At 68.8% G+C, this 57671-nt stretch carries 52 protein-coding genes (2 of these 52 only partly in view); 21 read left to right on the top strand and 31 right to left on the bottom strand.

The features are described from left to right. Window positions 1–221: the 3' end of a LacI family DNA-binding transcriptional regulator gene (locus AB0H43_RS04105; protein WP_359996187.1), read on the top strand. 853 nt of this gene lie to the left of the window's left edge; only the last 221 of its 1074 coding nucleotides appear in the window; the start codon falls outside the window, past its left edge; its stop codon occupies window positions 219–221. A gap of 106 nt (window positions 222–327) precedes the next feature. After that, window positions 328–1377, top strand: a complete 1050-nt coding sequence (locus AB0H43_RS04100) for a hypothetical protein (RefSeq protein WP_359996184.1) — start codon at window positions 328–330, stop codon at window positions 1375–1377. 22 nt (window positions 1378–1399) lie between these two features. On the opposite strand, the gene AB0H43_RS04095 is transcribed toward AB0H43_RS04100, so the two are convergent. Both AB0H43_RS04095 and AB0H43_RS04090 read right to left on the bottom strand, forming a co-directional pair. Beyond that, window positions 1400–2395 (bottom strand): hypothetical protein, encoded by a 996-nt coding sequence (locus AB0H43_RS04095; RefSeq protein ID WP_359996181.1) that lies wholly within the window; start codon window positions 2393–2395, stop codon window positions 1400–1402. 61 nt (window positions 2396–2456) lie between these two features. Continuing rightward, on the bottom strand, window positions 2457–2846 hold the full coding sequence (locus tag AB0H43_RS04090; protein WP_359996178.1) for a hypothetical protein: 390 nt from the start codon (window positions 2844–2846) through the stop codon (window positions 2457–2459). 134 nt (window positions 2847–2980) lie between these two features. Between AB0H43_RS04090 and AB0H43_RS04085 the strand changes: the two genes are divergently transcribed. The 5 genes from AB0H43_RS04085 (at window position 2981) to AB0H43_RS04065 (ending at window position 6496) form a co-directional block, all read left to right on the top strand. Next, window positions 2981–3475 carry a DUF2231 domain-containing protein gene (locus AB0H43_RS04085; protein ID WP_359996175.1) on the top strand — a complete coding sequence of 165 codons (495 nt, stop codon included), beginning with the start codon at window positions 2981–2983 and terminating at the stop codon, window positions 3473–3475. A gap of 30 nt (window positions 3476–3505) precedes the next feature. After that, window positions 3506–3841 (top strand): TfoX/Sxy family protein, encoded by a 336-nt coding sequence (locus tag AB0H43_RS04080; RefSeq protein ID WP_359996172.1) that lies wholly within the window; start codon window positions 3506–3508, stop codon window positions 3839–3841. A 282-nt stretch (window positions 3842–4123) separates the two neighbouring features. Next, complete coding sequence (locus AB0H43_RS04075) at window positions 4124–4825, top strand: GNAT family N-acetyltransferase (protein WP_359996170.1); 702 nt, start codon at window positions 4124–4126, stop codon at window positions 4823–4825. A gap of 59 nt (window positions 4826–4884) precedes the next feature. Continuing rightward, window positions 4885–5109 (top strand): translation initiation factor IF-1, encoded by a 225-nt coding sequence (gene infA, locus AB0H43_RS04070; RefSeq protein ID WP_359996168.1) that lies wholly within the window; start codon window positions 4885–4887, stop codon window positions 5107–5109. Between the two features lie 202 nt (window positions 5110–5311). After that, the gene (locus tag AB0H43_RS04065; protein WP_359996165.1) at window positions 5312–6496 is read left to right on the top strand and encodes a zinc-dependent alcohol dehydrogenase; all 1185 of its coding nucleotides are present in this window, start codon (window positions 5312–5314) and stop codon (window positions 6494–6496) included. Window positions 6497–6587: 91 nt separating this feature from the next. Here AB0H43_RS04065 and AB0H43_RS04060 read toward each other — a convergent pair whose 3' ends face one another. Together AB0H43_RS04060 and AB0H43_RS04055 are read right to left on the bottom strand one after the other, a co-directional pair. Beyond that, window positions 6588–6878 (bottom strand): DUF3040 domain-containing protein, encoded by a 291-nt coding sequence (locus AB0H43_RS04060; protein ID WP_359996163.1) that lies wholly within the window; start codon window positions 6876–6878, stop codon window positions 6588–6590. Window positions 6879–6907: 29 nt separating this feature from the next. Then, window positions 6908–7315: a ChaB family protein gene (locus AB0H43_RS04055; protein ID WP_359996160.1), complete on the bottom strand. Its 408-nt coding sequence runs from the start codon at window positions 7313–7315 to the stop codon at window positions 6908–6910. A 251-nt stretch (window positions 7316–7566) separates the two neighbouring features. On the opposite strand from AB0H43_RS04055, the gene AB0H43_RS04050 reads away from it, so the two are divergent. Further along, window positions 7567–8937, top strand: coding sequence for a glycosyltransferase (locus AB0H43_RS04050; RefSeq protein WP_359996157.1), 1371 nt, complete (start codon window positions 7567–7569; stop codon window positions 8935–8937). Between the two features lie 8 nt (window positions 8938–8945). Here AB0H43_RS04050 and AB0H43_RS04045 read toward each other — a convergent pair whose 3' ends face one another. Both AB0H43_RS04045 and AB0H43_RS04040 read right to left on the bottom strand, forming a co-directional pair. Beyond that, complete coding sequence (locus tag AB0H43_RS04045; protein ID WP_359996154.1) at window positions 8946–10010, bottom strand: membrane dipeptidase; 1065 nt, start codon at window positions 10008–10010, stop codon at window positions 8946–8948. Beyond that, the gene (locus AB0H43_RS04040) at window positions 10007–11305 is read right to left on the bottom strand and encodes an amidohydrolase family protein (RefSeq protein WP_359996151.1); all 1299 of its coding nucleotides are present in this window, start codon (window positions 11303–11305) and stop codon (window positions 10007–10009) included. The genes AB0H43_RS04045 and AB0H43_RS04040 overlap by 4 nt, the downstream gene beginning before the upstream one ends. Before the next feature lie 94 nt (window positions 11306–11399). Here AB0H43_RS04040 and AB0H43_RS04035 point away from each other — a divergent pair, with 94 nt between their 5' ends. After that, window positions 11400–12146: an IclR family transcriptional regulator gene (locus AB0H43_RS04035; RefSeq protein ID WP_359996148.1), complete on the top strand. Its 747-nt coding sequence runs from the start codon at window positions 11400–11402 to the stop codon at window positions 12144–12146. Next, window positions 12143–13042: an NAD(P)-binding domain-containing protein gene (locus AB0H43_RS04030; protein WP_359996145.1), complete on the top strand. Its 900-nt coding sequence runs from the start codon at window positions 12143–12145 to the stop codon at window positions 13040–13042. The genes AB0H43_RS04035 and AB0H43_RS04030 overlap by 4 nt, the downstream gene beginning before the upstream one ends. Window positions 13043–13059: 17 nt before the next feature. Here AB0H43_RS04030 and AB0H43_RS04025 read toward each other — a convergent pair whose 3' ends face one another. The 6 genes from AB0H43_RS04025 to AB0H43_RS04000 form a co-directional block, all read right to left on the bottom strand. Continuing rightward, window positions 13060–13515, bottom strand: coding sequence for an ester cyclase (locus tag AB0H43_RS04025; RefSeq protein ID WP_359996142.1), 456 nt, complete (start codon window positions 13513–13515; stop codon window positions 13060–13062). 159 nt (window positions 13516–13674) lie between these two features. Continuing rightward, entirely contained in the window at window positions 13675–14145 is a 471-nt protein-coding gene (locus AB0H43_RS04020) for a hypothetical protein (protein ID WP_359996139.1), read from the bottom strand. Window positions 14146–14201: 56 nt separating this feature from the next. After that, window positions 14202–15491, bottom strand: a complete 1290-nt coding sequence (locus AB0H43_RS04015; protein WP_359996136.1) for a cytochrome P450 — start codon at window positions 15489–15491, stop codon at window positions 14202–14204. Between the two features lie 262 nt (window positions 15492–15753). Next, window positions 15754–16785 (bottom strand): nitronate monooxygenase, encoded by a 1032-nt coding sequence (locus AB0H43_RS04010; protein ID WP_359996133.1) that lies wholly within the window; start codon window positions 16783–16785, stop codon window positions 15754–15756. Window positions 16786–16920: 135 nt separating this feature from the next. Then, window positions 16921–17154, bottom strand: coding sequence for a hypothetical protein (locus AB0H43_RS04005; RefSeq protein ID WP_359996130.1), 234 nt, complete (start codon window positions 17152–17154; stop codon window positions 16921–16923). Between the two features lie 133 nt (window positions 17155–17287). Continuing rightward, window positions 17288–20110: a BTAD domain-containing putative transcriptional regulator gene (locus AB0H43_RS04000; protein ID WP_359996127.1), complete on the bottom strand. Its 2823-nt coding sequence runs from the start codon at window positions 20108–20110 to the stop codon at window positions 17288–17290. Window positions 20111–20303: 193 nt separating this feature from the next. Here AB0H43_RS04000 and AB0H43_RS03995 point away from each other — a divergent pair, with 193 nt between their 5' ends. From AB0H43_RS03995 to AB0H43_RS03985, 3 genes are read left to right on the top strand one after another with little or no spacing between them, the layout of a single operon-like run. Continuing rightward, complete coding sequence (locus AB0H43_RS03995; RefSeq protein ID WP_359996124.1) at window positions 20304–24497, top strand: LamG domain-containing protein; 4194 nt, start codon at window positions 20304–20306, stop codon at window positions 24495–24497. Between the two features lie 34 nt (window positions 24498–24531). After that, a complete protein-coding gene (locus AB0H43_RS03990) occupies window positions 24532–31062 on the top strand; it encodes an RHS repeat-associated core domain-containing protein (protein WP_359996121.1) in 6531 nt (2176 codons plus the stop codon). Then, window positions 31059–31502: a hypothetical protein gene (locus AB0H43_RS03985; RefSeq protein ID WP_359996119.1), complete on the top strand. Its 444-nt coding sequence runs from the start codon at window positions 31059–31061 to the stop codon at window positions 31500–31502. Before AB0H43_RS03990 ends, AB0H43_RS03985 begins: the two co-directional genes overlap by 4 nt. Window positions 31503–31539: 37 nt before the next feature. On the opposite strand, the gene AB0H43_RS03980 is transcribed toward AB0H43_RS03985, so the two are convergent. The 3 genes from AB0H43_RS03980 to AB0H43_RS03970 all read right to left on the bottom strand — a co-directional run bounded on the left by AB0H43_RS03980 (window position 31540) and on the right by AB0H43_RS03970 (window position 33442). Next, complete coding sequence (locus AB0H43_RS03980; protein WP_359996116.1) at window positions 31540–31917, bottom strand: MmcQ/YjbR family DNA-binding protein; 378 nt, start codon at window positions 31915–31917, stop codon at window positions 31540–31542. An 80-nt stretch (window positions 31918–31997) separates the two neighbouring features. Beyond that, window positions 31998–32591, bottom strand: coding sequence for a dihydrofolate reductase family protein (locus AB0H43_RS03975; protein ID WP_359996113.1), 594 nt, complete (start codon window positions 32589–32591; stop codon window positions 31998–32000). 125 nt (window positions 32592–32716) lie between these two features. Further along, on the bottom strand, window positions 32717–33442 hold the full coding sequence (locus tag AB0H43_RS03970) for a glycoside hydrolase family 16 protein (protein WP_359996111.1): 726 nt from the start codon (window positions 33440–33442) through the stop codon (window positions 32717–32719). A gap of 390 nt (window positions 33443–33832) precedes the next feature. Between AB0H43_RS03970 and AB0H43_RS03965 the strand changes: the two genes are divergently transcribed. Genes AB0H43_RS03965 through AB0H43_RS03955 form a run of 3 tightly spaced genes read left to right on the top strand, consistent with a single transcriptional unit; the run spans window position 33833 to window position 38418 of the window. Continuing rightward, window positions 33833–35362: a glycosyltransferase family 39 protein gene (locus AB0H43_RS03965; RefSeq protein WP_359996108.1), complete on the top strand. Its 1530-nt coding sequence runs from the start codon at window positions 33833–33835 to the stop codon at window positions 35360–35362. A gap of 36 nt (window positions 35363–35398) precedes the next feature. Next, entirely contained in the window at window positions 35399–37345 is a 1947-nt protein-coding gene (locus AB0H43_RS03960; RefSeq protein ID WP_359996106.1) for a glycosyltransferase, read from the top strand. After that, the gene (locus tag AB0H43_RS03955; protein ID WP_359996103.1) at window positions 37342–38418 is read left to right on the top strand and encodes a glycosyl hydrolase; all 1077 of its coding nucleotides are present in this window, start codon (window positions 37342–37344) and stop codon (window positions 38416–38418) included. The genes AB0H43_RS03960 and AB0H43_RS03955 overlap by 4 nt, the downstream gene beginning before the upstream one ends. A 9-nt stretch (window positions 38419–38427) precedes the next feature. Here the strand turns inward: AB0H43_RS03955 and AB0H43_RS03950 are convergent, their stop codons facing one another. The 5 genes from AB0H43_RS03950 to AB0H43_RS03930 form a co-directional block, all read right to left on the bottom strand. Further along, the gene (locus AB0H43_RS03950; RefSeq protein ID WP_359996101.1) at window positions 38428–38835 is read right to left on the bottom strand and encodes a four-helix bundle copper-binding protein; all 408 of its coding nucleotides are present in this window, start codon (window positions 38833–38835) and stop codon (window positions 38428–38430) included. Window positions 38836–38910: 75 nt separating this feature from the next. Beyond that, complete coding sequence (locus AB0H43_RS03945) at window positions 38911–39255, bottom strand: DUF3592 domain-containing protein (RefSeq protein WP_359996098.1); 345 nt, start codon at window positions 39253–39255, stop codon at window positions 38911–38913. Between the two features lie 213 nt (window positions 39256–39468). Beyond that, window positions 39469–39993 carry an alpha/beta hydrolase gene (locus tag AB0H43_RS03940; protein ID WP_359996095.1) on the bottom strand — a complete coding sequence of 175 codons (525 nt, stop codon included), beginning with the start codon at window positions 39991–39993 and terminating at the stop codon, window positions 39469–39471. Window positions 39994–40045: 52 nt separating this feature from the next. Next, complete coding sequence (locus AB0H43_RS03935; RefSeq protein WP_359996093.1) at window positions 40046–41047, bottom strand: nitroreductase; 1002 nt, start codon at window positions 41045–41047, stop codon at window positions 40046–40048. Window positions 41048–41180: 133 nt separating this feature from the next. Further along, the gene (locus AB0H43_RS03930) at window positions 41181–43574 is read right to left on the bottom strand and encodes a tetratricopeptide repeat protein (RefSeq protein ID WP_359996090.1); all 2394 of its coding nucleotides are present in this window, start codon (window positions 43572–43574) and stop codon (window positions 41181–41183) included. Window positions 43575–43748: 174 nt separating this feature from the next. On the opposite strand from AB0H43_RS03930, the gene AB0H43_RS03925 reads away from it, so the two are divergent. Continuing rightward, the gene (locus tag AB0H43_RS03925; RefSeq protein ID WP_359996087.1) at window positions 43749–44333 is read left to right on the top strand and encodes a M23 family metallopeptidase; all 585 of its coding nucleotides are present in this window, start codon (window positions 43749–43751) and stop codon (window positions 44331–44333) included. 89 nt (window positions 44334–44422) lie between these two features. Here the strand turns inward: AB0H43_RS03925 and AB0H43_RS03920 are convergent, their stop codons facing one another. The 4 genes from AB0H43_RS03920 to AB0H43_RS03905 form a co-directional block, all read right to left on the bottom strand. Next, the gene (locus AB0H43_RS03920) at window positions 44423–45007 is read right to left on the bottom strand and encodes a TetR/AcrR family transcriptional regulator (RefSeq protein ID WP_359996084.1); all 585 of its coding nucleotides are present in this window, start codon (window positions 45005–45007) and stop codon (window positions 44423–44425) included. A 65-nt stretch (window positions 45008–45072) separates the two neighbouring features. Next, window positions 45073–45804 (bottom strand): ABC transporter ATP-binding protein, encoded by a 732-nt coding sequence (locus AB0H43_RS03915; RefSeq protein ID WP_359996081.1) that lies wholly within the window; start codon window positions 45802–45804, stop codon window positions 45073–45075. Beyond that, complete coding sequence (locus AB0H43_RS03910; RefSeq protein ID WP_359996079.1) at window positions 45801–46931, bottom strand: ABC transporter permease; 1131 nt, start codon at window positions 46929–46931, stop codon at window positions 45801–45803. Before AB0H43_RS03910 ends, AB0H43_RS03915 begins: the two co-directional genes overlap by 4 nt. 145 nt (window positions 46932–47076) lie before the next feature. Continuing rightward, window positions 47077–48069 carry a LysR family transcriptional regulator gene (locus AB0H43_RS03905; RefSeq protein ID WP_359996076.1) on the bottom strand — a complete coding sequence of 331 codons (993 nt, stop codon included), beginning with the start codon at window positions 48067–48069 and terminating at the stop codon, window positions 47077–47079. 120 nt (window positions 48070–48189) lie between these two features. On the opposite strand from AB0H43_RS03905, the gene AB0H43_RS03900 reads away from it, so the two are divergent. Then, window positions 48190–48666: a GyrI-like domain-containing protein gene (locus AB0H43_RS03900; protein WP_359996074.1), complete on the top strand. Its 477-nt coding sequence runs from the start codon at window positions 48190–48192 to the stop codon at window positions 48664–48666. 2 nt (window positions 48667–48668) lie between these two features. On the opposite strand, the gene AB0H43_RS03895 is transcribed toward AB0H43_RS03900, so the two are convergent. The 5 genes from AB0H43_RS03895 to AB0H43_RS03875 form a co-directional block, all read right to left on the bottom strand. After that, on the bottom strand, window positions 48669–49985 hold the full coding sequence (locus AB0H43_RS03895; RefSeq protein WP_359996071.1) for an MFS transporter: 1317 nt from the start codon (window positions 49983–49985) through the stop codon (window positions 48669–48671). A gap of 70 nt (window positions 49986–50055) precedes the next feature. Beyond that, window positions 50056–50931: a sulfite exporter TauE/SafE family protein gene (locus AB0H43_RS03890; RefSeq protein WP_359996068.1), complete on the bottom strand. Its 876-nt coding sequence runs from the start codon at window positions 50929–50931 to the stop codon at window positions 50056–50058. After that, entirely contained in the window at window positions 50928–51473 is a 546-nt protein-coding gene (locus AB0H43_RS03885; protein ID WP_359997393.1) for a rhodanese-like domain-containing protein, read from the bottom strand. Before AB0H43_RS03885 ends, AB0H43_RS03890 begins: the two co-directional genes overlap by 4 nt. Window positions 51474–51597: 124 nt before the next feature. Next, window positions 51598–52959, bottom strand: a complete 1362-nt coding sequence (locus AB0H43_RS03880; RefSeq protein ID WP_359996065.1) for an MBL fold metallo-hydrolase — start codon at window positions 52957–52959, stop codon at window positions 51598–51600. A 20-nt stretch (window positions 52960–52979) separates the two neighbouring features. Then, window positions 52980–53300: a rhodanese-like domain-containing protein gene (locus tag AB0H43_RS03875; protein ID WP_359996062.1), complete on the bottom strand. Its 321-nt coding sequence runs from the start codon at window positions 53298–53300 to the stop codon at window positions 52980–52982. A 218-nt stretch (window positions 53301–53518) separates the two neighbouring features. Between AB0H43_RS03875 and AB0H43_RS03870 the strand changes: the two genes are divergently transcribed. The 3 genes from AB0H43_RS03870 to galT all read left to right on the top strand — a co-directional run bounded on the left by AB0H43_RS03870 (window position 53519) and on the right by galT (window position 56425). Continuing rightward, complete coding sequence (locus AB0H43_RS03870) at window positions 53519–53788, top strand: metal-sensitive transcriptional regulator (protein ID WP_359996059.1); 270 nt, start codon at window positions 53519–53521, stop codon at window positions 53786–53788. A gap of 199 nt (window positions 53789–53987) precedes the next feature. Then, window positions 53988–55424: a glycosyltransferase gene (locus AB0H43_RS03865; protein WP_359996057.1), complete on the top strand. Its 1437-nt coding sequence runs from the start codon at window positions 53988–53990 to the stop codon at window positions 55422–55424. After that, window positions 55421–56425, top strand: coding sequence for a galactose-1-phosphate uridylyltransferase (galT, locus tag AB0H43_RS03860; protein ID WP_359996054.1), 1005 nt, complete (start codon window positions 55421–55423; stop codon window positions 56423–56425). Before AB0H43_RS03865 ends, galT begins: the two co-directional genes overlap by 4 nt. A gap of 12 nt (window positions 56426–56437) precedes the next feature. Here galT and AB0H43_RS03855 read toward each other — a convergent pair whose 3' ends face one another. Both AB0H43_RS03855 and AB0H43_RS03850 read right to left on the bottom strand, forming a co-directional pair. Beyond that, on the bottom strand, window positions 56438–56935 hold the full coding sequence (locus tag AB0H43_RS03855) for a DUF2231 domain-containing protein (RefSeq protein ID WP_359996051.1): 498 nt from the start codon (window positions 56933–56935) through the stop codon (window positions 56438–56440). A gap of 68 nt (window positions 56936–57003) precedes the next feature. Further along, window positions 57004–57671 carry the 3' portion of a HAMP domain-containing sensor histidine kinase gene (locus tag AB0H43_RS03850; protein WP_359996048.1) on the bottom strand. The gene runs 325 nt beyond the window's last position, so the window shows 668 of its 993 coding nt (coding positions 326–993); its start codon lies beyond the right edge, outside the window — the gene reads right to left on this strand; the stop codon is at window positions 57004–57006.

Here is a 57671-nt window from a genome sequence, read left to right as displayed (position 1 = left end):
TCGGCTTCGGCGACTACCCGTTCGCCGGCTTCCTGTCACCGCCGTTGACCACGGTGCGCCTGCCCGCCGAGGAGGTCGGCACGATCGCCGTCGGCCTGCTCGTCGAGGAGATCGCCGGCGCGCATAGCGGGCGCCCGCTCAAACAGCTCATCGCCCCGCAGCTGGTCGAGCGGGCGTCAACCGCCCGGGCCGGTCGCAGCCTGTCCATGGCCACCAGCTGATCAAGCTGTACCCGCTCGCGTAGGGTGGCGTCGTGGTCGCGTGGGATGAACCAGTGCAGGTGGCCGGCGCTGTGGGGAAGGCCGCCACGGCCGGAACAGGATCAGCGTGGCGGTGACGGCTGAGGCGGGACTCGACACGACGCCGCTCGCGGTCGCCTCGACTCGCCCCGAGCTGCGGGCGTTCACGACCGGTGTCCTCGGCCGCCGCCGGTGGAACGGCTGGGTGGGCGTGGTCGTTCTGTATGCGGTCGCGACGGCCGCCGTCGCGGCCCTTCTTTTCGCAGCCCTCGCCCTCGTCGCCCTGGCCGCGGGGGATTCGGCCAGGGCGATCCGTGACTACACGCTGCTTCTGTCGGCCAGTACGGCGGCCTGCCTCGTCGCCGCCGTGTTCGTCTGGGTCGCGCACGTGAAGCGCGGCGACCTGGAGCAGCTGTTCCGGCTGCACCGGTTCGCGGCCGCGAACGGGTTCGACTTCGCGCCCGAGGTCAAGGAGCCCGACCTGCCGGGGGTCGTCTTCCAGCGTGGCACTCTGCGCCGGTCGGCCGCGCGCCTGCGCCGCAGGGGTCCCCGGCCCCTGGAGGTCGCGAACTACCGCGCTTGGATCGCGCAGGGCCGCGCGGGCGAGACGCTGTCCTGGTCCTACTTCGCCCTCACCCTGGAGCGGCGGATGCCGCAGATCGTGCTCGACGCGCGCGCGAACGGCGGGCGGCTGCTCGGCTCGGGCCGGCCGGGCTCGCCGGTGACGGAGCTGGGACCACCGTTCGGCGCGGCGTTCCGGCTCGTCTGCCCGCCCGAGGTGGAGGGCTGGGCTCGTTCGCTGTTCACACCGGACATCGTCGCCCGGTTCGTCGGTCCGGGGCCGGCTGTCTTCTCGGTGGAGGTCGTGGCGGACCGGCTGTTCGTCTACTCCCGTCTGCGGCCACTGTCCTGCTGCGATCCGCAGACGTGGCGGTGGCTGAGCGAGACCGCGGACGCGCTCTATACCCGGATCGAGGATCTGGACGACACGGCGGTCGCGCCCATCACCCTCGGGAGTGCGGAGACGCCGGCCGGTCTCGCGCCGCCGTATGCCCCGCTGCGCCGGCCGTTCCCGGTGGCGGCTGTGGTTCCATTCCTCGTCCTGGCCGGCGTTTGGGCCGTCGCGCTGGCGGCGTAGCGGCGGCGGCCCGTCGTCCGCGTCAGTAGGTGATGAAGCTGTACAGCGCCTTGTGGTTGGACTTGGTCGAGGCCACCGTGTATCCGATCGGTGAGGCCTGCACCGTTCCCCGCACGAACAAGTAGTCGATCTTGCTTGATCCGCTGGTCGCCGCGGTGCCGTAGCCGGTCATGCCGTAGCCGCTCAGCGTGCTCGCCGGAATCCCGGTGCGGTTGGCGTCGATGCCGACGATCCGGATGGTCGAGGCGTTCATCAGGCTGGTCGCGTCGGCCCCCAGGTGGATGCCGGTCCCGCCGATGCCCGTGTCGCCGTCGCCCGCGCAGGCGTTCTGCCGGTTCTCCTGCGGCAGGTGCACGGTCGCGACGAAAACACTGGTGCCCGTGTCCTTCAAGGTGAATCGCGCGGCGATCGCGCTCGTGCGCTTCCACTTGTACGCGTACGTGGTGCCGTCGTCGGCGTTCGGCGGCTTGTAGAGGGTGCAACCGGCGCCGCCGGCGTACGCCGTGCCGGGCTTCAGCCATCCGGCGCTCCAGTACTTGGACACGGCGGTCAGACTTAGCCGCGCCGAGTTGTAGACGATGGCGTTGGTCTGCTTCTTCTTCAGATCCCCGAGCGACTGGTCGTCGCAGTTGTGCGTCGAGCCCCACGGCTCGGGGTCGTCCCAGACCACGATCGCCTTGAAGGTGCCTGCCGCCAGCCCGAACTTCGCCGACAGCTGATCGGCGTAGGCGCTCGCCTGCCCGGAACCGCGTACCTGCTGGACGATCAGCACGTCCGGCGTCTTCACCGCGCTGGTGCCGGTGTGACCGGTGTCGTCGACGAGCATCGACGTGAGATGGTCCGGGCCGGAGATGCGAGTGCACGATCCGTCCGCGTTGTTGACGACCAGGTTCTCGATGTTGTTGTCGTAGACACGCAGCACCCGGTCGGCGGCGTGGGCCGGGACCGGGTACGCGACCACGACCGCCAGGGCGGCGGCCGCCGCGGCGAGCCGAACCGGAGCAGAGGTGAGGGACATGCCGCCATCGTGCTCCTCGTGTCTACAAGGGAGCTACAGCCCGGCAACACTACGGCGTCGGCTACCGCGGTCCGATGGTCTGGATGTGCCGGGCCTCGTCGAACGCGCGGGCGTCCACGCCGCCGCTCTGATCGCGTGGCCGGGCGAACACACTGGCGAAGTAGCAGACGATCGACCCGGCGCCGCCCTGGCTGTCGGGCAACGTCAGGCACAGCATCCGATCCTGAATCCGTTCGGGGATCGCGGCGAAGGCCAGCATCCCGGCCCGCGTGGCCTCGTCCGCCTGCTCGATGATCAGCGGGTTGTAGACCCGGGTGTGCAGGTGCATCGCCTGTACGCCGCCGAAGAGCACCGAGAAGCTTTCCGGCTCGTCCGGCTGTGCGAACGAGTGCAGGATGAGCCGTGTGTGGCTGACCATGTAGTGCCGCAGGCGGAAAGGGCGCTCGATCACGACTCGCTCCATCGGCCCATGGTGCGCTGGGGAACGGCGATTGGCCAGCCGCCTCGGATCGGCGGGTGTAGACCGGGCGGCGCCGGGTAGTCGGAGGCCATCGGACACGTCACGCCGTATCGGAGGTGGGTTCGATGCAAAGTCGTGCCAAGATCATGGGACATGCGGTTCATCCGATCCTGATCGTGTTCCCGCTCGGGCTGCTGAGCACCGCCGTCATTTTCGACATCGTCTACCTGTTCAGCGACCGGCCCAGCTTCGCTCTCGCCGCGGCGTACGCGATGGCCGGAGGCATCATCGGCGGCCTGATCGCGGCGGTGTTCGGGTTGATCGACTGGACGGGCATCGAGTCCGGCACCCGGGCGAAACGGATCGGCGCCGTCCACGGGCTCGGCAACGTCCTCGTGGTCGCCCTGTTCACGGTCAGCTGGCTGCTGCGCACCGGTGGCGATCTGTGGCAGCCGGGTGTGCTGGCGATGGTGTTCAGTTTCGCCGGGCTCGCCCTTGCCGGGGTGACCGGCTGGCTGGGCGGGGAACTGGTCGAACGCCTCGGCGTCGGAGTGGACGAGGGCGCCAACGCCAACGCACCCAACTCGCTGTCGCATACGCCGGCCCACGTACGCCACTGATCTGTCGGTGGCCGCTGGGATGATGGCGGTATGGCGTACGACAAGGAACTGGCCGAGCGGGTGCGCGAAGTCGCGCAGAGCGAGCCGGGCTGGTCGGAGAAGCGCATGTTCGGCGGCCTGGCCACGCTCGTCGACGGGAAGCTGGCGTTGGCCGTGAGCACCCACGGCGGCCTGCTCGTGAACGTGGCGGGTGACCAGGCCGAGGCGGCACTGGCCGAGCCCGGGACGGAGGTGGCCGTCATGGGTGGCCGGGAGATGCGCGGCTGGGTTCGGGTCGACCCGTCGGCCTGCGCCGACGACGCCGTGCTGGGCCGCTGGGTCGCCCGTGGGGTGGCCGCGGCGCGTGGCCGGAAGCGTTCGAGATGAGCGCAGCGTGAGGCATCGACCGAATAGACTTGGTGGATAGCCCGCCGGGTCTGGTACCGTTGCCCGGCCGTGAGTAGCCCGTGAGGAGGTGAGCCCCGATGAACGCTGCATCCATGCGGGTGCTCCCCCTGCCGTCACGGTCGGGCGACTGACATAGGTCTCGCCGGGAGCGCCTTACGGGCACTCCGAAAGGACAGACCTATGCAACCTACGCATTTTGCGCACCATGTCGGCGATCCCGCGATAGCGGTCACCCGGATCGCCGATCGACACTGGCACGCCTTGGAAGACGACCAAGTCGTCGGCCGCGGCGAGGCTTCGCCCAGGCCCGACCGGCGGCTGTTCCTCAGCATCGACGCCTGGGACGACGCCGCCTTCGATCGGCTTGGCCAGGCGATGCTGGCCGACCTGCCGAAGCCGCTGTACACGGTGGTCGACGAGGCCGATCACGACCTGCGAGCCCGGTGGGAACGGGCTGGTTTCGTGACCGGCCGTCGCGAGTGGGAACTTCTCATCCCCACCGGACCGCACCTGGCGGCCCCGCCTTCGGAGGTGAAGATCCTCGGGATCGGCCGGGCCGAACGGGCACCATTGCGTGAACTGGACCGCGCGATCCGCGACGAGGTGGAGGCCAGCGTCGGCTGGCACACGATGCCCGCAGAGGTCCTGGTCCGCCTGGACGACGAGACGGTGACCGACCCGTCGAAGTACGTGGTGGCCGCCACGGCGGACAGCTACGTCGGGTTGATCCGGCTGGCTCAGGTTCCCCGTCAGCCGCGGATCGGGCTGATCGCCGTACGCGCCGGCTGGCAACGGCGCGGCATCGCCCGGGCGCTGCTGGCGCACGTGCTGGATTCGCTGCACCGGGTCGGCATCCCCGCCGCGAGTGCCGAGGTCGACGAGTCCAATCTCGCCGCCGTCGCATTGTTCGACGGCGTCGCGGCCACCCGGGCCGGCAGCACCTTGGAGCTGGTGCACCGCTGATACTGACGGCGCCGAGGCGCCGAGAACAGCATCCATCGAAACCGACAGGAGAGTCGATCATGGCGAGAGTCGCCAAAGGCATTGAAATGGAAGGCGTTGTGCTGGAGTGCCTGCGCAACGCTCGCTTCACCGTCGAACTCAGCAACGGGCACAAGGTCCTGGCCCACATCAGCGGGAAGATCCGCAAGAACTACATCAAGATCTTGCCGTTCGACCGGGTGCTCGTCGAGCTCAGCCCGTATGACCTCACCAAGGGCCGGATCCTGTTCCGCTACCGCAACTAAAGCCTGTCTCCTAGGTCGGATGACTTGTGAAGCAGCGCCCTTCTCGGGCGTCCCCGCCGGTCGGCCGTCAACGGTCGGCGGTGGGGTCCGCGTCATCGGGGCTGGATGCCACCGGCGCGCCGGCCCCTCGAAGCGGACGTTAGAAGCCGCGCGTTTCGGGTAGCCCCGTCGGCAGAGGCTGACGGCAGGCGAGGAGCGTGGCATGAAGGCGGTTGTCTGGCACGGCAAACGGGACGTTCGGGTGGACGAGGTCCCCGACCCGGTCCTGCAACAGCCCAACGACGCGATCATCCGGGTCACCTCCAGCGGCTTATGCGGCTCCGACCTTCACCTGTACGAGGTGCTGGGACCGTTCATGACCGAGGGCGACATCCTGGGCCACGAACCGATGGGCGTGGTCGAGGAGGTCGGTCCGGAGGCGGGTGAGCTGCGACCCGGTGATCGCGTCGTGATCCCGTTCAACATCTCCTGCGGCCGTTGTCTCATGTGCACGCTGGGCTTGCAGAGCCAGTGCGAGACGACTCAGGTCCGCGAGTACGGCAAGGGCGGCGCGCTGTTCGGCTACACCCGGCTCTACGGGCAGGTGCCCGGCGGGCAGGCCGAGTACCTGCGGGTGCCGCAGGCTCAATACGGGCCGATCAAGGTGCCCGAGGGTCCGCCGGACGATCGCTTCGTCTATTTGTCCGACGTGCTTCCCACGGCCTGGCAGGCGGTCGAGTACGCGCAAGTGCCGCCCGGTGGCACCCTGCTCGTGCTCGGCCTGGGACCGATCGGGCAGATGGCCGCCCGGATCGCGCTGCATCGGGACGCCGGTCGGGTGCTGGCGGTCGACCTGGTTCCGGAGCGGCTGGCGTACGCCCGAGAGTCCGGTGTGGAGGCGCTGGATCTGAAACAGCACGACGACGTCGTGGACCTGATCCGGCAGTTGACGGGCGGCCGGGGCGCCGATTCGGTGATCGACGCGGTCGGCATGGAGGCGCACGGTTCGGGTCCGGCGAAGGTCGCCCAGTCCGCGGTCGGGCTGCTGCCCGATCCGGCGGCGCGCAAGCTGATGGAGACGGCCGGCGTCGACCGGCTGGCCGCGTTGGAGATCGCGATCGGCGCGGTACGCCGGGGCGGGACGATCTCGGTGAGCGGTGTGTACGGCGGGATGCTGGATCCGTTGCCGATGATGGTGCTGTTCGACAAGCAGATCCAGTTACGGATGGGGCAGGCCAATGTGCACCGGTGGGTCGCCGATCTCCTGCCGCTGCTGACCGGCGACGACGACCCGCTCGGCGTCGACGGGTTCGCCACGCATCACCTTCCGCTCGGCGACGCTCCGGCGGCGTACGAGATGTTCCAGCAGAAGACCGACGGCGCGATCAAGATCCTGTTGCGTCCGTGATCGGAGCGGGGACGCCATGGCCGACCAGGCGAAGGTCAGGCCGGACAGGATGAAGGCGCAGGTGGAGCGCAAGCTGGCCGAACCGGGGTCGTCAGCGGTCGCCGGCGACGTCTGAGTCGCCTCGCGGGTCCTCCAAGGGCGGGCGCAGGGCGGCGCAGATCCAGTACGCCGAGACGACGACGATCAGCGCGCTCATGGCGATGCCCAGACCGGCGAAGTACGCCAGCCCGACGACGAGGAGGATCGCCGGCACCCCGAGCACCGGGATCCGCCAACCGGGCCCGCGCCGGTGCGCCATCAGCCGACGGGCCAGGCCAGGATCTTCGGCTGTCAGGTGTCGCTCGATGTCGGCGAGGTCGATCTGTTCCTGCGGGGTGAGCATCTGGTTCCTCCTTCCCGGGGGAAGGATCGTCAGCGGCCCTTCTCCCGGGCCTGGCGGCTGGCCCGGTCGTTGGCCCGGCCGATCGCGTCGACGAGTTCGGCCTTGGTCATCCGCGTGCGGCCGCGTACGTCCAGGCGAGCCGCGACTTCGAGCAGGTGGGCCTTGGAGGCGTTGGCGTCCACCCCGCCGGCCGTCTCCTTCGGCCGCTGACCCCGCTGCTGGGCGGCCTGGGCGTCGCTAGGACCGCGCTCGTCCTTGGCCTCCCAATGGTCGCCGACCTTCTCAAACGAGTGTTTCAGCGCGGCGTACGCCGTCTGATGCGCCCGGCGTCCCTCGCCGTACTCCTCGACCGCCGCGTCATGGGTCTCCATCCAGGTTCGCTGCGCCTTCTCGGGCGAGCGCTGGAGTGTGCTGGGAAGTTCCTGGTCCGCAGGCATTCCGTCGGCGTACCCGGGGAGGCGGTCGCCAAACCGTCCGCTCGCGGCACGCTGGTGCCACCACCGTGACCTGCGCGCCGGACGGCTGTAGTCCCCGTGACACCGGTACCCGACCGTTCGGCTGGGTTTGCCCCTTCCGGACCGGGGCAAGCCAGTGCGCAGTATGCCCGGCGACCGCCGGCTGAATCGACGTAGGGGAGGCCATGAATCCACCTCGAACCATCTCCGTTGAGCCCCGTCCCATCACACCGTTGGCCGACCTCGTCGGCGAAGAGCGTATTCAGGAGCTGACGACGACCCTGGCGTCGGTCGCGAGCCGGGCCAGACGCCGTACGCTGTGGCAGATCAACTCCACCGCCAGCGGCGGCGGCGTCGCCGAGATGCTGCACGGCCTGGTCGGCTACCTGCGTGACCTCGACGTCGACGTTCGCTGGCTGGTCATCGACGGCGACGACGGCTTCTTCGACCTGACCAAGCGGCTGCACAATCGCGCCCACGGCGCGGAATCCGGCCCGGCGCTCGGCGATGCCGACGCCGCGCACTACGAGCAGGTCAGCCGCCGTAACGCCGAGCAGGTCGCCGATCTCGTGCGGCCCGGCGACCTCGTGGTGCTGCACGATCCGCAGACGGCGGGTCTGGCCCCCACTTTGACGGACCTGGGCGCGATCGTGGTGTGGCGCTGCCACATCGGCTCCGACGACCGGACTCCGGTCACCGAGTCGGTCTGGCGGTTCCTGCGACCGCACCTGTCGGCCGCGCACGCGTACGTGTTCACCCGGGAGCGGTATCGGCCGTCGTTCGTGCCCGACGCCAGCACCTGGATCATCCCGCCGTCGATCGATCCGTTCGCCGTGAAGAACATCGACCTCGATCCGGCCACAGTGGACTGTGTGCTCACCGCCGCCGGTCTGCTCGACGGATCAGCGCCGGACCCCGCGCGTACCCGGTTCACCCGGCCGGACGGCACGACCGGCGAGATCACCCGGCGCGCGACGGTCATAGCCGAAACTCTTCCGGCGGCGGGGGAGCCGCTCATGCTGCAGGTGTCGAGATGGGACCGGCTCAAGGACATGGCGGGCGTGATGACCGCGTTCGCCGAACATGTCGCTCCCCAGCAGGACGGGTGCCTCGTCCTGGCCGGCCCGGCGGTCGACGACGTCAGCGACGACCCGGAAGGCGCCCAGGTCTACGACGAGTGCCGCACCGCGTGGCACCAGCTGCCGGTGGCACTGCGGCAGCGCATCATGCTGGCCACCCTGCCGATGGACGACCTCGACGAGAACGCCGTCATGGTCAACGCGCTGCAACGGCACGCCTCCGTGGTGGTGCAGAAAAGCCTCGCGGAAGGCTTCGGCCTCACCGTCGCCGAGGCGATGTGGAAGCGGCGGCCGGTCGTCGCCAGCCGGCTGGGCGGCATCGCCGACCAGATCCAGCCCGGCTGCGGACTGCTCGTCGACCCCCAGGATCTGCCCGCGTTCGGCAAGGCGGTGCGGCAGCTGCTGGACGATCCGGTCGCCGCGGACGCGATGGGCGAGGAGGCGCACCGGCACGTGCGGCGCTCCTTCCTCGCCGACACCCAACTGCTGCACTGGGTACGCCTCTTCGACGTCCTCCTGTCGTGAACCGGCGGCTACGCCGACCAGACGCGGTCGGCGTACGCGAGGAAGTTGCGGCCCATGATCTTGTCGATCCGGTCGTCGGAGAAGCCGCGGTGGGCCAGTAGCCCGATGAGTTTGCGGAACTGGTCCACGCCGCGGAGGTCGACGACGAACGGGTAGGTGTCGGCCCGTTCGCCGGCCGCGCCGACTCCGGCGGCCTGTCGCTGGGCGACGTGCTCGGCCAGCCGCGCCTGGTACGCGTCGAGGTCGTCGATCGACGTCACGCTGCCGTCGGTGCCGATGCCGACGTGGTCCTCGCCGCAGACGTCGACGGCGTGCACGATGTGCGCCACGACGTCTTCGGCGCGGGCGTGGCCGGTCGGGTGGACGAACGGCATGAAGTAGATGCCGACGAACCCGCCGGAGTCGGCCACCAGCCGCAGCTCCTCGTCGGTCTTGTTGCGGGGCAGGTCGACCAGCGCCCGGCAGCCCGTGTGATTGATCGACACCGGCAGCTTCGCGACACGGATCGCGTCCAGGCACGTGTTCTCGCCGCTGTGCGACAGGTCGACCATGATGCGGCTGTCGCACAGGGCCTCGACGGCTTCGCGGCCGAACGGGGTCAGGCCCCGGTTCTCCGGCGCCATCGCGCCGTCGCCGAGGTCGTTGGCCTGGTTGTAGGTCAGCTGGATGACGCGTACGCCGAGATCGCGGAACTGGTGGACGCGGCTGAGGTCGTAGTCGAGGGCGACGGCGTTCTGGAAGCCGTAGACGACGCCGATCCGCCCGTCTCGATGGGCGGCGCGGATGTCGTCCGGCGTCAGCACCTTCACGAGGTCGTCCGGGTGCTCGGCGATGATCCGGTCCCACACCTCGATCTCGTGGAGGGTGTGCGCGTACGGCTCGGCGTCGCCGATCGTGTAGCCGAGCGTGATGTTCACGGCGGTGAGGCCCGAGGCGTGCGCGTCGGCGAGCGTTCGCTCGTCGATCGTCAGGTCGGCGCTGTCCTGCACCAGTTTGTGGGCGGCGGCCAGTGAATGGGTGGCGTTCGGGTTGTCCAGGATGCCGAGCGCGTTGATGATCATTCCGGTGGTCATGCGGCGTCTCCCTCGTACTCGGCGCGGTCGAAGCGGCGGCCCCGCTTGACCGTGCAGACGACGCGGCCGAGATTGTCGATGTCGGCGAGCGGGTCGGCCGCGAGGACGACGAAGTTGGCGAGCTTGCCGGCCTCGACGGTGCCCATGACGTCGGCCGCGCCCAGGCTCGCCGCACCGATCGCGGTCGCGCTGCGGATCGCGTCGGCGGCGGGGATGCCGCACCGCTTCACCAGGTACGCCAGTTCGCTGTGCAGGCCGGGCAGTGGCTGCGCGGGCTCGGCCTCGTAGTCGGTGCCGGCGCTGATCAGCACACCGGCGCGGAACGCGTCGGCGGTCAGTTTCGCGGAGAGGCGATCGTTGGCCAGCGCCCGTTCCTTGCCTTCGGCGTCCTCGGCCTGATCAGCCACCCACAACCACATCCCGGCGGTCGCGTCGAGGATCGTGCCGCGTTCGCGCATCTGCGCGTACAGGGCGTCCAGGCGGGGGTCGCCCTCGCGGACGAGCCGCTCGATGTCGAGCACCGGCTTGGTCTTGTACGACGACAGCGGTTCGTCGGCGGTCTGCTGCGCCAGCAGCGACACGTGGGAGACGGAGTCCACCCCGGCCGCCACGACCTCGGCCGGGCTCGCCGGGAACACCGCCGCGTGTGCCCACACCATGATGCGCTGGCGGCGCGCCTCGGCGACGATGGCCGCCACGGTCGCACCGGGCAGGTCCGCGTACACCTTGATGGCGGTGGCGTGCGTGCCGCGCGCCATCGCGACGGCGAGCGGGAGGTCGGTGCCCTCGTCGATCGCCTGCATCCACGGCACGTGGCCGGGGGTCTCGCCTTGGGAGACCTGCCAGGTGCGCGGGTCGTCGAAGAAGCCCGGACCGGCCATGAGCGCCGCGTAGTGGATGTCGGGTCCGGCGATTTCGCCGATGCGGGCGGCGCGGGCCAGGTCGCCGACCTGCCGCAGGTCGTCGGCCATGTCGCGGATCGCGGTGATGCCGCTGTAGACCTGGCGGCGCAGCGCCGCCTCCGCGACCGGCCGGTTGGGCGGGGTCGCGATGTGCTGATGCGAGTCGATGAGACCGGGCACGACGAACCGGCCTGCCAGGTCCACGACCTGCGCGCTGTCCGGGGCCGCAAGCTGCTCGTCCGGGCCCACCCGGGTGATCACGTCGCCGTCGACGATCACAGTGGTACGCGGACGCGGCGCGTGCTCGGTGCCGTCGATCAGGGTGGCGCCGCGGTAGACGGTCACCGAACCGGTGGCCGGCGGGGCGAACGGGGTCGGCGCTGGCTCGTCCATCGACTGGCTCCTTGATGCGGCAGCCATGTTACATCAGATGTAACATGTGTATCGTTTAACGCAACACCGAGCACTGTACCGCAGGAGGCCGCCCGTGCCGAGATCCGCCAGCTCCGCGGTCGACAAGGCGCTCGACCTCGTCGAGGCGGTTGCCCGCGCCGACCGGCCGCAACGCCTGGCCGACCTGGCCCAGACCGCCGGGCTGCACCGGGCCACCGCCTACCGGGTCCTACTCGACCTGGTCCGCCGAGGCTGGGTCATGCGCGTCGGCGAGCACTACCTGCCCGGCCCGTCCGCGATCGGGCTGACCGCGGCGGCCGCCAATCACTCGCTGACCGCCCTGTGCCGGCCCGTCCTGGCCGAGCTGGCCGCGCGGACCGACATGATGGTCAATCTCCAGGTCCTGGAAGCCGACCGATCCCGGGTGATCGACGTCGTGCGGCCGGCCCGGCTCGGCATGATCAGCGACCTGCTCGGCGAGCACCTGCCCGTCCACCGGTTCGCCGGTCCGCTCGCCCTCGTCGCCGCCCTCGACGGCCAGGCCCGCGATCCGTACCTGGCCGTCGCCGAAGCGCAGGGACACGATCGGGCCGACCTCATCGCCGACCTGGACCGCGTACGCACGGACGGCTTCGCCGTCGAACACGGCCGCAACGACAAACTGATCGCGTCGGTCAGCCGGGCGGTCCTGGCCGGGAACGGCCGCCCACTCTGCGCCGTCACGATCGTCGGCCCGGACGCCGAATTCGGCCCGGCCCGGCTGCGGCAGCTCCGACGCGACCTCACCACCGCCACCGCCCAGGTCTCCGCACTCCTCGGAGAGGTGGCGGCAGACCGATGAGCGACCTCCTCGTCCTCGACAAGGCGACCACTGCGGCGGCGCTGGACCCCCAGCGAGTGCTCGACGCCGTCGCCGTCGCGCTGGTGGCCCTCAGCCGCGGCGACGTCTCGGCCCCACCACGGATCGCCGCCCAGGCCCCGGCCGGGCTGCTCGGCGCGATGCCCGCATACGTGCCCGGACTCGGGCTGGCCGCCAAACTCGTCTCGGTCTTCGGCGACCCCGGCCATCCCGGTCGCAGCCGCCATCTGGGCCTGGTCGCCCTGTTCGACGAGCACGACGGGCGCCCGCTCGCGGTGCTGGACGCCGAACCGCTGACCGCCGTGCGTACCGCCGCCTCGGCCACGCTGAGCCTGCGCGTACGCGGCCGGCGGCCGGACCGCGTCGCCGTCATCGGCACCGGGCTACAGGCGACGGCACAGCTCGCGATGCTGGCCGCTGTCGAACCGCGCATCCCCGTCGTGGTGGCCGGTCGCGACGCCGGGCGCGCCCGCGACCTCGCCGCGACTCATCCAAACGCCACCACCGCGTCCATCGAGGACGCCGTACGCCAAGCCGACGCCGTGTTCTGCTGCACCGGCGCGCGGGAACCCGTCGTGCGGCGGTCATGGCTCGCCCCGGGCGCCCATGTCAGCTCGGTCGGCGGCTCCCACGGTCACGAACTGGACGCCCAGACCATCCGGGACGCCCTGCTGTACGCCGAATGGGCGGGCGCGGCCGTCTCGGCCCCGCCCGCCGGCGCGTACGAGTTGCAGGGCATCGATCCGGACCGGATCGTGCTGCTCGGCGAGGTCCTCGGCGGCGACCACCCGACCGTGGACGACCGGTTGACCGTGTTCAAGTCGACCGGCCACGGCGCCCTTGACGTGGCGGCCGCCGCCGTCGCGTACGCGGGCTGACTACCCGGCGACACCCGTCAGCCGGCCATCCCGGACTTCTGCTTGCCGGCGGCTTGCGCGGCTTCTTCCATCGACGGGATCACACCGAGCTGTGTCAGCGCGCCGAGCAGGTCGTAGTTGACCCATTCCTCGACGATCCGGTCGCCTTCCCACTTGTCCATGATCAGGCCGGTCATCACATAGCTCTTGCCGGTCGGCGGGATGCCGCGGAACTCGTTGCGAGCAGTGCCGCCACAAGTCCAGCGGGCACAGGTCAGGTCGCCGTCCATCAGCACTTCCTGGACGTCCATGTGGAGATCGGGTTGTGCCGCGCGTAACTCGGAGACCTGTTGCTTCATGCCGGCGATGCCGTCGATCGGGAAGCTCGGATCGTGGAACGAACAGTTGCTCGCGAACACGTCGTCGCAGATCTCCAGGTTGCCCTTGTTCCAGAGTTCGTCGGTCAGCTTCCGGATGATGTCCTTGTGATCCATTCGTCTGCCCCCTCACACTGGGTCGGCGCCCGGTAGTGGACGCCATACCACCAGCTCAGACCCCTCGCGGCGGCCAGTCAAGGGACCTTTGGCCCGGTCCTGGGGAGTGCTTCGCGGCAACCGGGACACCGGGCGCGGCGGGGCGCAAACAGCCGCCGATCAGAACGGGTTGCTGCACACCTTCCAGGCCCCGGACTCTTTGGCCATCACAATCACGGTCTGCCGGGTGCCGCCGCCGGCCTCGGTGAGGGTCGCGGTCACGGTTCCGGCGGTGACGCCGTTGGTCGTGTTCACGGAGACACCGGTGATCTTGTGGTCCTTGATCCGGCCGCGTTGTTCGACGCCCGACGCGAACTGGCTCGGGGACATCATCTGCTGCACGTCGTCGCAGAGCAGCGCGTACGCCCCGGCGTCATCGCCGTCCTCGACCTCGTCCAGGAACGCGACGGCCGCGTCCCGCGCCGGAGCGACCGCGTCGGAGACCGTGTCGACCAGCTTGTAGACGCCGAACGCGACGCCGCCGCAGCACAGCACCAGCACGATGCCCACTGTGATCAAGACGCGGGGAAGTGTGAAGAAGCCCTTCTTGGCCGGCGGCTGGGGACTGTAGGGCGCCTGCGGAACCGTCATGATCACACCCTAGACGGGCGGCGCCAGCGGCCCAGGACGAGACGCGGCTCCGAAGATCACGCGTGCACTTCCTTCCGCGGATCGATACTCACCAACCGCGCCGTGACCGACTCGGGCATCAGCAACCCGTTGGTCGTCGCACGCACCTCCGACACTGGCGGCAGCTTCAGCCGGTAGTCGCGAGCCAGCAGCCTCGTCACCACGGTCAGCTGTGCTGTCGCCAGCTGTGAGCCGGGGCAGAACCGCGGCCCGGCACCGAAGGGCAGATAGGCGTGGCGCGCGTGCGGCTGCCCCGTGTCCAACCAGCGGGCCGGGTCGAAGCGCTCGGGGTCGCGCCAGAAGCGTGGATCACGATGCAGGAGGTAGGGACACAGCAGCACCTCGACGCCGCGGTCGATTTCGTGTCCGCCGATGAGGACTCGCTCCGCCGTGGTTCGCGTAATGAGCCACTGGGGCGGATGCAAGCGCAGGGCTTCCTTGATGAATGCGCCGATGTATCGATCGTCGGCGTCCGGCTCGGCGGCAATGGCCGCGGCCATCTCGGCGTGCTCGGCCAGCCGGAGCGCTATCCAGGCTTGCGCGGCGCCCGGTACGCCATGCGAAGCGAACATGACACTTCGCAGCACCGAGACGGCCTTGCTCAGATCAGCCTCTGCCGCGACGCCTGCGGCCAGCCCGTCCACCAAGTCCCGAGGCTGCTCCGGCCGGCCCTCCGGTAGGCGTCGTCTGATCAAGTCCTCCAGGAGATCGAGCAGGTGACGGTTGGCCCGGACCGCTTCGCGGGCGTGCGGGCGGGGCCACCAGCCGACTCGGCCCTCGTGACTGAGCAGCGCCTGCAGGGCCGTGCCGAAGAGGCTGTCCGCCGCTTCGGCCAGCGTCTCCAGCCGGCTCGGATCCGCCTCCGCACCGGCACAGAAGTCGGTCAAGGCACGGCCAAGTAGTCGACGGCATGCCTGGGTCAGGTCGAACGGCGAGCTTGTCAGGTCCGTCAGCTCGTCGGTCACTCGCGCGGTGAACCGTTCCGCGTGCCGAATCGTGAGCTGGTCGGCGATGGCGCTCCAGATCTCGCGGCGTACCGCCATCCACTCAGCCACGTGTGCTTGCTGGTCCAGCCGCTCGCGGCGGCCGGCACGAAGTCCATTGTCGACGGTGTAGGCGTGATTGGTCTGGGCCAGCACCTGATGGACGAGATCAGGATGATGTACGGCGATGACATTCGAGGACAGCCGGACCACGTCGCCGAACCGGTCTCGATTCGTGGCCAGCCAGCCGAGGCGATCGCTTTGGTACGCCGTCACGTCGCCGATCAGCCACTGACCCGGTGGGCCGGGAACAGCACGCGCCAAGTGGTTCTCCCGCGGGTGAACGGTGGCGGCCGGCCGCCACCGTGAACACGAGTGACGGTCAGCGGCAGATCTTCGGGACGTACAGGTAGGCTCCGCTCGTCCGGGCTTTGCGCAGCCGACGTCCGACCGCCCGAATGTACGTGATCATAGTTGCCTCCTTCTATGGATGTGGCAGGCGATGCGGACAACCTATCTTTCACGTCGGGCGTTCACAAGATTCAAAATCTTCCATTGGCCGTCACGTGGTATCTCGCCCGTGCCCCTAGAGTCCGCTGGCGAGCCGTTCGATCGCGGCCACGGCGGATTCCGTACGGGCGGCGCGAAAGCCGGTTCCCGCCCACAGATGCAGCAGCTCGGCCTGGCCGGTCTGCGCCGCGGCCTTGCGTATCGGACTCGTCAGGTGGTGCAGCGCCGGATAGCCATGCGGGGCGAGCGGCCCGAAGCGATCGGTGAAGTCGTTGCGCAGGGCCCGTGCGGGGCGGCCGGTGAACGCGTGGGTGACGACGGTGGTGGTGAAGCGAGGGTCGGCGAGCGCCGCTCGGTGCGTAGCCGAGGTCCCGGCCTCGTCGGCGCGTAGCAGCAGCGTGCCGACCATGACGGCCTCGGCTCCAGCGCGTATCGCCTCGGCTACCTGTCCGGGGCCGGCGATGCCGCCGGCGGCGACGATCGGTACGCCGGTCACACCTCGGACGGCGGTGACCAGCCCGGGCAAGGCGACGTCGGGCACCGGACGTGCTGGGTCGAGCGTCGCCGAATGACCACCCGCGGCGGCAGCCTGCACGATCAAGCCGTCGACGCCGGCCTCCACCGCTGCGAGCGCCTCCGTCGGTGACGTGACGGTTTGGACGACGATCACCCCGGCACGCCGCAATCGAGCGACGACATCGCGGTCGGGGATGCCGAACGTGAACGATGCCACTGGCGGCGGTTCGTCGAGGAGAAGGCCGATCTTGTCGTGCCAGTGGTCGTCGTCCTCGATCGGCTCGCCCGCCGGTAACGTCACCTCCAGCCGCTCCGCGACCGGCTGCAGCGCCGCTGCGTACTGGCGATACGCCTGAAGCGCCACGGGGGTGGGATTAGGTGCGAACAGGTTCACCCCGAAGACGATCCCCGAGCCTCGCGCGGTGCGCAGCTGAGCGGCCAGCTCCTCGGGGCTTTTGTACCCGCCGGCCAGGAAGCCGAACGACCCGGCGCCGGCGGCCGCCGACACGAGTTCCGGGCTGGTAGGACCGCCTGCCATCGGGGCGGCCAGCACCGGAACGTCGACGCCGAACGGAGCGAACAACGTCCCCATCGAGCCGATGCTACGTCACACGGCTCCAGCCGAGCCTTGATATGCCGATCACCGGGCCGGCCGGGTGTCGAGCCGCTCTCAGGGGGCCGAGGCAAGTCGTCGAGGGCGCCCGGGTGAGCGCCCTCGACGTGTGATCTACCAGATGTATCCGAGGTAGAGGCTCGCGCCGGTGCTCGTGGTCGAGCAGCGCCACGCGTCGGCGTCCTGCGCCGTCGCGACGCCCGGGCCGGCGCTCTGGCAGTCGGCCGAGGACGCGTAGCTGCCGGCGAACTTCCACGTGTAGATCCCGGCGTTGGCCGACGCCGGTACCGCGACAGCTCCGGCGATGCCGACAGTGGCGACGATCAGCGCCTTCTTCACTCGCGACATCAACTCCCACCTTTCTTGATGAGGGGTGCAATCTCCGCGAAAGGCTACGCAAGATCAGTCCACTGTGGGCAGCCATCATGATCACGTATTGGTAACGGTTGACCACATACGTGTGAACGTGTGAACGCCACGCCTACGGTCTGCGGCCGGAGCCAGCAGCGTGGATGTCGAGCGTCAGCTCCTGTAACGCGAGGCGGGCATCCTCCGCCTCCGGGCGGCCGAGATCCTCCAGGATCGCCGTGGCCTCGCGCAGGGATTGGGTCGCCGCGCCGAAGTCGCCCAGCGTCCGGTAGCCCGCGCCGAGTTGCACGAGCGTCTGCGACTCGGCGAACCGGTCGCCGCTCTCGCGGTGCAGGGAAAGCGCGAGGCGGCAGCAGTCGACTGCTTGCGTCGCGTCGCCCAACTGCAGATGGATGACGCTGAGGCTGTCCAAGGTTGTGGCCTCGCCGTACCGGTCGCCCGTCTTGCGTTGCAGGGTCAAGGCCTCCTCGCAGGTCACCAGACCGGCGTCGGGTTCGCCGAGGTGCGCCTGGCACCAGCCGACCGCGTTCAACGCGGTCGCCTGGCCGGAGACGTCATCCAGGTCGCGGAAGACGGCGAGCGCCTGGAGCGCGTGGGTGTGCGCGGATGCGAGATCGCCTTGCATCTCGTGGATCTGGCCCAGCGAAAGCTGCGCGTGCGCCGCACCGGCCTGATCGCCAAGCTCGATGAACAGCGGCAGCGCCTGACTCAACTGATCACGCGCGTCCTCGAAACGACCGAGCTCGCGATATGCGCGGGCCAACCCTCGGTGGGCCCAAGCGATCTCCAGCCGGTCGCCCAGACGTTGGACGGCTTGCAACGCCATGAGCCGGTTGTCGGCTCGTTCGCCACGCCGGCCACTGCGAGCGAGGTAGCCGTCGATCGCCCACGCGAGCTGGACCGCGTACTCGTCCAGCCCGGCCTGCACCATCGCGGAGAAGATGGCTTTCAGCACCTGGTGCTCGGTCGCCAGCCAGGCGAGGGCCTGACCCGTGTCGCCGGGGTTCTCCGGGATCACGCCGACCGGCACTTCACCTGGGCCCGCGGCTCGTCCCGGCTGGTGCACTCGATGCGGGTTGAGTCGGTGACCCGCCGTCAACGCGCTGTGCAGATAGTGGGAGAACATCCGCTGGACAGCGTGCTCACGCTCGGTCGCGTCCTCGGCCTGACCTAGTTCCACCGCGTACGCGCGAATCAGGTCGTGGAATGCGTAGCGGCCGGGACTGGTCTCGTTCAGCAGGTTGAGCTGAGACAGCTCGGCCAGCAGGGCACGGGCCCGCGCCTCGGCGACTCCGGCGATGCTCACGGCCGCCGCCGTCGACACCTCGGGACCTGGATGGAGGCCGAGCAGCCGAAACATCCGTGCTGCCCCAGCGGTGAGCGTCCGGTAGGAACAGCCGAACACCGTACGCACGTCGGTCACCTGGTCGCCGCCGGCCAGCGCATCCAGGCGATGTGGTGCTTCAGCCAGTTCGGCGGCCAGTGCCGCCAGCGGGAATGTGGGCCGGGCGACCGCCCTGGCCGCCACGATGCCCAAGGCGAGCGGCAGCCGTCCGCATCGGCCGACGATGTCGTCGACGGGCTGTGGCTCGGCTGCCACCCGATCAGGGCCCAGGCGTCGGACCAGCATCCGGCGGGCTTCCTCGACGGAGAACAGGTCGAGCATCAGCGGCCGGGCCGCCTCGGCCGCGACGAGCCCGGTGAGCTCGTTGCGGCTGGTGACCACGACGCAGGACGGGCCGCCGGGAAGCAGCGGCCGAACCTGCTCGGCGTCACGCGCGTTGTCGAGCACGATCAGCATCCGCCGGTCGGCCAGCATCGATCGGTACAGCGCCACTTGAGCGTCGAGAGTGGACGGTATGCGCTGCGGCGGCACGTCGAACGCCTCGAGGAACCCGCGTAGGGCGTCGGAAGCCGTCATGGCCTGCCCCAGCGGATGGAATCCGCGCAGGTTGACGAACAACTGGCCGTCGGGGAAGCGGTCGGCGGCCCGATGCGCCCAGTGCACGGCCAGGGTGGTCTTGCCGATCCCGGCCATCCCGGCGATGACGATGATCGCCGGGACGCTGGTGCCGGGGGCCTGGTCGAGCTCGGCGAGTTCGGGCGCCCGGCCGATGAAGGCCGCGACCTCGGCGGGGAGTTGGCGCGGCACCGTGAACGTCGACGCTGACGGATGCTGCGACGAGCCACCGCTGGCGGCGCCTGTCCCGAGGGAAGCGGCCAGGATCTTTTCGTGCAATCCACGCACCGCATGGCCGGGTTCGATGCCGAGTTCATCGGCGAACAGCCGATAGAGCCGTTGATAGGCGGCCAAAGCATCGGCCTGACGATCGCAGCGATACAGCGCCGTCATGAGATGGCCCCACAGGCGTTCCCGCAGGGGATACCGCACGGTCAGCTCTTGCAACTCCGCGACGAGCTCCGCGGCCGCGCCCAGGTCGAGGTCGAGCTCGATGCGCCGTTCGAGGGCGGCTAGGTACCGTTCGGTCAGCCGTGTGGACTCCGCTCCCGCCAGCCAGGACGACTCCATCCCGTCGAACGGGACGCCACGCCACAGGGCCAATGCCTGAATTAACTCCGCCCGCTCCGCTGGGGGATCGCCGGCCTCCGTCGCAGCGCGCAGCAGGCGCTCGAACGCGATGACGTCCACCTGTCGCGGGTCGACGACCAACCGATAGCCGACCGGAGATGTGGCGATGAACCGCGGTCCCAGCAGACTGCGTAACCGGGTCACGTAGGTTTGCGCCGCGCGCCGGACGTGGGCGGGCGGGTTCTCACCCCACACGATGCGGGCCAGCCGATCGACGGACACCACGTCATCGGCCGACAACGCCAACGCCACGAGCAGCGTACGCAGCCGAGCAGCGGTGATCACGACCGGCTGACCGTCCACGGACACCGACAACGGTCCCAGGACCTTGATGGTCAGACTCATATCCCGACACCGGTGTTCATCGCGCCTCCCGTGGCCGGCCGCATCTGCCGACATTCTTCACGATCCAGTGGATCTGGAATCTCCTTTTTGGGGTGTGCCGTCGGCTGTCGAGGGTACCGGTGAAGGGCACCCCGGCAGAGCGCTGAAGCAGACGTGAAGCCGTTATGAATGCGGCTTGCCCAACAATCCGGTCATGCATCGGATTCCGAAGTTCAGACGCTGCGTGGGTGCGGTCGCCACGGTCACCGTGATCAGTCTGGCGGGCATCGGCGATGTCGGACCGGCGATGGCCGAGCCGCCCGGCGACCTGAGCGTCCAGGTGACGCAACCGGCGGGATCCGGTTCGGAGCGATCGGCGGCTCAATCCCGTGCCGCCACGTCGGGGCAGCGGGTCGAGATAGCCGGCGAACGCTCGGAATCCGGTCAGGTGTTCGCCAACCCGGACGGCACCTTCACCGCCGAGATGTCGATCATGCCGGTGCGCGTGCGCCAAGGCGCCGACTGGGTCCCGGTCGACACCACGTTGGCGGCCCGCCCGGACGGCACGGTCGCGCCGAAGGCGACGTCGTTGACCATCGCGTTCTCCGGTGGTGGATCGGCGCCGCTGGTACGGCTCGGTACGGGCGGCAAGGAGTTCGCCTTGAGCTGGCCCGGACGGTTGCCCGCGCCCCGGCTGGACGGCAACACCGCCGTCTACCCGGAAGTGTTCGCCGGTGTGGATCTGCGGATGCAGGCGACCGCGCAGGGATTCACCCAGGTACTGGTCGTGAAAACCAGGCGGGCGGCCGCCAATCCCGCGCTGGCGACACTGCGCCTGGCACTGTCGGCCACTGGTCTGACGATGACCGCCGACGAGGCCGGCAATCTCAAGGCGACGGACAGCTCGGGTGCCGTGGTGTTCCGCGCGCCGACGGCGATGATGTGGGACTCCACACCTCGCCGCGCCGCCGTGACCGAGGAAATGCCCGGCCCGGATCACCCAGGCGCCCGGCGGGCGTCCAGCCGGGTGACTGTCGTCGACGGCCGTCTGGAGCTCAGACCGGATCAGAAGCTGCTGACCGATCCGGCAACGACGTATCCGGTCTTCATCGACCCCAGCTTCTCCGGCGGCGCGGCGGGATGGACATTGGTCCTGGAAGGCGTCACGCAGCCGAAGTGGAACGGCGCCAACGACACCACCCCCATCCTCGGGAAGTCCGGCTACTCGGACTGGGAGTCGCCGGCGGTGAAGTACCGGACCTACTTCCAGTTCAACACGGCGCAAGCGTTGGGCACGGTGTTGAAGTCCGCGCAGTTCCGGGTTGAGGAGGTGTACGCGCCCTCGTGCAGCGACCGGCCCGTTTCCGCGTACGGGACGGCGCCGATCGACCAGAACACGAACTGGGCCAATCAGCCGTCGCAGCAGTGGGCGGTCTGGATCGGCGCGAAGAACGAGGCCTTGGGCTACTCCTCGGCATGCCCGGCCGCGTTCCTGGAGTGGAACGCAACGGGAGCGGTGGCGGAGTCGATGCGGCGGGGCCTTGGGACGACGACGATCATGCTCCGGGCCGACGATGAGGGCGATTCCTACGCTTGGAAGAAGTGGCTGGTCAATGCGGACAGTCCGAAGCTGACCGTGGTGTACAACCGGCTGCCGGACCGCCCGTACAGTGTCACGGCCGAGTACAAGCCATGTGCCGCCACCACGAACACGACCTACCTGAACCCGCTCAACCCGAGCGACCAGCCGGCCGGGCCGACGCTGCGGGCGCAGATCAAGGATCCGGACGCAGACCAGGTCCGGGCCCGGTTCCAGTGGTCGCTGGCGGCGGACGGCAGCCGGGCGGGCAGTGCCGACTCGGCCCCAGCCGCGTCCGGCAGCTTCTTCGGGGCGCAGATTCCCAGTGGGACCTTCAACGACGGCGAGACGTTCAAATATCGAGTAGCCGGCCTTGACCCCACTGACATCGGTCCTTGGACGGCCTACTGCTACGCGACGATCGACCGCACCCGGCCGCCTGCACCGGCCGCGGTGCGATCGGGGACGTACCCGGAGAACAACATCGGCGGCGCAGCCGGGTACGCGGGTGGATTCACCTTCAGCGCGCCGGTGGGCTCCGACGTGGCTGGTTTCCGCTTCGGGCTCAACGACCAGCCGACGCAGTTCGTGCCGGCGAACCAGGTCGGGGGCACGGCCAGCGCGTTGGTGACACCGCTGGAGAACGGCCCGCAGACGCTGTACGTCTACAGCGTCGACCGGGCGAACAACCTGAGCGGCACCAGGTACGAGTACCACTTCGTCGCCGGTCGCGGCACTCCGCCGAAGGCCCACTGGGCGCTGGACGGGCTGGACGAGACACAGGTGACCGACATGCGACCGCAACGGCACGACGGCACCATCGCCTACGGCCCAGCGCGATGGGTGACCGGCCGGCAGGGGGACGCCTTGCACCTCGAAGGCGGGAGCGCGGCGTACGTCAACACCGGGGGAGGCCAGGTCGTCCGGACCGATACGAGCTTCTCGGTCGCCGCCTGGGTACGCATAGATCAGGACAACACCGCCAAGCCCGTCGTCATCAGCCAGGACGGCGGTCAAGCCAGCGCCTTCACCCTGCAGTACGCGGGCGACGTGAAGAAGTGGGCGTTCACGATGGCGCAGTCCGACGCGGCCAATGTGCTCTTCGACCGGGTGCTCTCCGACGCCGCGGCCAAGATCGGCGTGTGGACGCATCTCGTCGCCACCTACGACCCCTCCGATGGACAGATGAGGCTGTATGTCAACGGCGTGCTGCAGGCCGGTGTCGGTAAGCACATCAACCGGTGGAACTACGCCACGGGCACCGTCCAGATAGGGCGCAGCAAGTACAACGGCGCGTACACCGGCTACTGGAAGGGCTCCATCGACGACGCGCAGCTCTACGACCGGATCATCACCGCGCTGGAAGTGCACGACCTGGTATCCGCGCCCACCGAGGAGCAGTTCCTGCCGCTGGACGAAGGTGCTGGCAGCACTGCCGTCGACATCTCCGGCAACCTTCGCAGCGTCCAGTTGGGGACCGGCGCGAGCTGGACATCCGGGGCGGATGTCATCGGCAGGGGAACCGCGGTCGGGCTGAACGGCACCTCCAACGGCGTCGCGACCGCCGGCCGGCCGGCCGTGCGTACCGATCAGAGCTTCATGGTCAGCGCCCAGGTGAAGCTGGACGCCGCAGCCGCCACCGGGACGGGCACGGTGACCGCGCTCAGCCAGGACGGACCGTTGTCGTCCGGGTTCACCTTGGGCTACAACCGCGCGACCCAAGGCTGGACGTTCGGGCTGTCGACCGCAGACGCGGCCAGCCCGACCAGGATCTCGGTGGACTCCTCGGCGGTGGGCCGCCTGGCTACGCCTGGAGTGTGGACGCACCTGATCGGCGTCTACGACGCGGCCGACGGCGAGGTGACGCTCTACGTCGACGGTGAACCGGCCGGCATCGCGAACGGGCGCAGCACAGCCAACGTGGCCGGCGGGATGGTGCTCGGCCGGGCGAAGCTCAACGGCCAGGCCGCCGGATTCTGGACCGGCGCGATCGACGACGTGCACCTGTGGAGCGGGGCGGACCCGAACGAAGCGCTGTCGACCTGGTACCTGCCCGTGACCCGGCGGCCCTCGGCCTACGACGGCCAGCTGAACCGGTTCCTCACCATCGACCAGACCAGCAGCGACCACATCTCGGTGCCCGGCCGCGCTGCGGCTGCCTATCACTTCGAGGCGTCGCTGGGGGCCTTCGCGCCGGCCGACGAGCCGAACACCAGGATGATGTACCGCTGCCGGCTGGGCGTCGACGAGTTCACCTCCCCGTCGGCGGACTGTGAGGGCCAGGAGGTCCTGGGCCCGCTCGGCCTGCTGTACAACGACCCGCCGCCCGCCGATCAGCAGGTGTTCCCGGTGTACCGGTGCAAGGTCGCCTACACCACGTACACCGACCATTTCGACTCCGGCGATCCGAACTGCGAAGGCAAGACGAACGAGGGCCTGCTCGGCTACACGCTGGCGTACCGGAACCTGGTGCGCTACAACAGCCCGGCCTATCCGTACGACCACACCAGCAGCACGACACGGGTGGGTCCGGACTACCGTCCGGAGTTCTCGCTCGGGCGGCTGGCCATGCAAGGCGGGACCAACCGGACCGCCCTGTGGGCGTGTCTCGCGGGTGACGACTCGTTCGTCTCCACGGACGCGGCGTGCGAAGGCCAGACCGCTGTGCGCCGACTCGGGTTCATCTGGACCGCGCCGCCGCCGGATCTGTCCAGCCGCGAGCTGCTGCGCTGCCGGGCCAGCTGGGGCGACCTGTTCGACTCCACCAACCCCGGCTGCGAGGGCCAGACGTTCGTCAAGTCCCTCGGCTACGTCGTCACCGGCCTGTGAGCCACATCCAGGAACACCGGAAAGGGTCTGCCCCATGCGTATGAAGTCGATGCTCGCCGCTGCGCTCACCGTGGTTCTGTCGGCCTCGCTGGTCGGATTCACCGGCCAGCCGGACGCGGCGCAGGCAGCGGTCACACCGACCGAACAGCCGATCATGCCGGCCGTGCCGGGCAAGAACGTGCCGGTGAAGCCGCCGGCATCGGATCCCGCGTCGGCGGCTGCCAAGGCGCCTATGCCGGCGGCGGCGTGGCCGGACGCCGCCGCCGTGACCGCCACCGCAAGCGGCGGCAGATCGATACAGGTCCGGATGCTGGACCGGGCCGCGGCCCGCGAAGCCGGCGTGACCGGCGCAGTGCTCCAGCTGGACGGCATGACCCGCGTACCGGCCGGGGAGAAAGTGAACCTGACGGTCGACTACTCGCGGCTGCGCAACCTGTACGGCGGTGACTGGGCGAATCGTCTTCGGCTGGTCGACGTCGAGAAGAAGACCGCGCTGCCAACTACCAACGACGCCAAGCGGGGCCGCGTATCCGCCACAGTCGAGGCGGGCTCGGCGGGTTCGACGTTCGCGCTCACGGCGGACAGCGGCGGTTCGACCGGGACCTTCGCCGCGACATCGCTGTCCCCGGCGGGTAAATGGTCGGTCAGCACCCAGAGTGGCGCGTTCACCTGGTCCTACAACCTGCGGATGCCGCCGGTGCCGGGCGGCCTGATCCCGGAGCTCGGCCTGTCGTACTCCTCCGCCGCGGTGGACGGCCGGACGTCGTCGACGAACAACCAGCCGTCCTGGATCGGCGAAGGCTGGAACATGTGGCCGGGCTACATCGAGCGGTCGTACCGAAGCTGTTCGGACACGGAAGGCAAACCCAAGGTCTACGACCTGTGCTGGATCACCGAGAACGCGGTGCTGTCGCTGAACGGTCAGACCACGGAGCTGGTGCGGGAGAGCGCGACGTCCAACCGGTGGCGGCCGAAGGATGACGACGGAACCCGGGTGCAGCAGCTGTTCGACACGGCCGCCAACGACGACGTGCGGGGCGAGTACTGGGTGGTGACCACGACCAACGGCCACCAGTACCGCTTCGGCAGCCGCAAAGCCGCGGAGTCGACCTGGACGGTGCCGGTGTTCGGGGACAGCCCCGGCACCGGGTGCGGTGGGACCTTCGCGACCTCGGACTGCGTGCACGCCTGGCGATGGAACCTGGACTACGTCGTCGACCCGCACGCGAACACCATCGGCTACCAGTACCGGGCCGAAACCAACAAGTACGCGCGGAATATGACCGACAGCTCGGTGGCAACCTACACCCGCGGCGGCTACCTCGAGCGCATCGACTACGGCGGCCGAGTGGGCGAGCAGGCGGCCGCGCAGGTGGCGTTCACGGTCGCGGACCGGTGCGTACCGGGCCAGAACTGCAGCCAGCACAACGGCACCGCGTGGCCGGACGTACCGTGGGACCAGGACTGCGCCGCGACGACATGCCCGGGCAAGTACTCGCCCACCTTCTGGTCGACCAAGCGCCTGGCGTCGATCACCACCCGGATTCGGTCAGGGACGGCCTACGCCGACGTGGACCGCTGGACGCTGGACCAGATCTTTCCTGACCCCGGCGACGGGACCAGCGCCGGTCTGTGGCTACGCGGAATCACACCTACCGGACTCGTGGGCGGCAGCCTGACGCAGCCGCCGGTGACGTTCGTCGGTACGAAGCGCGAGAACCGAGTCGACTCCTACACCGACGGCCCACCGCAGATGTTCAAGTTCCGCGTCGAGACCGTCCATAACGGAACCGGCGGCGACATCAACGTCGTGTACGCCCCTACCAACTGTGTCGCCGGAGCGCTGCCCACCCCGTCGACCAACACACAGCGGTGCTTCCCCGCACGGTGGACCTTCGAGCCGGAGCCGCAGCCGCGCGACGACTGGTTCCACCGTTACGTGGTCCAGCAGATCACGCTCGTCGACCGAGTGGCCGGGGGGACGACGGAAGTCTTCAGCTACGAATATCTGGGCGGCGCTGCCTGGCGTTACGACGACAACCCGGTGACCGCCGAGAAGTACCGCACCTGGTCCACGTGGCGCGGGTACGAGAAGGTCAAGGTGCGCCACGGGGACTCGGGGCGGGAGCCGGACCAGAAGGTATCGCTGACTCAGTTTCAGTACTTCCGGGGCATGAACGGAGACCGGGCGACGCCGACCGGAGGAACCAAGACCGTCACCGTCACCGACTCCACCAACACGAGCCTGACCGACGCCGATCCGCTGGCCGGGACGCTGCGTGAGCAGATCACCTACAACGGCGACGGTGGAGCGGAGCTGTCGGGCACGATCAACGATCCGTGGATCAGCGCGCCGACCGCGTCCCAGGGAATCCTGCAGGCGTTCCAGGTGGAGACGGTACGCACGGTGACCCGGACTGCGCTGGCCGCGGGCGGCTTCCGGAAGACGCAGGTAGACACCACATTCGACCGTGAAGGCAACCCGATCACGGTCAATGACCTCGGCGACGTCGCCACGACCTCCGACGACCGGTGCACCCGCACCGAGTACGCGCGCAACGAGACCACCTGGCTGCTGACCCTGCCCAGCCGGGTGTCCACCGTCGGAGTCGCCTGCGGCGCGACCCCGGCGTACCCGGCGGATGCGATCTCCGACGTACGCACCTTCTACGACAACTTGACCGTCTGGGACGCGGCCCCCACCGTCGGCGACGCGACCAAGGTGGAGGACGCCGACTCGTACCAGGGAAACGTGGCGACTTACCTCACCACCGCGAGGATGACCTACGACGCGTACGGCCGAGTCTTGGACGCCACCGACGCGTTGTCGCGTACCACCGCGACGCGGTACCAGCCGGCGCAGGGCCCGACGACCGGAAAGACGGTCACCAATGCGCTGAACCAAGCCGAGTCGACGACGCTGGACCCCGGGCGGGGGCTGCCTGTCGCGATGGTGGCGACGACCGGGGCGCGTACGGATCTCACCTACGACCCGTTGGGGCAGCTGACCCAGGTCTGGCTCCCTGGACGGCCGAAGGCGAGCTTCGCCGGCCAGCCCAGCTTCCGATACGCGTACAGAACGCAGGAAGCCGCTCCTAGCTGGATCCGGACCGACCGAATCACCGCCAAGGACACCTATGTCAGCAGCTTCGCCGTGTACGACGGGTTCCTTCGGCAGCGGCAGGTTCAGGCGCCGAGCCCGGAAGGCGGGCGGATCGTCACCGACACGCTCACGGACTCGCGCGGTTTGGCGTACCTGAGCCGTGGTCCGTACCGCCAGGACCTGGCACCGGACGGCACCCTGATCGAGCCCGACATCAACCTGGTGCCGAGCATGAACCTGACCCGGTTCGACGGCGCCGAGCGGCCCACCGACCAGATCTTCCTCAAGTACAACGCCGAGCCGACGGACGGCCGATGGCGCACCTCGACCACCTACGGTGGCGACCGGGTGTCCGTGAACCCACCCACCGGCGGGACGGCGACGACGGCGCTCGTCGACGCGCGCGGGCGGACCACCGAACTCTGGCAGTACCGCGGCTCGAGTCCGTCCGGCGATCACGACGTCACCCGGTACCAGTACACCAAAGCCGGCGCTCTGGCACAGGTGACCGACCCGGCCGGCAACATCTGGCGCTACCAGTACGACGTGCGCGGCCGGAAGACGCTCGCCACAGATCCCGACGCGGGTCAGACCACGGCGGTCTACGACGCGGCCGGCCAAGTGCTGACCACCACCGACGCGCGAAACCAGCAGATCAGCTACGACTACGACGTCCTGGGCCGCCGTACCGCCACCAGGCTGGGCTCCACTGTGCTGGCCAGGTGGACCTACGACACGCTGAAGCCCGGGCTGCTGACCTCGTCCACCCGCTACCAGGCCGGGGGTGAGTACACCACCGCCGTGACCGGATACGACGACGCCGACCGGTCGACCGGCATTCGGGTGACCTTCCCCGGCACCGAGATCGGGGTGGTCGGAACAGCCTCGTTCACCACCACCCAGACCTACAAGGCCGATGGCAGCCCGAGCATCGTACGGCTGCCGGAGATCAGCAGCGACGTGCCCGCCGAGACGCTGACCTTCAGCTACGACGATCTGGGCTTGCCGTACGGGCTGAAGGGCAACACGGCCACGGGTAGCACGACGTACGTCAACCGGGCCACCTACACCGCGCTGGGCGAGCCGAAGCTGATCGAGCTCGGCAACCCCGACAACGGCCCGCTGGTGTGGGAGCAGTGGACCTATGAGGACGCGACCCGCCGGCTGGCCACGATCCTCACCGAACGAGAACAGGTCGACAACCTCCGGGTCGACCAGGTCTCCTACGGCTACGACCCGGCCGGGAACGTCAAGTCGATCAAGGACGAGCTGCCCGGCGTGGCAGTTGACAACCAGTGTTTCCGTTACGACTACCTGCGGCGTACCACCGACGCCTGGACGCAGACCGATGCCTGTGCCACCTCGCCGATCGCCACCGTGATCGGCGGGCCGGCGGCGTACTGGCAGACCTACGGCTACGACGTCACCGGTAACCGTACGAGCCTCACCGTGCACGGCCTCGACGGAATCGCGGACAAGGTCAGCACATACGCGTACCCGGCGGTCGGGCAGGCGCGGCCCCATGCGGTCAGCACTGTGGCAACGCCCGGCAGCACGACAGCCACCTACGGATACGACGCCGCCGGGCATACCACCAGCCGGCCCGGCGCGGCCGGCCAGCAGACCCTCACCTGGGACGCCGAGGGCAAGCTCGCCTCGATCGACTCCGCGGCCGGCACCGTCGGCTATCGCTACGACGCGGACGGCAACCAGCTCCTCCGCCCCGATCCCGCCACCGTCACCGTGTTCCTCGGCGACAGCGAACTGGTCTTCACCGTGGGAACCCGAACTCGCAGCGGAACCCGCTACTACGGGTTCGGCGGACGGACCATCGCCTCACGTGGCCAAGGCGCGGTCCAGTGGCTGGTAGGCGACCATCACGGGACCAGCCAGCTCACCGTCAACCCGACCACCTTGCAGGCCACACCTCGCCGGTTCGACCCCTTCGGCAACCCGCGCGGCGCGTCGACGACGTGGCCCGGCGGCACTCGTGGATTCGTCGGCGGGACCGGCAACGACGCCACCGGGCTGACCCGGCTCGGCGCCCGCGAGTACGACCCGTCGATCGGCAGGTTCGTCTCCGTCGACCCGATCATGGATTCCAGCGATCCCCAGCAGATGAACGGCTACGCGTACGCCAACAACAGCCCGGCCTCGGCCTCGGATCCCGACGGGCTGCGCCACGACGTCGACCTCGGCGGTCAGATCAGCGTGCCGGGGGCGGCCGCAGCCAAGGTGTTGGGCGCGGCCCGCTACAACAACATCCTGCGGCGGGCTCAGAACAAGGCCGCCACCATCGCCAAACGCGAGTTCTTGATCAAGCTGAGCCTGCCGGTGACCGTCGGCGGGAAGAAGGTCCCGAAGCATGTCATCGACATGCTGCGCAATCCCGCCTCCGGCTACCAATACCACGGCAGCGACGCGTTCACCTACGCCGACGCATACGAGTTCGCCGCCCAAGGCGAACAGCAATACGACTTCGTCTGCCAAGCACTGGGCGGTTCGGTCGGCGCGTGCCACACGCCGGACTGGCTTGAAAAGCACATGGGGGACATCTTCGATGTTCTCACCTCGGCGATTCAGCTCGGCCTGGCACTCAAGACGCTGAAGATGGTGCTGTCGCTGGCCAGACACGCCTCCGAACCCTACGAGCACTCCGGCGGGCCAACGGTCGCCGACCCGGCCTACCCGGGGCTTGCGAGGACCGGCTGCCGCAGTTTCTCCTCAGACACCCTGGTGTTGATGGCCGACGGCACGACCAAGCCGATCGAGGACGTACGCGTCGGCGACCAGGTGCTCGCCGCCGATCCGCGAACCGCGGGCTCGTCCGCCGGGACGGTCATCGCGACATGGGTGCACGGAGACGAGCTCGTCGACCTCCAGATCGACCGGCTCGACGGATCGGGCAGAGCCACCGTCACGACTACTGATGACCATCTCTTCTGGAACGAGACCGACCGGCAATGGGAGCCGGCCAGCGCGATCGACCCCGGCGACCGGCTTCGGACGGCCGACGGCCGGCTCGCCCGTGCGATCGGCCTGATCGAGGCCACCCGGCACACGGCCGATGCCTACAACCTGACCATCGCTGGACTGCACACCTACTACGTCCTCGCCGGCTCCACACCGGTCTTGGTCCACAACGACGGCGAAGATGGTCGCAGCGTCGACCGCACTTTCGTCAGCGACCAAGACGAGCTGCTCAGGGTTGCGATGAACGCTGCCGGCGGTGACCTCGACAACTTGACGGAATTCAAGCCGGGATGGTGGCAGGGAACCCGGCCAGATGGAACAGTCGTCAAGATTGAATGGGAGACCAGGGGGCACTCGACCACGAATGAGGGCCCGCATGTGACGGTCCGGGAACTGAAGAACCCGGCACTCGGCCCGAAAGGTGGTTGGAAAGTGACGCAGAAAGCGTTCATCACCGGCCAGGAAACGTGGGGCGGCGGTTGCCGATGATCGTACGACACCCTAATTGGACTTTCGCGGAAGAGCTTCTTAGCCAGGTCGCCTCGGGGTCACGCGGTTTCGATGTCGATGAGATCGGCGGCCTGACGACCGATTCATGGGTTCCGTTCCCCATCGACGACCGCGACCCGGCGATCGTCAGTGAGGAGCTGGTGGAGTATTGCGTACCCCGTGTTGCCGGGATGCTCGTCGTCGTGACCTTCTTGAGTTTTCGCGCCGAGGTGGGACCGTTCTTCGTCGATGCGCGACACCTCGGCGAGTTCTCGACGACCTACCCTGAGACATATGACGACGCTTTGGTGGCGGGGGACACCTTCGTCCTGTCGCCAACCTCGGGCAGGCTAGTCGTGGTTCATCACGACGGCCTCATCGCCACCGTGCAGGGGAGGCCATCCGATGCCCTCGGGCATGCGCCTGGTCGGCCGGTCTGATGCAGTCCGGCCGACGCCGGAACTTCTCGGGCCGGCCTCACGGAAACCGGCTGTCATCGAGATCCCGCGCAAGCTCCGCCGGGGCTCGCATGCGCCAGGCGTCGACGACCAGCTCGGTCAGCCGGTCGACGTCCACCCTCGCGAGCCGCACCATGACCAGTGGCATGCCGTCGTAGGAGGGTGTGGTGAAGAACAGATCGGGTTCGCCCAGCAGCAACGCCTGCTTCTCGGCCTCGTCGCCGACGAACAACACGGCGATGTCGGTCCGGATGATCCGGCGCTTGCCGGGTTCGCGCTCCGGGTAGGACCACACGAAGCCCTTGTCGCCGACGCGGAAGTCGAAGCCCTCACTGTCGATCTCGACGACGTGTGGCAGTGACAGCGCCAGCCGTCGGACGTCGTCGGCGTCAGCCATTCGTCTCACCCTCCACCGAAGCGGCCTGATCCACCCCCGGCGACTCTAGCGGGCAGACCGATCCGGCCAGTGCAGCGACGTCAGCGGCGCTGTGGCCCGACGCCTTCGGGAACGCTCGTGTGCGGGTGTGGGGCGTACACGAGCTTCAGGGTCCGGCCGTCGAGCACGGTGGAGTCGACGAGGTCGAGGTCGAACTCGGGTCCGTCGTCGGCGAACAGGGCCGCGTAGCCGGCCTTTCCGGTGATCGCCGGGAAGATCGTCACCTCGAGGAAGTCCACGAGTCCCGCCGCCAGCAACGCGCGATTGAGCGAGATGCTGCCGTGGCAGCGCATCGGCACGTCGGTTTCGCGCTTGAGCCGCTGCATGGCGGTCACGGCGTCCTCGGAGATGACGGTCGAGTTCGCCCATCCGAGCGGCTCAGTCAGCGTGCTCGAGAAGACGATCTTGGGCAGGGCCGTGAGGCTGGCGTAGTACGGCTCGTCGTATTCGGTGATGAATTCGCGGAACGCGCGGAATGTCTTCGCTCCGTAGACCAGCACCTGGTCCTGGGCGTACTTCTGGACCAGATAGTCCCGCAGCTCAGGACCTTCCTTGCCCCAGTAGCCGGGCCAGCCGTGCGCCGAGCCGTTGCCGTCGAGGCTGCTGAAGAAGTCGACGGTCAGCGTGGTGGTCATGTCGGTACTCCTCGTCCGGGTGGTTCGGTCGACCACCGCTCAGCCAAGCCACGAAGGCCCCGATCCCGCTCCGACAGATTCGCCGGACGCCGTTATCTTTTCGTTATATCGCCTGACGGCGGCTGTCAGGCCCAGATCCGCACCCAGGCGACATGCATCCGGGCCTCGGTCCAGTCGTCCGGGGGTCCGGCCCAGCCGCCGACGGCCAGGTTGATCACCGGGGACAGGTGCCGGTCGTCGAAGCGCCACCGGCCGCCGGCGGCCTCGACGGCGCGGCGAGTGACGGTTCCCGTGGGGCGGTCGTCAACGGTGAACGAGACCAGGCCGGGTTGCCAGTCCACGGCGTAGGTGTGAAAGCCGCGCCAGTCTCCGCTGGTCGGCGGTACGCCGACGGCGACGGATCCCGCGTCGAGGAGCGAGGGCGAATGCGTGCCCTGATGGACCTGGCCTGCCGTGCTCGGGCTGTTCGGCGCCTCCACGATGTCGATCTCCCCGCAGTCCGGCCAGCCGACGCGGTCGTCCTCGCCGAGCAGCCAGAACGCCGGCCAGGTTCCGGCGGCGCCGGGCAAGGAGAGGCGGGCTTCGAACCGGCCGTAGCGAAACAGCTGCCGGGTCGTCGCATGCCGTGCGCTGAGCCGGGCTGAGGTGATCGGCTGCCGGGGATCGGCGGCCCGGATCGCGGTGATCACCAGATGCCCGTTTCCGTCGTGGTGCGCGTTTGCTGGATCGGCGGTGTATGTCTGCAGCTCTGCGGCGGGTTGCCAGCGGTCCGTCCGGCGTACGCCCCACAAGGTGGGGTCCGGCGGTGCTCCGGCGGGCCGGTCGCACTCGTCGGCCCAGATCAGGGCCATGGTGAGCTGCCTTTCGTGGTGAGCGACCGTCATACCCGATACGCACGCTCCTTAACGCCGGGCTACACGTGGCGAGCAGGTTTGTCGGCGGCGCAGCGCAGGACCCGCCGATCAGCCGAGGCGTGTCGCGAACTGATGACACGATCGCTTCGATGGTGGCTTGACCAGCCAAGACATCAGATATAAGTGTCCATGATGGATTGCCAGGTCCTCCCGAGACGACCTTGTGACCTGCGGTAATGCCCGACGGTCTGGCCGGTCGTTTCCGGCGGGATCGGCCGGGTAGGTGACCTTGCGGGCGGTAGCGCGATGTCGCCTGCCCTGATGCGGACAGCCGACCCCGGCCCGCCCGCCGATGTGACGTCGTCTATGGCCGACGGAGGGAAACGCGTGGCCGACATCGACCAGCCCACCCGGGTGCTCCGCCCAGCGGGCGGCCTCGGCTCGACCGATCTGTGGGACGACCTGGTGCGGCTGTCGCGCCGGGTGGAGTACGACACCACCCAGACCCTGGCCCGTCAATGGTCACCTTGGCTGGTGCCGACGCTGGCCACTCTCGTCATCGGGGCGGTCGCGCTGGGCAATCCCGGACTGTGGACCGACGAGCTGGCCACCTGGGGCATGGCGACGACACACGACTGGTCCCAGTTCTGGTGGGTGTTGCGCTACGTCGATGCCGTCCTTGCCCCGTACTACGTGTTCACGCACGAGTGGGTGCGCTTGTTCGGTGATTCCGATCTGTCGCTGCGGACGCCGTCGCTGCTGGCGATGGCGGCGTCGGCCGGCTTGATCGGCGCGTTGGGACGACGGCTGTCCGGTTCGGCGACCGGCCTGATCGGCGGACTGGTGTTCGCCGTCCTCCCGTCCACCAGCCGTTTCGCCGCCGAAGCCCGCCCCTACGCGCTCACCGTCCTCGCCGCGACGGCGGCCACCTATCTGCTCGTCTCGGCGTGCCGGCAGCCGTCGGCGATCCGATGGATCGGCTATGCGGCCGCGATTTCCGTGCTCGGCCTGCTCAACGTGGTGGGTCTGCTCCTGCTGGCCGGGCACGCCTGGGTGCTGATGGCCTGGCACCGGCGCCAGTGGTGGCGATTCGGGCTGGCCGCCGGCGTCGGCCTGGCGATGTGCGTACCACTGCTGATGTTCGGGACCAGACAGAGCCATCAGGTGTCGTACATCCCACCCGTCAGCTTCGCCACCTTCGGCGACTACAGCACCGTGCTGTTCGGCGGGACGGCGTTGTCGTTGCTGGTCATCGGCATCGGCCTGTTCGGACTGCCGCTGCGGTGGCCGTCGGCGGTCTTCGCGGGCTGGGCGATCGTGCCAGTCCTGGCCCTGATCGTCGTCTCGTTCGTGATGCCGATGTTCCTGCCTCGCTATCTGCTGTTCACCACGCCCGGCTGGGCGTTGCTTGCAGGCGCCGCGCTGGCGCGCGTGCGGCCGCGGTGGGCGGGCAGTGTGGTGCTCGTCGTCGCGCTGCTGGGCCTGCCGGTCCAGGCGCAGATCCGGTCGGCCGGCGGCCACGAGCAGGCCACCGCCGAGATGGCCGCCGTCATCGCGGCCAACGTGCGTCCCGGCGATGCCATCGTGTACGCCGACGACGAGCCGGTCGGCTCGTGGACCGCCCGGGACGCCGTCGCCCACTATGTTCCCGCCGATCGACGACCGGCCGACCTCCTGGCAACCAATTCGCCTCGGCACGACGGTCTGCTGCTCGCGACCGAATGCGCCGACGTTGCCGGTTGCCTGAAGCCGGCCAAGCGGGTCTGGGTGCTGCGCATCGGTCACCTGACGGATCCACTGGCCGGCATCGGACCGAAGAAGGACCAGGCGCTGCGGGCGCGATTCCACCCCGATCGCATCTGGTACCCCGACGGACTCACCCTCGCCCTGCTCGAACCCGGCCGGATCGCCGGCTGACGACGAAAGTCGTCTGACCATCAAGGAGGAATGCTCGTGCGTACCCGGACAAGCCGGGACAGCCTGTCCGCCCGCCGTCACTACACCGGCACAGCGACTGCGGCCGGACCGCTGCAGCCCGCGGCCGATGGCCAAGCAGTGCGGATGCGCCCGGTCGCCAGCCGTCGCGAGCGGATCATGCTCACTCTGCTGGTGCTGCTCAACGCCGCGACCGGCGGGCTGCTGATCACCTGGCTGGTCCAGCCGCAGCATCTGCCGGGCTACACCGGCGGCCTGCCGGAACCGGCGCTGTGGGTGGCCCGGGTGGGCTTCGTGCTCGTCATCGCGGTGGAGCTGGTACGCCTGGCGCAGAACGTCGCGGTCTGGGTGTACGCGTTCCACGCCAAGGATCCGGTTCCGGTCGACCCGCCGATCGGCTGGCGGGTCGCGCTGCTGACCACCATCGTGCCCGGTAAGGAACCCGTCGACCTCGTGGAGCGAACCCTGCGCAAGATGCTGCAGATCGCGTACTGCGGAACCGTCGACGTGTGGATCCTCGACGAGGGCGACGATCCGGAGGTCAAGGCGATGGCCGCGCGGCTCGGCGTACGCCATTTCACGCGAAAGGGCCGACCGGAGTACAACCAGCCGGACGGGCCGTTCCGGGCCAAGTCGAAGGCGGGCAACCACAACGCGTGGCGGGCCGAGCATGAACACGACTACGACGTCGTCGCGCAGATGGACCCCGACCATGTTCCGCTGCCGTGCTTCCTGGAGCGCACCCTCGGTTACTTCCGCGACCCCGACGTCGCCTTCGTCGTCGCGCCGCAGGTCTACGGCAACATGTACGACAACTGGATCGCCCACGGCGCCTCAGTTCAGCAGTACCTGTTCTCCGGCATCGTGGAGCGGGGCGGCAACGGACTCGACGCGCCGCTGCTGATCGGCACCAATCACCTGTACCGGCCGGCCGCCTGGGCGGCGATCGGCGGCTACCAGGACTCGATCATCGAGGATCACCTGACCAGTATGCGGATCCAGGGTCAGGCGAACCCGCTCACGGGACATCGGTGGAAAGGTGTCTACACGCCGGACGTCCTGGCGGTGGGGGAGGGCCCGACCTCGTGGGCCGACTATTTCAACCAGCAGAAGCGCTGGTCCTACGGGATCTGGGAGATTCTGCTGCGCCGCCGCGACGCTCGCCGAGGCCTGTCTTGGCGGCAACGGTTGCTCTACGGCTGCGTGCAGTTCTATTACCCGTCCGTCGCGGTCGCATTGCTGCTCGGAACCCTCGCCACAGCCCTATACCTGCTGTTCGGTGTGGCCTCGATCGAGCTGCACAACCTGACTTGGCTCGCCTTGTGGTCGGCGAGCCTGGGCACCTGGTTCCTGCTGTGGTTCTGGCTCCGGCGATTCAACCTGGCCGAGCATGAACGCGTCGAGGCCGGAATGCCCGGCATGGCGCTGGCGTTGTTCGCCGGCCCGATCTACCTCGCGGCCGCGACCGCCGCCCTCCTCCGGCGGCCACTCGGCTATGCCGTCACCGCCAAGGGCGATCTGACCAGTAGTGAGACGCCCAAAACCTTCCGGCTGCACCTGTGGTGGGCGGCGGTCACGGGTGCTCTGCTGGCCGCCAGCATCCTGCTCGGCCACGACTACCTCGCGCTTCGCGTGTGGGCGGGCCTGAGCGTTCTGGCGGGTCTCGGACCGCCGCTGATCGCGCTCGGGTCAGAGATCGCCCACCGGGTCACGGGCCGCGCTTCGGTCGCTCCGGCCCAGACGGTACGCGCGAAGGCGCCGGCGACGTGGATCGTGCGGTACGACGGCGACGGGAATCCGCCGGCCGGCCAGGTGTGGCGGGGACGGGAGACCGGACGCTGGCATGACCGCTTCGTGGTCGACGGTGACGGCGGCGCCGTACGGCACTCGGCGTATCTGCCGGCTGAAGGCGATCGCTCGACGAAGTCCGGCATGGCTCGAGCGCACGGCAGGAGCACGCCATGAAGGTACGCCATGCGATCGCACTCGCCGGAGTCGTCGTGGTCGCCGTCGCGGCGACGGCCGGCGTGTTGTGGTGGACGTCGCCGGAGCAGGCGTCGCAGACGACGCCCCCGACCGGCCACGGAGGCGGCGCACGGGCTACCTCTCCCTCGCCGTCGGCGGTGCCGTTCCCGGCACCCGGCCGGGTCTTCCTCGGCGTACAGACCAATCTCGGCCCGTACGACCTGTCAGCGGTGGACGCGTTCGGGGCCGCCACCGGTCACCGGCCGTCGGTGCTGCAATTCAGCCAAGGCTGGGCGGCCGACCGGTTCGACCGCGGCCTGTTCGACAAGACGGCCGCCGCCGGGATGTTGCCGATCCTGTCCTGGGAACCCTGGGACTACACCCGACGCTCCAGCGGGCAGCAGCCCGCATACCGGCTGTCGGAGATCATCGCGGGTCGATTCGATGGCTACCTTCGCTCCTGGGCGAGCGGCATCGCGGTGCTCGGCTACCCGGTCGTGATCCGGTTCGCCCATGAGATGAACGGCTTCTGGTACCCCTGGTGCGAACAGGCCAACGGAAACCATCGGGGCGACTACGTTCGAGCCTGGCGGCACGTCCACGACGTCTTCCGGCAGGCCGGGGCCGACAACGTCAGCTGGCTGTGGAGTCCCAACGTGACCTATGCGGGTGCGGCACCCCTCAAGGGGCTGTATCCGGGCGACGCCTACGTGGACTGGGTCGGGTTGTCCGGCTACTACGGCACCGCGGGGCGCGAGTCGTACATCTCTTTCGATCAGATCTTCGGCCGGACCCTACGAGAGCTGGCATCGTTCACCCGCAAGCCCATCGTGGTGACCGAGACCGGCGCCACCGACGCCACCGGGCAACAGGTCCACTGGATCACCCAGATGTTCGCCCAGCTGCCGGCACATCGGCAGATCGTCGGACTGATCTGGTTCGAGACCGACAAGGAGATCGACTGGCGTATCAGCATCCGGCCGGCGGCCGCCGCCGCGTTCGGCAAAGGCGCCGCCGACCCTCGATACGACACCGCGTGGACTCCGAACGGGATTCCGCGCAAGAGCTCGTGAGGATGCCGATCAGCTCATGACCGACAACAGCTGCCGGCAGGCGTTCTCGCAGTCCCGGCAGACCTGGGCGCAGATCCGGCAATGTTCGTGCATGTCGGCGTGCAGTTCGCACTCGGCGGCGCAGGACTGGCATGCCATCGCGCACGCCTCCAGCAGCGTACGGCTGATGTTGGCGTCATAGCCGGTGTGCCGCGACAGGACACGAGCGGTCGTGGCGCAGATGTCGGCGCAGTCGAGGTTCGTGCGGATGCACTTGGCCAGCTCGGCCACCATCGGCTCGCTCAGGCAAGCGTCTGCGCACGCGGTGCACGCCTCGCTGCACGCGGTCAGCGTGTCGATCACGTCGGCCAGCTGACGCCGGTCGAGGTTGATCTCCTGAGGGTAGGTCTCCAGCATCGGCATGGTGACAGTAGTCATGACGACCTCCAGTGGGAATGACTATTTGTGCTGCTACCCCACATCGGGGGAACCATTCACCGTGAGCAGGCCCGATCAGTCGTCGTCGGGTGGCAGTGTCGACAGCTGGGCATACTGCGGGCGTAGCGGGTCGTAGAAGACCCACACCTGGTCGCCGGACGGGGCCAGCGCGGCAGGCACCTCATCAACCAAGTACGCCCAAGGCCCTTGCCAGGTCCGGAACCGTACCGTCAAGCGGCAGTACTCGTCCGCGTCGCGGGAGACCACGATGCGACTGACGATCATCGCCTCCGCCGGTTTCCAGCCACGAGTATCGCCCGGCGGGCGGCGCCGGGCCGCGTACCAGGCGGTAATCACCAAAATGCCGGTCACGGCGACGAGCAGCAGCCAGGCGCGCAGATGGACTTCGAAGTGGCCCACGCAGTCGCCTCCGCCGTCCAGCCGGTGTCTCGGGTGCCCTGTCGCCGGCGCCGCGACTGGATCATCCGGCGCCGGCGAGGGCTGGACGGCCGCCCTGGCCCGCCCCGATGCGGGCCGGATGCGTCGCTTGCGGCGTCCGAGGACCGACTCTGCCCGTGGGCTGTCGCGATCCCCGCGCGGACCGATGACGAACTGATGACACCTCGAGGTTGCTCAGCGCAGCTCGTCGACCAGCTGCTCGCCCTGCGGCCACGGACCGAAACCGGTGGCGGTGTCGAGATGACCGACGTCACCGGCGTCGACCAGCTCAGCGCCCCAGTCCTCGGCGAACTGTTCGAACTGTGCGAACGTGGTGTATGGGTCCGTGCGGCTGGCGACCACGACGGCTCGGAACGGCAGCCGGCTCCGCGGCACGACCCACGGCAGATCCGACGAGTCTTCGGGCTCGAATCCATCGACGTACGGCGGCGTGACCAGTAGGGCGGCGCGCACCGGTCCACGATGGTGGGCGGCCCACGTGACCGTGGTGATGCAGCCCGCGCTGTGCGCGATGAGAATCGCGGGCTCGTCGGATTCGCTGACGGCCGCGTGCAATGCCGCCACGCGATCGGCCAAGATCAGTGGCGGGCCCGGCGGTTCGGGCGCCCACATGTATTGCGGATGGGCGGCTGACCACCGTCGCATCCAATGATCCGGTCGCGGAATTCCTCGGCCTGGGACAAGGAGATGGCGCGTCACCCCGCCGATCGTACTGGCCACCTGCTACAGGTCGCCGCAGGCGGCTGGAGGCTCATCGGCCGACGATCGTGATGACCTCGCTGCAGGGACGCCGAGGCGTTTGCTGGATCGCCGGGCCGCTCTCGTTGAGCCCGAGCCGCATCGTCAGTTGAGGAAAACCGGCGGGCGCGACGACCGCGTGCAGCAGCGCCCTGGCGCCAGGAACCTCGATCACCTCGCTCAACACCGATGAAGCGATACCCAACGTCGTCGCGGTCAACAACACGGCGCTGGCGGCTTCACCGGCGCGCAACCAATCCCCTCGGGTGTCCGTATGCGTGGCCAGAGCGAGGTAGGTCGTGTATCGGTCATCGCCGGGGCCGGCTTCCAGCAGCGGTTTGCTGCCGGGCGCGAAGTCTCGCACCGGCACGGGCCGCGACACCTGCGGGACCGCGGCCGTCGGCGGGACGCCATCGCGTGCCCGCGGATCCCGGTACGTGGTCCAAGCCGCCATCTCGTTGCGGTAGGACTCGTTCTTGGCGTGAATGCGGTCCGCCGATCGCGCCGCATGGCCCAGTAGGCCCACCTGCTCCGGATCGAAGGTATGGGTGGCTACTTGGAAGGGTGCAGCCGCGGCGCGCAGTAGGTCGATCACGGAGTCAGGCAGCCGGCTGATTCCGCGGAAGGGCCTGCGATCGGTGCGCCGAGTGCGTAAGGCGTGATGCATTCTCATGTCCTCGGCCGTCACCGACCGGGGGCCGGTCAGCGTCAGCCGAGCCAACAGGACCGGATCGGCCGGATCATCGATCCGCTCGATCGTCGCGGCTGCCCCCAGAACGGACAGCACTATCGTGACGTGGTGCAGCACCACGCCGCAGCTCATCACCATGAGCTGACCATGTGGATCAGCGATCGTCAGTTGGCGGGACGGGTCGCAACGCAACTCCAGGACATTGTCGCTGATCCGCCAGAGCCACGGCTGGGTGTTGGCGATCGACGGCGCCCGGCACGCCACACACGCCGCCTCGAACAGCAGATCCTGCGGCGAAATCGACATCGGCTCGGCCTCAAGCATGATCAAACTCCAGATCAAATACCGTCAGTGCGCTCAAGTCCCATTCTGGACCCGGCCGCAGCGATCCCGGGCGAAACGCCGTCGGGAACTGCCGGCTGGCATCGGCGCAGGCAACCTCGGGGTCCAGGCGTGACTACAGCGACGGCGACGGCGGAGAAGGCCTGTCCAGCTCGGCCAGTGCCTTCTCGCAGCACAGCACGGTCCATCCGGCCCTTGCCCGATGCGCAGTCGCCAGCGATTGCCGGTACGCCGCTTCGGCAGCCTGCCGATCGCCTCGTGCGAGTGCGACGTCGGCTGATCGGCGCTGGAGATGGCTGCGCAGGTGGTCCGACGACAGTCCGGTACTGAGCGCATCGGCTTGCTCGAGGTCGGCAGCGGCTTGTCCCAGGTCGCCGCAGCCCGCCCGGGCGACCCCGAGCGAGGCCAGGCAGTAGCTGGCGTCGTAGATGTTGCCATGATCGTGATGCAGGCGGACGGCGGTCTCCAGCAGCGGCACAGCCTGTGCCGGACGCCCGCCGTCGAGGTGGATCTCCCCGAGATTCCCGGTGCTGCGGCCCAGCCCTCGCCGATTGCCCGTGCGTTCGAAGATGGTCAGCGCCCGCACCATGTAGGTCGCCGCGTCGTCGAGATCACCCTGTTCCATGCGACAGACCCCGAGGTTGCCCAAGATGTTCGCCTGCCCCGGCAGATCGTCGCACTTCCGGTACACCTCCAGGGCGACCGTGTAGTGCTCGCCGGCCTCGGCATACCGCAGATCGGACATGAGGATGACACCGAGGCCGTTGTGGATTCTCGCCCTCAGGAGGTCCGTGCCGGTTCCGTCCAGCGTCGCGAGAGCCGCCTCCAGATCGCGTACGCCGGCTTCGATCGCGCCCGAACGCCAGTGCAGCATGCCTCGGCGATATCTCGCTTCGGCTTCGGCGATCGGGTCCGACAGCGTCGCCGACGCGTGGATGGCGTACTCCTGGAAGGCCAGTCCGGCCGCGAAGTCTCCGGTCATGTCTTGCCGGATCCAGCAATCGCGGGCGATGGCCAGGGTTTCGGCGGCCATTCCCAGGTGGCTTGCCAGTGCGATGGCCGCGGCAAGGTTGGAGCGCTCGGCTTGCCACCAGGCCCCGACGGTGTCCGACGTGCCGGCGAGTGGGCGATCCGGCTCTGACGTCGCGGCGGCGTGCACGAGGTCTGCGTATGACGTGACGAGTCGATGCAGGGCGGCTCGCCGGCTGGCTGGTCGTTCCTCGTCGAGAGCGCGGTCCCGCCCGAAGGCTTGGACGAGGTCGTGGATCGCGTAGCGGTCGCCGGGAGCGCGGTCGAGCAGGCTGACGTCGACGAGTTCGTCGACTACGCGAGGCGTTTGCGTGTCGCCGCAGAGCGCTGTGACCGCAGGTTCCGCGATGTGATGTCCAGGATGCAGGCTGAGCAGGCGTAAGAGGCGTCGAGCCGGCACGGAGAGCGATTGGTAGGACGATTGGAAGGCTGCGTGCAGGCCGGGGATTCCGGTCAGTTCGGCCAGTCGGTCGGCGTGGTCGGCGATCGTCCAGTCAGGATGTCTGCGGATGAACGCGGCCGCAGTCGTCAAGGCCAGTGGCAGGTTGCCGCACGACTGGCAGATCCGAACCAGATCGGCATGGTCGGCGGCCGGCCCGGGGCGTTCGGCGATCCGCAGGAGCAGGGCGACGGACTCCGACGTCGCGAGCGGTCGCAGCGGCATCGCCAGGATCCGAGCCGTGGACTGCAGCCGCCGGCGCGACGTGGCGATGACGCGGGTTCCCGGCAGCGCGACGATGGGGGCGATCTGGTCCACCGTCCCGATGTTGTCGAGGACGACGACGCAGTCCCGCCCTTGCAGGTGAGCGGAGAGTGCCTGCCAGATCGCGTCGGCCGAGGACGGCACCGGGACTCCGAGCGCTTGTAGCAGTTCACCGCCGATCTCCTCCGGGCCGGCGAAGATGTCGCCGTCGTCGATGGAGCCGACGTCGGCGTACAGTCGCACGGCTTGCTCACCTTGCTGACGTGCCACCTCATGGGCGACTCGCAGGGCCAAGGCCGTCTTGCCCACGCCCGGCATGCCATGGACTACCACAGACTTGCCCGAACTCAGCATCGTCGACAGTTCCGCATCACGACCGAGCAGGACGACCGGTGCGGCCGGGAGCTCTCGGCTGGCCGCGACTCGACGGTCCGGCTTGACGGTGTCGGTGACGACTCGCCAAGCTTGCACCCACTGCCGTACGGCCGTCGATGGAACACCGATCGCCTGCAGCACGTCGACCATCAGATTGACGTCCAGCCGCACTCGCCGCACGTCGAACAGATACCCGATGGTGCTGGGGGTCGTGGGTGGCGTTTTCGCCGAACGCTGCGACCGGGCGGCGCGAGTCTGATTCACCATCCGGGCGATGTCGCGGACGGACGGGTCTCCGTAGTACACCTTCGCCAACCGGAGCCGCTCTACGAGTTCGGCGATGCTGGTGGCGGATCGAGGGTCAGGAGGCTCGGGCGTGGAGTCGCGCCAAGAATCCCGCATTCATCGATGGTAGCGACGGGCGGATCGGCGCGCGGGGCAGTGGGTGCGATGCCTCCGCAGGACCTCGGCCGGCTGTCCGGATCCGTCCGAGATTCCCCTCCGGCACCTCGCAGCGCTGCCAGCATCTGCCTAGTCCATCAATGCGATGGCCGCACGCAACGCTAGGAGGTAACCGTGAGAAAGAACGCGCTCCGGCTGGCCGCGATCGTGGCCCTGCTCCTCGCCTCGGTCTGGGCGCCGTCGATGGCGCAGGCCCACCAGAGCTCCACTCCTTCCCCCAACGGCGAGTCGCCGTGGTACTACACCGATTCGTGGGTGCTGTCCGGCTCCTGGTACGGGGAGGGACTGCACACCGACTACTGCGGCGATCCGGCGGTGCACTGCAGCGACTACTACGCCTTGGACTTCTCCAAGCCTTCGGCGCCGTGCTATCAGCCGCTCTACCCGATCTGGGACGGCATGACGGTCGCGACCGTCGACCGGACCATCGGACGCCTGACCATGACGAAGAAGTTCGGCACCGTGACCTGGCGCGTCAAGTACATGCACATGGACAGCATCAACTACAACCCGGGCGCGGTCGTCGGCACGACCACCGTCGTCGGAAAGACCGGGAACAAGGGCCAGTCGAGCGGTTGCCACCTGCACATCTCGACGCAGGCATATGACTCCTCGTCCGGGGTGTGGGTGTCGCATCCGCCTCAGTTCTGCGGCCGGACCTATCCACACGATCACACGACGGCGTGGAAGGGCTGCTGACCTTCGGAGCGTCGATCGGGCGGATGGCGCGACACCTGAACGTGGTGTCGCGCCATCCGACTTGCTGCGGGGTGGTGGCCCGGTGCGGGTCAGGTGGTCTTCTGCTCGACGTACGGGGTGAGCAGGTCACGAGCCAAGCCTGTGGCCGCGCGCAAGGACAGCCCGTTCTCGATCATCCGGCTGAGGGTGTAGACGATCGACTGGATCAGTTCGGCCATGCGTTCGGGATGGGCCGCACCGTGGTCGGCAAGCGCGGCGCGCAAGGGCACTTCGAGGCTGTCGTGGAGGAGCCGGCTGGAGGTGGCGAGAGTCTCGCTGTCGCCGACCGCTGCCAGCGCCCGCGCGAGCGCGTGATCGCCTCGGGCCACCAGGTGCAAGTTGGCCTCGACGTACGTGAGGATCTTCCGCCCGGGCGTGGTCACGGTGCCCATCTGTTGTTCGACGTAGGCCGACCAGCGCGGAAACGTGTCGGTCACGAGGGCGTCGAACATGTCGGCACGGGACTTGAAATAGGAGTAGGCGCTGGAGCGGGCGAGCCCGGCATGCTGAGCCACGTCGGCGAGGCTGGGGACCTCATCTGGGCGTTGCGACAGCAGGGCGCGGGCCGCGTCCAGCAGCGCGGCGCGCTGAGCGGCCCGGTGCTCGGCGACGGTCGCGGCTTGGATCTTCGGCACTGCCGTCCTCCTGTCTTCCCGGCAGTGCGCGGTCTGCCGGTCTGCGCCCGCGCCCGCTGTCGTCGCTAGTGGCCGACGGTGAGCTTGCCGTCGATCATCTGGTAGACCGTGTCACAGTATTGCAGCACGTCGTGGTCATGAGTGACCATGACCACCGCGACCGAACGCCGGCCGGCCTCGCGAGCCAGCAACTGCACGATGTCATGGCTGCGGGTGCGGTCCAACGCCGCGGTGGGCTCGTCGACCAGCAGCACGCTGGGCTCGGTCACGAGCGCCCGGGCGATCCCGACGCGTTGGCGCTCGCCGCCCGACAGCTGGTCCGGCCGCCGGTGCGCCTTCTCTGCCATGCCGACCTCGGACAGCAGCTGGTACGGATCGCGGTTGCTGCGCTGATCGCGCGGTCCGAGGCGCTGAGCCAGCCGCAACTGATCGACGGCGGTCAGCGCCGGGAGCAGGTTGCCCGACTGGAAGACGAAGCCGACGTGGCGGTGGCGGAGGCTGGTGCGAAGCCGTCGGCTGGCGACGGTCATGTCATGCCCGGCCACGGTGACGGTTCCTTTGTCGGGACGGGCCAGGCCACCGGCGACGGCCAGCAGACTGGACTTGCCGGCGCCCGACGGTCCGACGATGGCGGCCAGTTCGCCTGGCTGGACGGTGAGATGCACATCGTCGAGGGCCTGCACGGTCTCGGCGGCGCTGCCATGCCGCAGAGATACCGCCTGCAACACCAGCCCGGGCCGGTGCTGTGCGGCGTCCGCATTCGGGCTCGTGGCGGACGGGGCGGCATAAGGGCTCATCGGTTTCCTCCCAGGGCGGTCGCCGGGTCGATGGAGGTGAGACGGATGACTGCTGCGCTCGCGCCGATGAGGCCGAGTGCGACCAGGGCGACCGCGGCGGTGCTGATGCTCGGTGTGCTCAGTGCGAACGGGGCGCCGCTCCCGGCGACGTACAGCCCGAGTGCGAGTCCGATGCCTACGCCGACGATGACGGCTCCGGTCAGCAGCACGAATGCCTGTGTCAGCGCGTCACGCAACACCCAGCCCGTCGAGGCCCCCAGTGCCCGCAGTACGGCCACCTCCTGCTTGCGTTGGATGGCCCACACCGCGAAGAACGCGCCGGCGACCAGGGCGGAGATCGCGTACAGGAAGCCTTGGATGAGCTGAAGAGTCGTCGTTTCGGCCGTGTAGCCGGGCGAGGCCGCGTACGACTGGGAAAGGGTGAGGCTCTCGGTGCCCGCCGCGGCGTCGCCCGCAGCCAGCCGAACCGATTTTCCGGAGCCGGCGCGGACCGCGACCGCTGTGATCTCCTGCGCGGCGTGTGCCGGGATCGCCGTTCCGGGCGTCGTGTCGGACTTGATCGCCTGCCACACCGGCAGCGGGACGTACGCCACGTCCACATGTCCGAAGGTGTCCTGCTGGCGGGTGACACCCACGACTCGTAACCTCGTACCCAACCGGGCCACGGTGACGACGTCGCCGATGTGTAGACCCGCGTCCAGGGCGGTCGGGCTCACGACGATCCCGTCGGGCGAACCGAGCCGGTCCCCTGCGCTCACCGCGGGTGCGAGGAACGAGTCCGCCTGCACTCCGAACAACGCCAGATCGATCTCCGTCCCGCGATCGGTGCGGGTGTTGACCAACATGTTTCCGAACGGGGCGGCGTCGGCGACACCCGGCTGCGCCCGCCACACGTCCACCGCCGACATCTCCACGACGCTGCGAGTGAACGCGGAGTCGTGCTGCACGCCGTGCGCGAACGCGAACGAGGTCACGGGGAGATTTTGCAGCCCGGAGACACCGTCACGGACCAGCCCGACCGACAGTCCGGACAGCATGACCATCAACACCGCGATCAGCGCGACCACCGCGCCCACCAAGGCGAACCTCACGCGGGCGAACCGCAGTTCCCGAAGGGCCAGGAACATCAGCGTCTCCCTGCGAATGTTATCGACATCATGTCGGCATCTTACCAACGCAGTGTCGGGAAGATTGCCGACGGGAGGGTCGCATTCGCCACACCGGGCCAGGGCGACATCCGGCGGGAGGGCCGGCAGCTCTCGATCTTGGGGGTTATGCCGCTGAGGCGGTTTCCGGGGAATCGGCCTGGTGCCTCACCAGAGCGGCCTCTGGTGCGGGCAGCCAGGCGTCCGCCGGCAGATCAAGCCAGCGCTCTGTGGCGTGGAGGTCGGCGGCCGCGGCCAGTAGTGCGGCTACACCGGGATGGCGCAGGTCGTCACGCCAGATCATGCTCCACGGGTAGACCGCCGTCGGCTGCACAAGTGGCCGGACGACCGCGCCGGGCACCTCAGGTTGGCTGCTGATGGTCAGGATCGGCAGGTCCCACTGCTGGATGTGGTATGCGAGTTCATCAATGCCTCGAACGTTGGGCCGGGGTGGCGCGGCCGGCGTACCGGTGTCGCTGAACAGCTGAAGCATTGCTTGTTCCCACTGAGCCGACGCGTGGTCGCCGCATTGCCAGCAGGCATCCGTCTCGCGGAGGGCGGCTAGGGGGACTTCGGCGCGGGCGGCCAGCGGATGGTTCTGGGGTAGCAGGACCGAAACTCGTTCGTACCGGATCGTTCGATGGTTCAGGCGGGTGGGCGGGTCGCCGGTGATGCCGTGCCAGCGGCCGAACGTGACATCGAGGCGGTGGCCGGCCAGCAGGGGCAAGGACGCGTCCAGTCCGCCATGGAAGCGGGCGAAGAACTCATGCCCTTCCGCTCGTGTGCGCGCTGCGGCGAGTACCAGTGCCGGGGTGAGCCGTTGACCGACCACGTCGACCAGGAGCGAGCGTCCCGTACCGTGCAGTTCGCGCAGCGTCTCGTCATGCAGGGCCAGGATCTGCCGTGCGCGGGCCAGTAACTGTCTGCCGGTCGGCGTGAGGCTGACCCGTCGGCTGGTGCGATCGAACAGCGGCGTGCCTACCCGTTCTTCCAGCCTGCGTACTTCCCGGCTGACCACCTGCTGTGCGACGAAAAGCCGCTGAGCGGCCCGGCTGAAGTGCAAGTCCTCCGCGACGGCCACAAAGTACCGAAGCAGGCGAATCTCCAGGTCCTCGGTCACCCGCTCTGTCTACACGATCCACACGCCGGCTGTGTGGATCCGGGTGGAATGGGTGTTGGACTTCGACTGGCGCGGCCGCGAGGCTGAATTCCATCAGACGAGGCAAAGGAGCGTTGAATCATGACAGGCATCGAGGTCGAACAGCGGGAGCCGCAACCGGTCGTCAGCGTCCGGCAGAGCGTCGCGATCGCCGAACTCACCCAGGCGCAGGGAGCGAGCCTGCACGAGCTTTGGAGTTTCCTTCGCGAGCGGGGAATCAAACCCGCCGGTCCGCCCTTCGTTCGCTACCACACCTTCGGCGACGACGAGACCGACGTGGAAGTCGGCGTACCCGTCGTTGAGGCGGTCGCCGGCCGCGGGCGGGTCGCCGCCGGTGAACTGCCGGGCGGCCGCGTCGTCGTCACCATTCACGAAGGCGGGCATGATCGCCTGGCCGAGGCGTACGCCCGGCTCCAGGAAGGAGTCGCCGCACACGGCAGCCCGGCCGGGCCCGCCTGGGAGGTCTACGAATGGATCGACCTGACGACTCAACCGGACGTGTCGGCCTGGCCCGCTCCCGCCGACTGGCGGACCCAGCTCATCCAGCCGATCTCCTGAAGTCACTCACCGCGCAGCGTCACGGGCATGGCGCTGCGCGGTGATGCCGGGGTTGCCTGACGCGCGCGAGTTTCGTACATGCGCGTGGCGACGACGATTCCGGACGCCGCGGTGATCACGGCGACGATCCAGATGGCTGGGCGCAGGCCGAATACGTCGGCGGTGACACCGGCGACAAGCGCACCGACCGCGTACCCGAGGTCCCGCCACAGCCGGTAGACACCCACGGCGCGGGCGCGCCAGGCGGGCTGCGCCACATCGCCGATGACGGCCAGCAGCGTCGGATAGACGAGGGCAGTGCCGACGCCCATCAGGACGGCCGCGATCGCCCACACCGTAAATGCGCCGCCGGCGGCGACCAGGGCGATGCCGACCGACTGCACGAGCATTCCACTGGTGATGAGCCACTTGCGGCCCCAGCGGTCGGACAGCCAGCCGGTGATCGTCTGACCGACGCCCCAGACGGCAGGGTAGAGGGCGACGAGCGCACCGATGTGCGGGACGTCCAGGCCGCTGGTGGCGAACAGGATCGGGTAGAGCCCCCAGGCGAGTCCGTCGTTGAGGTTGTTGACCAGTCCGGCTTGGCTGGCAGCCGACAGTGCCTTCTCCCGGACGGAGGTGTGGAGGAATATCCACCGTCCACTGATCCGTTCGCCGTGTTCGTCGGCGGTTGGCGTCAAGGCCGCGCTCTCGTGATCGGCGTAATGCCTCGTCTCCCGGACTAGCATTGTCGACAGGCCGAGGCCGAGGGCGGCGAACCCGAGGCCCAGCCAGAACGGGACCGGGCGTAAGCCATATTCGGCGGCGAGCCAGCCGGTGACCATCGCCGTTGCGGCGAGCGCGGCATACCCGGCGGCCTCGTTCAGGCCCATTGCCAGGCCACGGCGGTGCGGACCGACCAGGTCGATCTTCATGATGACCGTCGTTGACCAGGTGAGTCCTTGATTCAAGCCGAGCAGGATATTGGCGGCGATCACCCAGCCCCAGGTGGGCGCCCAGATCAGCAGCAGGGGGATGGGCAGTCCGATGAGCCATCCCGCGACCAGGACAGGTTTGCGTCCGTAGCGATCGGACAGGCTTCCGGCAGCAAGGTTCGCGAGGGCCTTGGTGATGCCGAACGCGCCGATGAACGTCAGCGACGCGGTGAATGCGCCGATGGCGAAGACCTGATCGGCGAGCAGCGGCAGGACGGTGCGTTCCTGGCCGATCATGCCACCGACGGCTCCGTTGACGGCGACCAGAAGAGCGAACTGCGCCAGGTTCCGCCGAAGTCCAAGGTGTACGGTCGCTGTTCGGTGGGTTTCCGTGGCGACGGTCATGCGTTTCCTTCAGGCAGGGCGTCGAGTCTTCACATCATGCCGATATCGCGCCTCGACTGTGGCGATCCGGTCAGCGCGGATGTGGCGCGCTGGCGCGGCACGTACGCACGTGGAGGGCTGCCGCAACGGCGAGCGCGGCGCCTCCGGCGACGATGGCGATCCGCCCGCTGGAGGTGCCGGCCAACGCGTGACGGGCTGCGGCCGGCGCCTGGGCCAGCAGGACCGTGCCGGCCATGGCGACAAGGAACCATCCGAAGCTGGTACGCAGCAGTTGAGCGGGAATGTGAGCGGCCAGCCGGGCGCCGGCCAGACTGCCGACGATGGCCAGCGCGGTGACCGCAAGGGTGATCGGCCAGTCGATGGTGGCGTGCTGCAGATGCCCGGCCAGGCCGGCGGCGGCCTGAAGGGTGATGACCAGCAAGGAGGTACCCACGGCGGTAGTCATCGGAAGTCCGGCCAGCAGGACCAGGACGGGGACGATGACGAAGCCGCCTCCGGCTCCGACGAGGCCGGTGACGAGACCGACAGTGATCCCCAATCCGATCAGGACGGGAAGCCGACCAGCTTGCGGGGCTGGGCGGATCGGGCGCCGGCACGAGCGGATCATGATGGTGGCGGCGGCCGCCATCAGCAGGCCGAAGCCTGCCAGCAGAAGGGGCGTCGGGATGCCGGCGGCGAGCCGCCCGCCCGCGTACGCCCCGGCGAGGCCGGCTGTGCCGAAGACGATGCCGACGCGCCAGTGGACTCGGCCCGCTCGGGCATGAGGGAGCAGAGCGACGGCGCTGGTGACCGCGACCACGAACAGCGACGACGGGATAGCGGCATCGGGAGATTGCCCGGCGAGATAGACCAGGACGGGGACGGTGAGGATGGACCCGCCGCCGCCGAGCAGCCCGAGCAGTAACCCGATGGCCACGGCGGCGGCGGAGGTGACGGCGAGCGTCACTTTGCGGTCCCGGTACGCAACTGAGTCACGACGCTGTCGAGATCGCAGGAGGCTCCACGGTTGTACGGCAGTTTGGCCAGCAGCATGCCCATCGCGCACGTGTTGGTCAGCGCTGCGATCGCCAGCCCGGCTCCGACTGCGGCCGCGGCGTACTGGAGACCTGGAATGAGTAGGCCGCCGATGACGAACAGCAACACGAGGCCGCCGGCGACGAGGCGGACCTGCCGTTCGATGTCCCAGCGTGCGCGTCCGGTCTTGACCGGGGCGGCGTGGTGTTGCCAGGCAAGGATTCCGCCGTCGAGCAGGTGCACGTTGGACAGGCCGGCGGCGGCCAAGTGCTGTTCGGCCTGTGCGGCGCGTTGGCCGGATCGGCAGACGAGCACGACGTCCTGGTCGAGGTGGCCGGAGATCTCGCCAGTGTGCTCCTGCAGCAGATGCAGCGGCACGTTGTAGGAGCCGGGGATGTGGGCGGTCTCGAACTCCGCGGGCGTACGCACGTCGATGATGCGCGGCGCGTCGGGTTCGGCGATCCACTCCCGCAGAGTCGGGGCGTCGAGGCGGGGCGGTCGAGTTCGGGTCGTCACGAGCGTGTGCTTCCTTGCTGTGTGTCGGGCGGAACGGGTTCGGGCCGGATGGCCCTGGTAACAAGCGGGTGCGAGCCCGGGGTTACTCGGCGTCGGCCTCCGTCAGACCATCGGCCACGGCGCGCGTGAAGTCGTCGTCGATGTGCACAACCTGGCGTCCGGCTGCTGCCAGGAGCGATGCGGCGATCGAGGCGCGATAGCCGGCAGCGCAGTGCACCCACACCTCGCCGCTGGGCACTTCGGCCAGCCGTTGTGGGAGTTCGTGCAGCGGGATGTGGGTGGAATCCGGAAGGTGCGCCTGCTTCCATTCCAGCTCGCGGCGTACGTCCAGCACGACGACTGGGCGATGGTGGCGTACCTGGGCCAGGTCGGCGAATCCGGCTCGCGGGTAACTGGCCAGGGGCCGGTCCCCGTTCCAGTCCTGCGGGGTTCCGGTCGCCTGAGCCGCCGGCCGGTCGATGCCGATGCGCACGAGTTCGCGCTGTGCCTGGGCGACCTGTTCAGGGGTGTCACCTAGGAGGGTCACGGGCATGCCCCACGGGATGAGCCAGCCGAGGTACGTGGCGAAGCTTCCGTCGAGGCCGAAGTTCAAGGTGCCGGCGACATGCCCGGCGGCGAACGCGACCCGATTGCGCAGGTCCACGACCCATTCGCCGTCGGCAATCCGCTCACGCAGCCGCTCGGGGTCGGCGGGTAGCGGCATCGACAAATCGGGCGCGGCAGGTCCGCCGCTGTTGGCCGCGGCCATCTGCGCGTAGTACGCCGGCCAGGCGTCCAGTCCGGCCAGGATGTCGTCCACGAACTCTTGCTCGCTCTGGGTCAGCGCCGGGTTGGCTGCCTTCTCCGCCGCCAACGTGGACGCACTCGCATCGGACTGCGTGGCTGAGCAGAAACTGCCGAAACCGTGGGTCGGATACACCCCCGTGGCGTCGGGCAGTTCGGCGGCCAGCCGGTGCGCCGACGTGTACTGGTGGCGTACCAAATCATGAGTGTGCTCTGGTCCGAGGAGGTCGGGCCGCCCCACCGAGCCGTAGAGCAGCGAGCCGCCGGTGAAGACCGCGATCTGGTGGTTCGCCTCGGACAGCGCGTAGGAGAGGTGGGTGAAGGTGTGACCCGGTGTCGCCAGGACGGTGACGGCCATGCGGTCACCGACGGTGACCTGGTCGCCGTCGGACACCGGCACTCGGTCGAACGTCACGGAATCCGCGGCGTTGACGTGGTAAGCGGCGCCAGTGGCCAGGGCGAGGGCGTGCCCGCCCGTGACGTAGTCGTTGTGGATGTGCGTCTCGAACACATGCGTGATTCGGACGCCGGCCTGTTCGGCCAGGTCGAGGACGCGGTCGATATCGCGTTGCGGGTCGATGACGAAGGCGACCTGCCCGTCGTGGACGAGGTAGCTGCGGTCGCCCAGGGTCGGGGTGTCGATCGGGACGATGTGCGGCACGGTGTTCTTCTTTCTGATGTCTAGACGGAGGGCTGGGCACCGCGGACGACGGTCCGGCCTGCTCGCTGCCACGCTCCGGTTCCGCCGGTGACCGAGACGGCGTCGAAGCCCGCACGGGCCAGGAGACCGGCCGCTGCGAGGCTGCGGTTGCCGGAGGCACAGATCAGGTAGACGGGTTCGTCTCGCGGTAGGTCGCCCAGGTGCTCAGGCAGCTGGCCGAGCGGGATCGGGCGAGCCCCCGGAACGTGCCCCGCGAGGTATTCGTCGGGCTCGCGGACGTCGACGACCGCCGCGCCCTCGGCGTGGGCGGCGGCGAACGAGACTTGGTCGATTTCGCGCATCATCACTCCCTCTCGGATACCCCCGGGGGTATCGAACGAACATTCTCCGATACCGGTGGGGGTATCTGGATATCGCCCACCATAGCCCGGCGAACCCGCTTGCCGTCAAGCCGCGACCAGCGCGTCCGGTCGTCAGACGTGTCACAGCCGCATCGCGGAATCCATACCCCCGGGCGTATGTTGAAGCCAGTGTCCGGTTATGCGGGAGGAGCCGAGGAATGCAGATCGAAGCCGATGCGGTCGGTGACGTCGTACGCCGCCTACGCCGGGCCGAAGGCCAGATTCGCGGCGTGATCGCGATGCTCGAAGAAGGTCGCGACTGCGCCGACGTGGTGACTCAGCTCGCAGCGGTGTCACGCGCGCTCGACCGGGCCGGATTCAAGATCGTCGCCAGCGGGCTGCAGCAGTGCATGACGGCCAAGAACGCCGGCGAGGACCAGACGGCCAACCTGGAGCAGATGGAGAAGCTGTTTCTGTCGCTGGCCTGACTCCCGAAGATCGGGAGAAATCCCGTCACCCCGGTTAGCCTGATGATGTGCCCACGCTTGCCCCATGGGATGGGGACGTTGGACCCGATTGATGCTGACTTAGGCCGGTGCCGCTGACCCGCGCTTGCGAGGATGGTGGGCTTGCGATTGGCGCGCCCACCGCGTGCGTGCCACGTCTGGCTGGTTCCGGAGGTGAGGCATGCTGCAGACGGTGGACGTCGGCCAGCGGTCGATCGAAGCCTATCGGGGGCTGGTCTCCGACGGGGTCCTCGACGAGCTGCGGCTGGTGGCACGCGATCTCCGTGGTGCCCGGGTCGTGCACCTGAACGCGACCCCGTACGGCGGGGGCGTTTCGGAGCTGCTGCGCTCCGAGGTGCCCCTGCTCAACGATCTGGGTCTCGTCTGCGACTGGAAGATCATCAGCGGCGACGACGACTTCTTTCAAGTGACGAAGAAGATGCACAACGCGTTGCAGGGCGCTGACGATGGGTTGACCATTCGCGATCAGCGGATTTACGAGGCAAGCGCCGAACGCAATGCGGGGTTGCTCGAAGAGGAGTACGACTTCGTCATCGTGCACGATCCTCAGCCTGCCGGGATTTTGTCCGCGCATGGCAAGGGGGACTCGCTCTGGGTGTGGCGGTGCCACATCGACACTTCCGAGCCCAATCCGCACGTATGGCGGTTTCTGCGGGACATGCTCGGCGACTACGACGCCGCGGTGTTCACCATGGACGAATTCGTGCCGCCGACACTTCCCATCCGCCGTGTCGATGTCATTCCACCTGCAATCGATCCCTTGTCGCCGAAGAACATGCCGCTGGACCCCGACGCGGCGCGCCAGGTGCTGGACTGGATCGGCATCGACGTCGACCTGCCGCTGATCACCCAGATCTCGCGCTTCGACCCGTGGAAGGACCCCCTCGGGGTGATCGCCGCCTACCGGCTGGTCCGAGACGAGTTCCCAGGTCTGCAACTGGCCCTGGTCGGTTCCATGGCGTTGGACGATCCGCAAGGCTGGCAGATCTACCGGGACATTCAGCGGGCCAGCCAGGACGATCCCATGATCCACTTGTTCACGAATCTGACCGGCGTGGGCAACATCGAAGTCAACGCCTTCCAACGGATGTCCGACGTCGTGGTGCAGAAGTCGATTAGAGAGGGGTTCGGCCTGGTCGTGTCCGAGGCGCTGTGGAAGGCCACGCCCACCGTTGCAGGGCGCGCCGGCGGCATCCCGCTGCAACTGGCCGACGACCTTGATTGTCTGCTCGTGGACTCGGTGCAGGAGTGCGCCCAAGAAATCTCCGCCCTGCTGCGGGACCCTGTCCGAGCCGCCCAGCTGGGCAGCCGCGGCCGTCAGCGAGTCGGCGCACACTTTCTGCTGCCTCGGCTGCTACTCAATGAGTTGTCGCTGCTCTGCGGCCTCGGCCAACCCGGCAGCGCCGCCGTGTCTCGTGTGCGGCGCGATCCCGTCTGCGGCATGGCGCTCGGCCCGGACCAGACAGCACCCACCACCGAGATCGACGGACTGCGGGTCGCATTCTGCTCCGTGGCGTGCCAATCACGATTCCTGAGCCGTCCCGAACGGTATGCCAGCGTCGGCGGGACTCCGCTGCGGACGGCAGATCCCGCGTGAACGAGCTGCGCCAGGACCCCATCACGGGAGACTGGGTCATCATGGCCCCCGACCGTGGGGCGCGGCCTCACGCAGTGCCGGCAGCGCCGGACCGGACGCGTAGGGCGGAGCCCTGCCCGTTCTGCCCGGGTAACGAGTTCCAGACACCTCCAGAGCTATGGCGCCTGACGGGTGCGGACGGCGCCTGGCGTATCCGTGTGGTCCCCAACAAGTTCGCCGCGCTCACGCCCATCGACGCTCCCACACGAGGAGCCGAAGGGTTCGTCGCGATGGCGGCGTACGGGCATCACGAAGTGATCATCGAGTCGCCGTGCCACAACGCCGACTTGGCCACCGTGGCGGTCGCCCAGGTAACCGCCGTGTTGGCGGCCTACCGTCAGCGATACCGCGCACTCGCGGCAAGCAGCGGCACCGCCCTGATCGTCATCTTTCGAAACCATGGCAGCGCCTCCGGCACGTCGCTCGACCATCCGCACTCGCAGATTGTGAGCACGCCGTTCGTCCCGCCGCAGGCCCAACAGCGACTGGAACACGCGCGACGGCATTTCGACCGCACACACGTGAACCTCTACGCCGATGTGCTCGGAAACGAGCTGCGTGACGGCCGCCGGATCGTGTCGACACGCTCGGATCTGGTCGCCTTTCAACCGTACGCGTCGATCGTGCCCTTCGAGACCTGGATCGTGCCGCGGCACCCACAGGCATCGTTCGGGCACATCGACGATTCGGTGCTGGACCAGCTCGCGGGGATGACCCGTGTCGTTCTGGGCGGACTACGAGAGGTGCTCCATGATCCGCCCTACAACCTCGTCGTCCACAGTTCGCCCCTCAGCGATGAGAACAACGACTACTTCAGTTGGCACCTTCAAATCGTGCCGCGGCTGGGCATCGCGGCCGGTTTCGAGCTCGGCACCGGTATGGCGATCAACAGCGTGGTGCCCGAACGTGCGGCTGCCGCGCTGCGAGCGGCAGTGGGACGCCAGATCGCCGCCGGAGTGTGACGCGGGCCGCGGTCATCGCTCGCGGGTCGCCGCAGCCGGCGTGTCGTGCCATACGGCTTTGGCTCCGGAGTCGCCGATCCGGTAAACCTGCGCCAGGTTGGCGATCGCCACGACGATGGCTACAAGTGAGAGCGCCAGAGCCCCCACCTTGCGCCTTGCCGGTCGCGACCCGTCGGCATCGTGGGCGGCGGCGGGCGTGCGGCGGCTCGTCCAGTACAAGGCGGCGGCGAGCGCCAGCAGCGGAACGGCGAACCAGATCAAGGTGTCGCCCAGTTCGGCGTGCGCGCCGGGATCACCTACCCGGCGTTCCAGGTGTTCGCCGCTTTCGGTGGCCAGCGGAATGCTGAGGGTGGCCGCCAGTGCGACGAGCGTCGTCAGGCCGGCGTACCTGCGGCGCCACGCGGGCCGGGCGGCCAAGGCGATGACACCTAGCGCCGCCAGTGGCAGCAGCACGACGACCGCGTGCACGACAAGCGGGTGCAGCGGCAACCCGTTGATGGTCTCAGGCATGGCGGACCCTCCAATCTTGGTCCCGCCGATCCTGGCAGCGCCGTTTTGGAGCTTTCTTGGAAACCGGCTCAGCCGACGGTCTTCGTCAGTGGCAGCCGCAAGCTGAGGGTCGCGCCGCTGGCGGTGCTCACCGCGGTGACGGAGCCGCCGTGGCGGTCGGCGATGTCGGCCACGAGCGCCAGCCCGAGCCCGTAGCGGCGTCTTGACGTCCCGCCGGTCGACGCGAACCGGTCGAAGATCCGGTCGGTCATTTGCGGGTCGATCCCGGGCCCGTCGTCGGTCACTTCGATGATCGCGTCCCGTCCGCCGACGCCGACGGTGATCAGGACACGGCTGCGCGCATGACGGATCGCGTTGTCGATGAGCGCGGTCAGCGCGCGATGCAGGCCCCCCGGTGTGCCGTCGACCTGGACGGCGCGGGCGGGGATGTGGCGCTCGATGACGACGCCTGCGTGGCGGGCGCCTTCCTGTCCTGCCTCGCACGCCTGCACGATCAGTTCCCGGACATCCATCGGCCGCATCGGCGTGTCACCTCGAGGATCCGCGGCGATCAACAAATCGTCGAGGATGTCATTGAGCCGGCCAGTGTCCTGGACCAAGCCGTCGAGGTCCGCCTGGGTGCGTGGGTCTAGCTCCGGAGCGAGGTTCGACCGTCGTCGCAACATCTGTGCCCGCGTGTGCAGCAGCGTCAGCGGCGTGCGTAGCTCATGGCTGGCATCGGCCACGAACCTGCGTT

The sequence above is a fragment of the Hamadaea sp. NPDC050747 genome (assembly GCF_040654195.1).
Lineage (GTDB): Bacteria > Actinomycetota > Actinomycetes > Mycobacteriales > Micromonosporaceae > Hamadaea.
The sequence above is the reverse complement of the archived record's forward strand: the minus strand, read 5'-3'. Positions and strand labels throughout refer to the sequence as shown.

Coding starts and splice junctions, on each gene's coding strand:
- AB0H43_RS04080 (WP_359996172.1), top strand. CDS start 3,506: ATGGCGTACGACAAGGAACTGGCCGAGCGGGTGCGCGAAGTCGCGCAG.
- AB0H43_RS03975 (WP_359996113.1), bottom strand. CDS start 32,591: ATGACCACCACGCTGACCGTCGACTTCTTCAGCAGCCTCGACGGCAAC.
- AB0H43_RS03910 (WP_359996079.1), bottom strand. CDS start 46,931: ATGTTCCTGGCCCTTCGGGAACTGCGGTTCGCCCGCGTGAGGTTCGCC.
- AB0H43_RS03935 (WP_359996093.1), bottom strand. CDS start 41,047: ATGCTTGAGGCCGAGCCGATGTCGATTTCGCCGCAGGATCTGCTGTTC.
- AB0H43_RS04000 (WP_359996127.1), bottom strand. CDS start 20,110: ATGAGTCTGACCATCAAGGTCCTGGGACCGTTGTCGGTGTCCGTGGAC.
- AB0H43_RS04005 (WP_359996130.1), bottom strand. CDS start 17,154: ATGTCGCGAGTGAAGAAGGCGCTGATCGTCGCCACTGTCGGCATCGCC.
- infA (WP_359996168.1), top strand. CDS start 4,885: ATGGCGAGAGTCGCCAAAGGCATTGAAATGGAAGGCGTTGTGCTGGAG.
- AB0H43_RS03895 (WP_359996071.1), bottom strand. CDS start 49,985: ATGACCGTCGCCACGGAAACCCACCGAACAGCGACCGTACACCTTGGA.
- AB0H43_RS03990 (WP_359996121.1), top strand. CDS start 24,532: ATGCGTATGAAGTCGATGCTCGCCGCTGCGCTCACCGTGGTTCTGTCG.
- AB0H43_RS03930 (WP_359996090.1), bottom strand. CDS start 43,574: ATGCGGGATTCTTGGCGCGACTCCACGCCCGAGCCTCCTGACCCTCGA.
- AB0H43_RS04040 (WP_359996151.1), bottom strand. CDS start 11,305: ATGGACGAGCCAGCGCCGACCCCGTTCGCCCCGCCGGCCACCGGTTCG.
- AB0H43_RS04060 (WP_359996163.1), bottom strand. CDS start 6,878: ATGCTCACCCCGCAGGAACAGATCGACCTCGCCGACATCGAGCGACAC.
- AB0H43_RS04065 (WP_359996165.1), top strand. CDS start 5,312: ATGAAGGCGGTTGTCTGGCACGGCAAACGGGACGTTCGGGTGGACGAG.
- AB0H43_RS04045 (WP_359996154.1), bottom strand. CDS start 10,010: ATGACCACCGGAATGATCATCAACGCGCTCGGCATCCTGGACAACCCG.
- AB0H43_RS03970 (WP_359996111.1), bottom strand. CDS start 33,442: ATGGCCCTGATCTGGGCCGACGAGTGCGACCGGCCCGCCGGAGCACCG.
- AB0H43_RS03900 (WP_359996074.1), top strand. CDS start 48,190: ATGACAGGCATCGAGGTCGAACAGCGGGAGCCGCAACCGGTCGTCAGC.
- AB0H43_RS03875 (WP_359996062.1), bottom strand. CDS start 53,300: ATGCGCGAAATCGACCAAGTCTCGTTCGCCGCCGCCCACGCCGAGGGC.
- AB0H43_RS03985 (WP_359996119.1), top strand. CDS start 31,059: ATGATCGTACGACACCCTAATTGGACTTTCGCGGAAGAGCTTCTTAGC.
- AB0H43_RS03865 (WP_359996057.1), top strand. CDS start 53,988: ATGCTGCAGACGGTGGACGTCGGCCAGCGGTCGATCGAAGCCTATCGG.
- AB0H43_RS04010 (WP_359996133.1), bottom strand. CDS start 16,785: ATGGGGACGTTGTTCGCTCCGTTCGGCGTCGACGTTCCGGTGCTGGCC.
- AB0H43_RS03980 (WP_359996116.1), bottom strand. CDS start 31,917: ATGGCTGACGCCGACGACGTCCGACGGCTGGCGCTGTCACTGCCACAC.
- AB0H43_RS03870 (WP_359996059.1), top strand. CDS start 53,519: ATGCAGATCGAAGCCGATGCGGTCGGTGACGTCGTACGCCGCCTACGC.
- AB0H43_RS03955 (WP_359996103.1), top strand. CDS start 37,342: ATGAAGGTACGCCATGCGATCGCACTCGCCGGAGTCGTCGTGGTCGCC.
- AB0H43_RS03995 (WP_359996124.1), top strand. CDS start 20,304: ATGCATCGGATTCCGAAGTTCAGACGCTGCGTGGGTGCGGTCGCCACG.
- AB0H43_RS04085 (WP_359996175.1), top strand. CDS start 2,981: ATGCAAAGTCGTGCCAAGATCATGGGACATGCGGTTCATCCGATCCTG.
- AB0H43_RS04055 (WP_359996160.1), bottom strand. CDS start 7,315: ATGCCTGCGGACCAGGAACTTCCCAGCACACTCCAGCGCTCGCCCGAG.
- AB0H43_RS04025 (WP_359996142.1), bottom strand. CDS start 13,515: ATGGATCACAAGGACATCATCCGGAAGCTGACCGACGAACTCTGGAAC.
- AB0H43_RS03855 (WP_359996051.1), bottom strand. CDS start 56,935: ATGCCTGAGACCATCAACGGGTTGCCGCTGCACCCGCTTGTCGTGCAC.
- AB0H43_RS04030 (WP_359996145.1), top strand. CDS start 12,143: ATGAGCGACCTCCTCGTCCTCGACAAGGCGACCACTGCGGCGGCGCTG.
- AB0H43_RS03915 (WP_359996081.1), bottom strand. CDS start 45,804: ATGAGCCCTTATGCCGCCCCGTCCGCCACGAGCCCGAATGCGGACGCC.
- AB0H43_RS03950 (WP_359996101.1), bottom strand. CDS start 38,835: ATGACTACTGTCACCATGCCGATGCTGGAGACCTACCCTCAGGAGATC.
- AB0H43_RS04020 (WP_359996139.1), bottom strand. CDS start 14,145: ATGACGGTTCCGCAGGCGCCCTACAGTCCCCAGCCGCCGGCCAAGAAG.
- AB0H43_RS04095 (WP_359996181.1), bottom strand. CDS start 2,395: ATGTCCCTCACCTCTGCTCCGGTTCGGCTCGCCGCGGCGGCCGCCGCC.